This is a genomic window from Micromonospora sp. NPDC003241 (assembly GCF_053589795.1).
Genome location: NZ_JBSFSO010000020.1, coordinates 57,672 through 110,600, shown reverse-complemented (window position 1 = coordinate 110,600; position 52,929 = coordinate 57,672). Strand labels below are relative to the sequence as shown.

General features: G+C 71.3%; 46 protein-coding genes and 1 tRNA gene (1 of these 47 cut by a window edge). 16 read left to right on the top strand and 31 right to left on the bottom strand.

From position 1 onward, the window contains the following. Positions 1–96: 96 nt before the first annotated feature. From leuA to ACWDVW_RS17965, 3 genes are all read right to left on the bottom strand, one after another. Positions 97–1,854: a 2-isopropylmalate synthase gene (gene leuA, locus ACWDVW_RS17975; RefSeq protein WP_396751443.1), complete on the bottom strand. Its 1,758-nt coding sequence runs from the start codon at positions 1,852–1,854 to the stop codon at positions 97–99. Between the two features lie 240 nt (positions 1,855–2,094). Then, positions 2,095–2,643, bottom strand: a complete 549-nt coding sequence (locus ACWDVW_RS17970) for a nitroreductase family protein (RefSeq protein WP_449949993.1) — start codon at positions 2,641–2,643, stop codon at positions 2,095–2,097. 173 nt (positions 2,644–2,816) lie between these two features. Further along, positions 2,817–3,725, bottom strand: coding sequence for a hypothetical protein (locus ACWDVW_RS17965; RefSeq protein WP_449949990.1), 909 nt, complete (start codon positions 3,723–3,725; stop codon positions 2,817–2,819). A gap of 186 nt (positions 3,726–3,911) precedes the next feature. Here ACWDVW_RS17965 and ACWDVW_RS17960 point away from each other — a divergent pair, with 186 nt between their 5' ends. Together ACWDVW_RS17960 and ACWDVW_RS17955 are read left to right on the top strand one after the other, a co-directional pair. Then, complete coding sequence (locus ACWDVW_RS17960; protein WP_350698722.1) at positions 3,912–5,177, top strand: aspartate kinase; 1,266 nt, start codon at positions 3,912–3,914, stop codon at positions 5,175–5,177. A 5-nt stretch (positions 5,178–5,182) separates the two neighbouring features. Continuing rightward, complete coding sequence (locus ACWDVW_RS17955; RefSeq protein WP_449949987.1) at positions 5,183–6,244, top strand: aspartate-semialdehyde dehydrogenase; 1,062 nt, start codon at positions 5,183–5,185, stop codon at positions 6,242–6,244. A 9-nt stretch (positions 6,245–6,253) separates the two neighbouring features. On the opposite strand, the gene ACWDVW_RS17950 is transcribed toward ACWDVW_RS17955, so the two are convergent. Then, on the bottom strand, positions 6,254–7,627 hold the full coding sequence (locus ACWDVW_RS17950) for a diguanylate cyclase (protein WP_449950015.1): 1,374 nt from the start codon (positions 7,625–7,627) through the stop codon (positions 6,254–6,256). A gap of 232 nt (positions 7,628–7,859) precedes the next feature. Beyond that, positions 7,860–8,744: an META domain-containing protein gene (locus tag ACWDVW_RS17945; RefSeq protein WP_449949984.1), complete on the bottom strand. Its 885-nt coding sequence runs from the start codon at positions 8,742–8,744 to the stop codon at positions 7,860–7,862. A gap of 344 nt (positions 8,745–9,088) precedes the next feature. Here ACWDVW_RS17945 and ACWDVW_RS17940 point away from each other — a divergent pair, with 344 nt between their 5' ends. Together ACWDVW_RS17940 and ACWDVW_RS17935 are read left to right on the top strand one after the other, a co-directional pair. Further along, positions 9,089–9,547, top strand: a complete 459-nt coding sequence (locus tag ACWDVW_RS17940; protein WP_396751455.1) for a lamin tail domain-containing protein — start codon at positions 9,089–9,091, stop codon at positions 9,545–9,547. A 502-nt stretch (positions 9,548–10,049) separates the two neighbouring features. Continuing rightward, the gene (locus ACWDVW_RS17935) at positions 10,050–10,286 is read left to right on the top strand and encodes a hypothetical protein (RefSeq protein ID WP_449949980.1); all 237 of its coding nucleotides are present in this window, start codon (positions 10,050–10,052) and stop codon (positions 10,284–10,286) included. A 42-nt stretch (positions 10,287–10,328) separates the two neighbouring features. On the opposite strand, the gene ACWDVW_RS17930 is transcribed toward ACWDVW_RS17935, so the two are convergent. From ACWDVW_RS17930 to ACWDVW_RS17845, 18 genes are all read right to left on the bottom strand, one after another. Next, positions 10,329–11,078 carry an SDR family oxidoreductase gene (locus ACWDVW_RS17930; protein WP_449949979.1) on the bottom strand — a complete coding sequence of 250 codons (750 nt, stop codon included), beginning with the start codon at positions 11,076–11,078 and terminating at the stop codon, positions 10,329–10,331. Between the two features lie 14 nt (positions 11,079–11,092). Beyond that, positions 11,093–12,346: an ATP-grasp domain-containing protein gene (locus ACWDVW_RS17925; protein WP_449949976.1), complete on the bottom strand. Its 1,254-nt coding sequence runs from the start codon at positions 12,344–12,346 to the stop codon at positions 11,093–11,095. A gap of 22 nt (positions 12,347–12,368) precedes the next feature. Further along, entirely contained in the window at positions 12,369–13,313 is a 945-nt protein-coding gene (locus ACWDVW_RS17920; protein ID WP_449949973.1) for a TauD/TfdA family dioxygenase, read from the bottom strand. A 190-nt stretch (positions 13,314–13,503) separates the two neighbouring features. Beyond that, positions 13,504–14,298 (bottom strand): GntR family transcriptional regulator, encoded by a 795-nt coding sequence (locus tag ACWDVW_RS17915; protein ID WP_449949970.1) that lies wholly within the window; start codon positions 14,296–14,298, stop codon positions 13,504–13,506. Between the two features lie 88 nt (positions 14,299–14,386). After that, the gene (trpA, locus tag ACWDVW_RS17910) at positions 14,387–15,136 is read right to left on the bottom strand and encodes a tryptophan synthase subunit alpha (RefSeq protein ID WP_449949969.1); all 750 of its coding nucleotides are present in this window, start codon (positions 15,134–15,136) and stop codon (positions 14,387–14,389) included. Further along, positions 15,133–16,326, bottom strand: coding sequence for a tryptophan synthase subunit beta (trpB, locus tag ACWDVW_RS17905; RefSeq protein WP_449949967.1), 1,194 nt, complete (start codon positions 16,324–16,326; stop codon positions 15,133–15,135). Before trpB ends, trpA begins: the two co-directional genes overlap by 4 nt. 69 nt (positions 16,327–16,395) lie before the next feature. Then, a complete protein-coding gene (locus ACWDVW_RS17900; RefSeq protein ID WP_449949964.1) occupies positions 16,396–17,697 on the bottom strand; it encodes an MFS transporter in 1,302 nt (433 codons plus the stop codon). Beyond that, positions 17,694–18,938: an ATP-grasp domain-containing protein gene (locus tag ACWDVW_RS17895; RefSeq protein WP_449949961.1), complete on the bottom strand. Its 1,245-nt coding sequence runs from the start codon at positions 18,936–18,938 to the stop codon at positions 17,694–17,696. Before ACWDVW_RS17895 ends, ACWDVW_RS17900 begins: the two co-directional genes overlap by 4 nt. Positions 18,939–18,991: 53 nt before the next feature. Next, complete coding sequence (locus ACWDVW_RS17890) at positions 18,992–20,026, bottom strand: SGNH/GDSL hydrolase family protein (protein WP_449949958.1); 1,035 nt, start codon at positions 20,024–20,026, stop codon at positions 18,992–18,994. A gap of 46 nt (positions 20,027–20,072) precedes the next feature. Then, entirely contained in the window at positions 20,073–21,125 is a 1,053-nt protein-coding gene (locus tag ACWDVW_RS17885) for a LuxR C-terminal-related transcriptional regulator (RefSeq protein WP_449949955.1), read from the bottom strand. Between the two features lie 7 nt (positions 21,126–21,132). Then, entirely contained in the window at positions 21,133–22,368 is a 1,236-nt protein-coding gene (locus ACWDVW_RS17880) for an ATP-grasp domain-containing protein (RefSeq protein ID WP_449949952.1), read from the bottom strand. Positions 22,369–22,492: 124 nt separating this feature from the next. Further along, complete coding sequence (locus tag ACWDVW_RS17875; RefSeq protein ID WP_396751483.1) at positions 22,493–23,140, bottom strand: LysE family translocator; 648 nt, start codon at positions 23,138–23,140, stop codon at positions 22,493–22,495. A gap of 36 nt (positions 23,141–23,176) precedes the next feature. Beyond that, positions 23,177–23,317: a hypothetical protein gene (locus ACWDVW_RS17870; protein ID WP_350698685.1), complete on the bottom strand. Its 141-nt coding sequence runs from the start codon at positions 23,315–23,317 to the stop codon at positions 23,177–23,179. A gap of 31 nt (positions 23,318–23,348) precedes the next feature. Then, positions 23,349–25,184 (bottom strand): carbamoyltransferase family protein, encoded by a 1,836-nt coding sequence (locus tag ACWDVW_RS17865; protein WP_449949947.1) that lies wholly within the window; start codon positions 25,182–25,184, stop codon positions 23,349–23,351. A gap of 39 nt (positions 25,185–25,223) precedes the next feature. After that, entirely contained in the window at positions 25,224–27,377 is a 2,154-nt protein-coding gene (locus ACWDVW_RS17860; protein ID WP_449949944.1) for an iron-containing redox enzyme family protein, read from the bottom strand. Positions 27,378–27,679: 302 nt separating this feature from the next. Next, positions 27,680–28,654 carry an Inducer of phenazine A gene (locus ACWDVW_RS17855; protein ID WP_449949941.1) on the bottom strand — a complete coding sequence of 325 codons (975 nt, stop codon included), beginning with the start codon at positions 28,652–28,654 and terminating at the stop codon, positions 27,680–27,682. 508 nt (positions 28,655–29,162) lie between these two features. Beyond that, a tRNA-Pro gene (locus ACWDVW_RS17850) sits at positions 29,163–29,236 on the bottom strand. Between the two features lie 66 nt (positions 29,237–29,302). Continuing rightward, on the bottom strand, positions 29,303–30,196 hold the full coding sequence (locus ACWDVW_RS17845) for a metallophosphoesterase (protein WP_449949938.1): 894 nt from the start codon (positions 30,194–30,196) through the stop codon (positions 29,303–29,305). Positions 30,197–30,221: 25 nt separating this feature from the next. Between ACWDVW_RS17845 and ACWDVW_RS17840 the strand changes: the two genes are divergently transcribed. Beyond that, positions 30,222–30,677 (top strand): GatB/YqeY domain-containing protein, encoded by a 456-nt coding sequence (locus ACWDVW_RS17840; RefSeq protein WP_449949936.1) that lies wholly within the window; start codon positions 30,222–30,224, stop codon positions 30,675–30,677. Between the two features lie 111 nt (positions 30,678–30,788). Here ACWDVW_RS17840 and ACWDVW_RS17835 read toward each other — a convergent pair whose 3' ends face one another. Further along, a complete protein-coding gene (locus ACWDVW_RS17835) occupies positions 30,789–33,245 on the bottom strand; it encodes a penicillin-binding protein (protein ID WP_449949933.1) in 2,457 nt (818 codons plus the stop codon). A gap of 403 nt (positions 33,246–33,648) precedes the next feature. On the opposite strand from ACWDVW_RS17835, the gene ACWDVW_RS17830 reads away from it, so the two are divergent. Next, positions 33,649–33,963 (top strand): WhiB family transcriptional regulator, encoded by a 315-nt coding sequence (locus ACWDVW_RS17830; protein WP_350698672.1) that lies wholly within the window; start codon positions 33,649–33,651, stop codon positions 33,961–33,963. Between the two features lie 9 nt (positions 33,964–33,972). Here ACWDVW_RS17830 and ACWDVW_RS17825 read toward each other — a convergent pair whose 3' ends face one another. From ACWDVW_RS17825 to ACWDVW_RS17815, 3 genes are read right to left on the bottom strand one after another with little or no spacing between them, the layout of a single operon-like run. Next, positions 33,973–35,124 (bottom strand): ArsA family ATPase, encoded by a 1,152-nt coding sequence (locus tag ACWDVW_RS17825; protein ID WP_449949929.1) that lies wholly within the window; start codon positions 35,122–35,124, stop codon positions 33,973–33,975. A gap of 53 nt (positions 35,125–35,177) precedes the next feature. Then, a complete protein-coding gene (locus ACWDVW_RS17820) occupies positions 35,178–36,155 on the bottom strand; it encodes an ArsA-related P-loop ATPase (protein ID WP_449949926.1) in 978 nt (325 codons plus the stop codon). A gap of 26 nt (positions 36,156–36,181) precedes the next feature. After that, positions 36,182–36,775, bottom strand: coding sequence for an Rv0361 family membrane protein (locus tag ACWDVW_RS17815; protein ID WP_449949924.1), 594 nt, complete (start codon positions 36,773–36,775; stop codon positions 36,182–36,184). A gap of 326 nt (positions 36,776–37,101) precedes the next feature. Between ACWDVW_RS17815 and ACWDVW_RS17810 the strand changes: the two genes are divergently transcribed. The 7 genes from ACWDVW_RS17810 (at position 37,102) to ACWDVW_RS17780 (ending at position 44,910) form a co-directional block, all read left to right on the top strand. Next, a complete protein-coding gene (locus ACWDVW_RS17810) occupies positions 37,102–37,578 on the top strand; it encodes a hypothetical protein (protein ID WP_449949921.1) in 477 nt (158 codons plus the stop codon). Positions 37,579–37,640: 62 nt separating this feature from the next. Beyond that, positions 37,641–37,796: a DUF4177 domain-containing protein gene (locus tag ACWDVW_RS17805; RefSeq protein ID WP_013736319.1), complete on the top strand. Its 156-nt coding sequence runs from the start codon at positions 37,641–37,643 to the stop codon at positions 37,794–37,796. A 4-nt stretch (positions 37,797–37,800) separates the two neighbouring features. Beyond that, on the top strand, positions 37,801–38,262 hold the full coding sequence (locus tag ACWDVW_RS17800; protein ID WP_449949917.1) for a RidA family protein: 462 nt from the start codon (positions 37,801–37,803) through the stop codon (positions 38,260–38,262). A 117-nt stretch (positions 38,263–38,379) separates the two neighbouring features. Further along, positions 38,380–39,204 carry an MBL fold metallo-hydrolase gene (locus tag ACWDVW_RS17795; RefSeq protein WP_449949915.1) on the top strand — a complete coding sequence of 275 codons (825 nt, stop codon included), beginning with the start codon at positions 38,380–38,382 and terminating at the stop codon, positions 39,202–39,204. Further along, positions 39,201–42,818: an adenylate/guanylate cyclase domain-containing protein gene (locus ACWDVW_RS17790; RefSeq protein WP_449949912.1), complete on the top strand. Its 3,618-nt coding sequence runs from the start codon at positions 39,201–39,203 to the stop codon at positions 42,816–42,818. Before ACWDVW_RS17795 ends, ACWDVW_RS17790 begins: the two co-directional genes overlap by 4 nt. 144 nt (positions 42,819–42,962) lie before the next feature. Then, positions 42,963–43,406, top strand: coding sequence for a hypothetical protein (locus ACWDVW_RS17785; RefSeq protein WP_449949910.1), 444 nt, complete (start codon positions 42,963–42,965; stop codon positions 43,404–43,406). A 31-nt stretch (positions 43,407–43,437) separates the two neighbouring features. Further along, positions 43,438–44,910 (top strand): serine/threonine-protein kinase, encoded by a 1,473-nt coding sequence (locus ACWDVW_RS17780; protein WP_449949907.1) that lies wholly within the window; start codon positions 43,438–43,440, stop codon positions 44,908–44,910. A 6-nt stretch (positions 44,911–44,916) separates the two neighbouring features. Here the strand turns inward: ACWDVW_RS17780 and ACWDVW_RS17775 are convergent, their stop codons facing one another. Continuing rightward, positions 44,917–45,246, bottom strand: a complete 330-nt coding sequence (locus tag ACWDVW_RS17775) for a hypothetical protein (protein ID WP_449949904.1) — start codon at positions 45,244–45,246, stop codon at positions 44,917–44,919. Positions 45,247–45,469: 223 nt separating this feature from the next. On the opposite strand from ACWDVW_RS17775, the gene ACWDVW_RS17770 reads away from it, so the two are divergent. The 3 genes from ACWDVW_RS17770 to ACWDVW_RS17760 all read left to right on the top strand — a co-directional run bounded on the left by ACWDVW_RS17770 (position 45,470) and on the right by ACWDVW_RS17760 (position 49,489). Further along, positions 45,470–47,275, top strand: coding sequence for an alpha/beta hydrolase (locus ACWDVW_RS17770; protein ID WP_449949902.1), 1,806 nt, complete (start codon positions 45,470–45,472; stop codon positions 47,273–47,275). Between the two features lie 136 nt (positions 47,276–47,411). Next, positions 47,412–48,353 (top strand): transporter substrate-binding domain-containing protein, encoded by a 942-nt coding sequence (locus ACWDVW_RS17765; RefSeq protein ID WP_449949900.1) that lies wholly within the window; start codon positions 47,412–47,414, stop codon positions 48,351–48,353. Next, positions 48,350–49,489 (top strand): hypothetical protein, encoded by a 1,140-nt coding sequence (locus ACWDVW_RS17760; RefSeq protein ID WP_449949897.1) that lies wholly within the window; start codon positions 48,350–48,352, stop codon positions 49,487–49,489. The genes ACWDVW_RS17765 and ACWDVW_RS17760 overlap by 4 nt, the downstream gene beginning before the upstream one ends. 14 nt (positions 49,490–49,503) lie before the next feature. Here the strand turns inward: ACWDVW_RS17760 and ACWDVW_RS17755 are convergent, their stop codons facing one another. From ACWDVW_RS17755 to ACWDVW_RS17745, 3 genes are all read right to left on the bottom strand, one after another. Continuing rightward, positions 49,504–50,682, bottom strand: a complete 1,179-nt coding sequence (locus tag ACWDVW_RS17755; RefSeq protein WP_449949894.1) for an acyl-CoA dehydrogenase family protein — start codon at positions 50,680–50,682, stop codon at positions 49,504–49,506. Continuing rightward, a complete protein-coding gene (locus ACWDVW_RS17750) occupies positions 50,679–52,730 on the bottom strand; it encodes an ATP-binding protein (RefSeq protein WP_449949891.1) in 2,052 nt (683 codons plus the stop codon). The genes ACWDVW_RS17755 and ACWDVW_RS17750 overlap by 4 nt, the downstream gene beginning before the upstream one ends. 91 nt (positions 52,731–52,821) lie before the next feature. Continuing rightward, on the bottom strand, positions 52,822–52,929 hold the end of the coding sequence (locus ACWDVW_RS17745) for an acyl-CoA carboxylase subunit beta (RefSeq protein ID WP_449949888.1). It continues 1,494 nt past the right edge of the window; only the last 108 of its 1,602 coding nucleotides appear in the window; the start codon falls outside the window, past its right edge; its stop codon occupies positions 52,822–52,824.

Below are 52,929 nucleotides of genomic sequence, written 5' to 3'. Positions count from 1 at the left end.
CCACGTACGCGGCCGCCCGGGACAGGTGAAAGGAGGGGTCCCCTGCTATGCACGAGGCGTTAGCAGGGGACCCCTCCTTACATCCGGGCTGGCCGGTCAGCGGCGGGCGCGGTTGACGGCGCTGGTGACCGCCTTGACGGAGGCGGTGACGATGTTCGCGTCCATGCCGACGCCCCAGACCGTCCGCCCGTCCACCTCGCACTCCACGTACGCGGCCGCCTGCGCGTCACCGCCGGAGGAGAGCGCGTGTTCGTGGTAGTCGAGCACCCGTACGCTCACGCCGGCCGAGCCGAGCGCGTTGACGTACGCGTCGATCGGGCCGTTGCCGATCGCGGTCACCGAACGTGCCTGGCCGTCCACACCGACCTGTGCGGTGATCTCGACCTTGCCGTCGGCGCTGCCGATGGCGTACTCGGTCAGCGTCACCGCCGGGTCGGCCTGGTGGTCGAGCAGGTACTGCGTGGCGAAGATCTGCCACATGGTGTCCGGGCCGACCTCGCCACCGTCGTGGTCGGTGACCTGCTGCACCACGCCGGAGAACTCGATCTGGAGCCGTCGGGGCAGGTCCAACTGGTGCTCGGTCTTCATGATGTACGCGACGCCGCCCTTGCCGGACTGCGAGTTGACCCGGATCACCGCCTCGTAGCTGCGGCCCAGGTCCTTCGGGTCGATCGGCAGGTACGGCACCGCCCAGGTGAAGTCGTCGACGGGTACGCCGGCCGCCGCCGCGTCGGCGTTCAGCGCGGCGAAGCCCTTGTTGATGGCGTCCTGGTGGGAGCCGGAGAAGGCGGTGTAGACCAGGTCACCGGCGTACGGGTGGCGCTCGTGCACGGGCAGTTGGTTGCAGTACTCGACGGCCCGCTTGACCTCGTCGATGTCGGAGAAGTCGATCATCGGGTCGATGCCCTGGGAGAAGAGGTTCAGGCCCAGCGTCACCAGGTCGACGTTGCCGGTGCGCTCGCCGTTGCCGAACAGGCACCCCTCGATCCGGTCCGCGCCGGCCAGCAGGCCCAGCTCGGCGGCGGCGACGCCGGTGCCCCGGTCGTTGTGCGGGTGCAGGCTGAGCACCAGGCTCTCGCGGCGGGGCAGGTGCCGGTGCATCCACTCGATCGAGTCGGCGTACACGTTCGGCATGGCCATCTCGACCGTGGCGGGCAGGTTGACGATCAGCTTGCGGTCCGGCGTGGGGTCGACGACCTCGATGACCTTGGCGCAGACCTCCAGCGCGTACTCCAGCTCGGTGCCGGTGTACGACTCCGGCGAGTACTCGTAGTGGATCTCGGTGTCCGGCGTGTGGATCTCCGCGTACTTCTGACAGAGCCGGGCGCCGGTGGTCGCGATGTCGGCGATGCCGTCGCGGTCGAGCCCGAAGACCACCCGTCGTTGCAGCGTGGAGGTGGAGTTGTAGAAGTGCACGATCGCCCGGCGCGCGCCGCGCAGCGCCTCGAAGGTCCGGTCGATCAGGTGCTCCCGACACTGCGTCAGCACCTGGATGGTGACGTCGGCGGGGATCATGTCCTGCTCGATGAGCTGCCGGACGAACTCGTAGTCGGTCTGGCTGGCCGACGGGAACCCGACCTCGATCTCCTTGTAGCCCATCTGGACCAGGAGCTGGAACATCCGGCGCTTGCGCTCCGGCGACATCGGGTCGATCAGCGCCTGGTTGCCGTCGCGCAGGTCGACCGCGCACCAGCGCGGTGCGGTCTCGACGTGCCGGGTCGGCCAGGTGCGGTCCGGCAGGTCGATGCGGAACTGCTGCTGGTAGGGCTGGTAGCGGCGGTGCGGCATCTGGCTGGGACGTTGCCGGGCGATGGCATCGGAGTCAACGTCGGTGGTGCCGGCTGGGTGAGCCATGGCGGATTTCTCCTGGGGTCATGTGACGTCAGCGACGGGGGTCGGCAGGGATGCCGAGCGGAAGATCCGGGACTGTGCTGGCGGCGCGGTTCGACTCCGCGACGAGGTGCCGGCCGTCAGGCCTCGTCGCGGCGACCAAGGAGGAGGTACGCCTGCCACATGACAGGGTGACCCTACGTGATGGGACGTGGTGTGGGAAAGACCCGTCCGGAGTGTGAGATGGAAATTGCGTATAGCCGCTCAGTCGACGGCCTCGCCGCAGCTCAGGACGAGTTCGGAGAGTGGGCGTCGGTGGCGCAGGGCGGTCTCGTCGGCCAGCAGGTCGGCCGGAAGGCTCAACGGATCGCCGAGTTGGCCGACCGCGACCACCACGTACGGTCGCACCTCGCCGGGGAGGTCCAGGTCGGCGATCAGCCCGGCCCGGTCGAAATCGGTCACCTGGCGTACGTGCAGTCCCAGCGCGGTGGCCTGCACGCTCAGGTGGGCCACCGCCTGCCCCAGGTCGTACGCGGCGTACGCCTGCGCGGTCCGTCGGTACGCGCCGAGCACCAGGGCGGCGGCACGTCCGGCCCACCGCTGCTCGGCCGGTGCCAGGTTGACCAGGATCCGCTTGAAGGTCTGGTCGTCACGGTGCCCGAGGGCGAACCGCCACGGCTGCCGGTTGTCGACCGACGGCGCCCACCGGGCGGCTTCCAGCAGGGCGGCCGCCTCGGCCCGGGGCAGTTCCGCCACCGGGTCGAAGGACCGTGGGCTCCAGCGGAAGGCCAGCACGGGGGTGAGGTCGGTCATGCGTAGAAGCGTCCTGTATGAGGCATTTGGCGGTGATATCGGGGCCGCCGAATGTGGGAAACGACACCCGTAACGGGACGGCCGGCCGGACGTTGCGGGTCCGCCCTCGACCCGCCGCCGGACCAAGCACCAGGCCCGGAGCGGTGGCCCGGATACCGGAGACCGGCCCGGGCCTACCCGCCGCCGGTCGGCTCGGTACCTCCCGGTCCGGCGTCACCCGCTCCGGAGTCACCCGGCACAGTGCCGCCCGGATCGGTGCCGCCCGGATCGAGATCGGACGGCGTGGGCGGCGGTGGCGGTGCCTCCATACCCAGCGGTTCGCCGTCGACCACCGGCCCGGCGAGCTGCACGGTGGCCGGCGCCGGCTCGGGCGGGCCGGCCAGCGTCAGGGTGCCGAACGCCGCGCGGACCGCGGTCGGGGTGCCGTCCGCGTCGAAGCAGTAGATGCCGACGTCCAGCGGTGGGTTGATCGAGGCGGCCGTGGTCTCCACCGAGTAGCAGACGCCGGTGGCCTCGGGCGGAGCCATCGCGGGGGAGACCGACAGCGGGGCACGCCGGTCGGTCAGCACGTCCAGCCAGTCGGTGAACGGGTGCTGCACGCGGGGGTCGAGTCGGCGGGGCAGCGTGTCGTCGCGCTCGCCGACGCGTACGCAACTCGCCGCCTCGGGCCGGGTCGCCGAGGGCAACGCGCACTGGAACAGCCCGTCGGCGGTGGCCGCGAGCGAGACGTCCGCCGTGCCGCCGAGCGCGCCACCGGGTACGTCCACCCGCCAACTGCCGTCGTTGGCGCTGGTCACCACGACCGAGCGGTCGGGAGTGTCGGCCACCCGCAGGGTGTACCGGGCGACCATGTGCCGATCCTGCGCGGCGGCGGCGAGCGCGGCCAGTTCGTCGCGGGCCGCGTCCTGGCCCGCCGGTCGTGGCGAGGCGCTCGGTGGTGGCGGCGGATCGTCCGGCGGGTCCGAGGAGCAGCCGGCGAGCAGGACGGGCAGGGCGAACGCGATCGGGGCGGTCAGGCGGACGGCGGGACGGTGGGCGGCGTACACCCGGCCATTCTCGGCGTTGGGTGCGCTTGCGGACACCCCCGGAAAGGTCGGCCTTTCCGGCGTGTCGCACACCACCTCGCCCGCCGCGCCGGGCCGGATCGTGGGATCACCTGACCCGGCGGTCAGAGCGGCCCGATACCCTGAGGTCGTCCGACCCGCGCCGCCGGCCCCGGTGCCGGCGGCGTCGGCACGCTCAGGGCGACCGGGAGGGAGTGCGCCGTCGTGGCACTCGTGGTGCAGAAGTACGGCGGGTCCTCCGTCGCCAACGCCGAGCGGATCAAGCGGGTGGCCGAACGGATCGTGGCCGCCCGCAAGGCCGGCGACGACGTCGTCGTGGTCGTGTCGGCAATGGGCGACACCACCGACGAGCTGCTCGACCTGGCCAACCAGGTCAGTCCGCTGCCGCCCGGGCGCGAGCTGGACATGCTGCTCACCGCCGGGGAGCGGATCTCGATGGCGCTGCTCGCCATGGCGATCCACAACCTGGGGTACGAAGCCCGCTCGTTCACCGGTTCGCAGGCGGGTGTCATCACCACCTCGGTGCACGGCCGGGCGCGGATCATCGACGTCACGCCGGGGCGGCTCAAGGGCGCGCTGGACGAGGGCGCCGTGGTCATCGTCGCCGGGTTCCAGGGTGTCTCGCAGGACACCAAGGACGTGACGACCCTGGGCCGGGGCGGCTCGGACACCACCGCCGTGGCGCTGGCCGCCGCGCTGCACGCGGACGTGTGCGAGATCTACACCGACGTGGACGGCATCTTCACCGCCGACCCGCGGATCGTCCCCAACGCCCGGCACATCAAGCAGATCACCTACGAGGAGATGCTGGAGCTGGCCGCCTGCGGCGCGAAGGTGTTGCACCTGCGCAGCGTGGAGTACGCCCGCCGGGCGGGACTGCCGATCCACGTCCGCTCGTCATACTCGACCAACACCGGCACCATGGTCATCGGATCGACGGAGGAGCTTCCTGTGGAGCAGGCACTGATCACCGGCGTCGCCCACGATCGCAGCGAGGCCAAGATCACCATCGTCGGGGTGCCCGACGAGCCGGGCGCCGCCGCGCGGATCTTCGACACCGTCGCGGGCGCCGAGATCAACATCGACATGATCGTGCAGAACGTCTCCACCGAGGGGACCGGGCGCACGGACATCTCCTTCACCCTGCCCAAGACCGACGGCCCGACCGCGATGGCCGCGCTCAGCAAGATCCAGGAGTCGGTCAACTTCAAGGGCCTGCTCTATGACGACCACGTCGGCAAGGTCTCCCTGATCGGTGCCGGGATGCGTTCGCACCCGGGCGTCGCGGCCGGCTTCTTCGCCGCGCTCGGCCAAGCCGGCGTGAACATCGAGATGATCTCCACCTCGGAGATCCGGGTCTCCGTGGTCTGCCGGGACACCGACCTCGACGCGGCCGTCCGGGCCATCCACGAGGCCTTCGACCTGGGCGGCGACACCGAAGCCGTGGTGTACGCGGGAACGGGACGGTAGCGCGGATGGCCGGGCTGCCCACCCTGGCCGTGGTCGGGGCGACGGGCGCTATCGGCACCGTGATGTGTGAGTTGCTCACCGGGCGTCGCAACGTCTGGGGTGAGATCCGCCTGCTCGCCTCCGAGCGGTCGGTCGGGCGCAAGGTCCGCTGTCGGGGCGAGGAGTTGACCGTCCAGGCGCTGACCGAGGAGGCGTTCGACGGCGTCGACGTGGCGATGTTCGACGTACCGGACGAGGTCGCCGCGCACTGGGCGCCGATCGCGGTACGCCGGGGCGCGATCGTGGTGGACAACTCGGGCGCCTTCCGGATGGCGCCGGACGTCCCGCTGGTGGTTCCGGAGATCAACCCCGAGCAGGTCCACGAGCGGCCCCGGGGCATCGTCGCCAACGCGAACTGCACCACCCTGGCGATGATCGTCGCGGTCGCCCCGCTGCACCGCGAGTACGGCCTGCGCGAGCTGGTGCTCGCCTCGTACCAGTCGGTCTCCGGGGCGGGTCAGCGCGGCGCGGACACGCTGCACGACCAGTTGGCCAAGGTGGCGGGCGACCGGCTGCTCGGCTCGCGTACCGGTGACGTGCGGCAGGCGGTCGGTGACGACCTCGGCCCGTTCCCCGCACCGATGGCGCTCAACGTGGTGCCGTGGGCCGGTTCACTTGTCGACGACGGCTGGTCCTCCGAGGAGATGAAGATGCGCGACGAGTCGCGCAAGATCCTCGGTACGCCGCACCTGAAGGTCACCGCCACCTGCGTACGGGTGCCGGTGCTCACCGGTCACTCGGTCGCCGTACACGCCGTCTTCGGCACCGAGATCAACGCCGAGGGAGCCCGTGGCGTACTGCGCAACGCCCCCGGTGTGATCGTCGTCGACGACCCGGCCGCCGGGGAGTTCCCGATGCCGATCGACGCGGTCGGGACCGACCCGTCCTGGGTCGGCCGGATCCGTCGTGCCCTCGACGACCCCCGCGCGCTGAACTTCTTCGTCACCGGCGACAACCTCCGCAAGGGTGCCGCCCTGAACACCGCCCAGATCGCCGAACTCCTGGCCAAGGAGATCACCCAGCGCTGAGCGGCGTACTCAGGCGGCGGCGAGGCGTACGCCGTCGCGACCCTGCCGTTTCACCGCGTAGAGCGCCTGGTCGGCGCGGCGCAGCGTCACCTCGGGGGACTCGCCGGGCCGGGGCAGGGCGACACCGACGCTGATCGTGCGGCCGATCCGGCGGGCCGCCTCGGTGAGCCGTTCGGCCACCCGGACGGCCTCCTCGGGACGGCTCACCTCGATCACCGCGACGAACTCGTCGCCGCCGATCCGGTACAGCTCGTCGCCCTGGCGCAGCGCGCCCTCCAACGCCCGGGCCAGGCCGACCAGCACCCGGTCACCGGCCTGGTGCCCGTACGTGTCGTTGATCGTCTTGAAGCCGTCCACGTCGATCGCGAGCAGCGCCGTCCGCCCCGGCGTCGCGGTGGCGATCCGCTGCTCGAACGGGCCGGTGTGCCGCAGCCCGGTCAACGGGTCGGAGCTGGCCTGCTCGCGCAGCCGATCCAGGGTGCGCAACCGGTCCAGACAGCTCCACGCCTGACCGGCCAGCAGCTCCATCAGGTTGACCGTGGTGGGATCGGGACGCAGCAGCCGGTCGTCGGCCACCAGCAGCACCCCGCCACGCCGGGCCGGGCCCACCGGCACCGTGACCAGCGTCCGGACACCGGCGCGCACCAGCGGCTCGTGTTCCACGGTCGGCGGGTGGCCCGCCTCGCCGAGGGTGTACCCGGCCCCGTAGCGGTGCGCCCGGTCGATGATGCCGCGCAGCGCCTCCGGACCCGCCTCGGTCAGCTCGGCCCGCATCCGGCTCTCCAGCTCCCCGGGCGCCACGGTCGGGGCACCCAGCCGTACGCCACCCCGGCCGCCGAGCACCAGGACGGCCGCGCCGAGCGTGGAGACGTCCCGGGCCGCCCCGATCGCGGCGGTCATCAGGTCCCACTCGGTGCCGGCGGCGGTCATCGCGGCGGCGTGCCGGAGCAGCTTCTCGCTGCGGCTCTCCGTCGGCCCGCCCAGCGCGACGATCCGCGCGCCGAGGCGGGCGGCGACGCGCTCGGCGGTGGTCCGCCACGCGGCGAGGTCGGCCGGGCCGGTCCACTGCACGTCGAGTACGCCGATGACCCGCCCGGCCGGATCCGGCACCGGTACGCACACCTCGGCGGTGACGTCGGGGCGTACCGGGATGTGATCGGGATCGGTCGTCACGTCCGGGGCGACGACCGCCGCGCCACCGGTGTAGACCCGGCCGACGATCCCGGCGTCCGGCGCGACGGTGGCGAAGACCTGCCAGGAGCCGGTGGCGGCGACGCACCGGAGCCGGTCGTGCACGTGCAGCAGGACGGCGATGGTGGCGGGGGTGTGGCGGGCCAGCGAATCGACGGTGCCCTGGCACACCTCGGCGACGGTCGACGCCATCGGCAGGCGGACCGTCGCGTCGCGGAGGACTTGCTGCTGATCCACTCGCACGTCGTTCCAGGTCGGGTACGCCTCCCGGCGGCACCGGGAGGATGACCAAGCGTACTCACCGGAGGCTGGGAGCGAGCTGGACTCGTACACATGTGCTATCCACAGGCTGTGGACGCAGGCTGTGGACCACGCGCGGACGCCTGCGGCGACAGCGTGGCGACAAGCGCCCCGGGTCGGCGGATCAGCCGCGAACCAGGCGGCCGATCTCCGCACCCTGCGCGTCCCGCAACACCAGCACGTCGCCGTCCAGGCCCGCCTGCCGCGCGGTGACGAGCCAGAGACCGGTCGGCACGTTGTCGCAGCCGATCATGGTGGAGACGCCCCCGGTCGCCAGGAACGCGCCGTCACCGTCGGTCGCCCAGCGTCCGGGCGCATAGCTGTTGCAGCCGTCCGAGCCGGTCCAGGTGCCGTCGGCGACGAACTCGACGGAGGCGGGCTTCGGCCATCGGCCTGCTGAAGCCGCCGCGCCCACCGGCACCCAGCGGCCGACCAACTCCTCCGACGTGGGGCCGGCGAGCTGGGCGGGTAGCGCCGGGGGCGCGGCCAACCAGCGTCGCGTCTCGTCGGTCACCGTCGGCGGCTGGAGCCAGGACGGGTGCATGTCCGGTTCGCTGTCCGGTCGCCCACCGGGGCGCAGTAGGGCCAGTTCCGCACCGGCGTCGTCGAGGAGGACGCGGGTGTCACCGTCGGCGCGGAACCCGCCGGCCCGCAGCAGCCAGCCCAGTCCTGCGTCCGGCGCGGCAGTGCAGCCCCCACCGTCTCTGGTGGGGACGGTGTGCATGTCGGCGACGAGGAGGCCGCTCTGGTCGGCGCCCCAGCTCCCGTGCCGTACCCCGCAGCCGTCGAAGACCCGGAGAGAGCGGTCGGTGAACTGGACGACGGTGCCCGACCCCACGTCCGTACCCCCCGCCGTCCACGAGCCGATCAGCGCGGTCGGGTCCTGCTGTGCCGCCGAGGCGGCGTCGATCGTGACCGGGTCCGGTCCGGTCGACGTGGTGTCGTGCTGTGCACATCCGGTGAGCACCAACGCGGTCGCGGCGATGGCGCCGATCAGGTATCGGCGCATGGTCCCCTCGTTCCCTCGGCCTGACGATGGGACGTCGGGTACGCCGACCCGGTTGCACGGGGCGACGAGAGGTTTCCGCCCGAAGGTCCACAGTGGTCGTCGAACGCATCGGACCCGGTCGCCGTTCGGCCGGCATGTGGTCCGCCCCTCGCCGCACGGTGGGGCGCGGAGCGGTCGGCGGAGACGACCGGCCGGCTGTCGATCGACAGCCGCCCGGCCGCAATCAGTGGCGCGCGGTGCGTGAGTACCTCACGTTGCCGCAACTCGTCGTTAACCTCGCTCCGTCACGCGTCGGCGTGACATGTCCGCGCCGCAATTCGGCGCTTCCCGTGGGGGTAACACGCATGTCGAGAAGGTTCATCGGGCTGGTGTCCGCGCTCGCCGTGGCGCTCGGTGGTTCGCTGGCCGTCGGCGCTCCGGCGCAGGCCGCCACCCCGGCGATCGAGATCACGAAGGTCTACTACGACTCGCCGGGTACGGACAACCGCTCGAACGCCAGCCTGAACGCCGAGTACGTGAAGCTCACCAACCGGCGCGCCCGCACCATCAACCTGAAGAACTGGACGCTGCGCGACAAGGCCAACCACGTCTACACCTTCAGTGGGGACGTCAAGCTCGCCAAGGGCAAGAGCGTGGTCATCCGGACCGGCAAGGGCAAGAACACCGCCAAGAACCGCTACTGGGGCTCGGGCAACTACGTCTGGAACAACACCGGCGACACCGCGTACCTGCGCAACGCCAGCGGCAAGCTGATCGACAAGTGCGCCTGGTCGAAGAAGGGCAAGGGCTACACCGCCTGCTGAACGGGTAACCGTTGTTCGGCGCGCAAGCGATGGGGCGCGCCGAGGGGAGTCTCTCGCACGGGCTTGATCTCACCGAGGCGTCGCGGTTCTCGGTGAGATCGAGTTCGGTCCGTGGGCCAAGGGATCACGGATGATGTGCCTCCCTGGCAGCGAGCCGTAGCCTGAGAGTCGTGCGCCGCCCACGCCTCCGATCGATACTGTTCGGCTTTGGCTTCCTGCTCTGGCTGGTGGCCGGTCTCAGTCTCTGGTTCGGGTGGTCGGGACGGTACGGGTCCCTGCTCCTGATCGCCGCAGGCGCACTCGTCCACGGTCCGAGCCTTGTTCAGGACTGGCGGGAACGCAGGTCGAAGTCACCGGAACCGGCGGACCGGGTACTCCGGCACTACCCCAAGTGGTGGTGACCACGTACATCGGAGGGCACGTCCCGCCACGGGCCGTGCCCGCTGGGCTCTGAGTCGACGGACGGACGAGAAGCCCTTGCCGGGTGAGATCTAATGATCTCGTGCCCAAGTTCTTCGACGCCTCACTCAGCAACCACCTGCGCTACCCGCTGTGGCTCTTCGCCGTGCCGGTGGTCATCTTCGCGGTCTTCCCCGCCTACGTGCTGGTCTATCGCGGCGACACCCTAGCCGCTCTGCTGGTCGTGCTCGGCAACGTGCAGGCGGTCATGCTGGGGCGGGTTCGTCTCGCGAAGAGTCTTGTCGCCCGGGGGAAGGTGAAACCCGAGGACCTGGGCTGAGTCGCACCGCTCGCGGCGCGACCCAGCTCGGAGTCCCGTCCGTCAGCCGCCGAAGATCGGCTGACGGTGCACCTTGTGCTGGGCGGCCTGGGCGACCGGGCGGACGACGAGACGGTCCACGTTGACGTGGCTGGGCAGTGCCACCGTCAGGGCGATGCACTCGGCGACGTCCTCGGCCACCAGTGGCCGGTCCACGCCCGCGTACACGGCGGCGGCCTTGTCCGCGTCGCCGGCGAACCGGTTGACCGCGAACTCGTCCGTGCGGACCATGCCCGGTGCGATCTCGATGACCCGCACCGGTTCGCCGCAGAGTTCCAGCCGAAGCGTCTCGACCAGCGCGTGTTCCGCGTGCTTGGCGGCGGTGTAGGTGCCGCCGGACTCGTAGGTCACGTGCGCGGCCGTCGAGGTGACGGTCACGATGGTCGGCGCGTCGGAGGCGCGTAGCAGCGGCAGCAGCGCCTGGGTCACGTACAGCATGCCCAGGACGTTGATCTCGAAGCTCCGCACCAGGTCCGCCGGTGCGGTGGTGGCCAGCGGGTCGGCGCCCACCGCCCCGCCCGCGTTGTTGACCAGCAGGTCGCAGCGGTCCAGACCGGCGGCGAGGGCCTGCACGGACGCCTGGTCGGTGACGTCGAGCGCGACGGCCTGCCCACCGATCTCGGCCGCCAGCGCCTCGAGTCGGTCCATTCGGCGGGCCGCCACCACGACGAAGAATCCGTCCTTGGCCAGCCGGCGTGCCGTGGCCGCCCCGATCCCGCTGCTGGCACCCGTCACCACTGCGGTGCGCTTCATGGTGTTCTCCCTCATCAACCGGTGACGAAGTCTATCTTCGCGTTGATCGCCTCGGCCTTGGCGATGGCGTCGAGCGCGTCCGTGCCGGAGGCCAGGATGTAGCCGTTGCTGCAGTCCGCGACCGTCAACAGCGGTGCGACCTCGTCGCCGGGGTTCTTGGTGATGACCACGGCGGTGTCCTCGGCGCCCAGCTCGAACAGGTACGGCATGAAGACCCGGGCCGACTCGCCGGGCGGGATCCGGCGTACCGTCGCCGGGATGTCCTCGCTGACGGTGATCGACGTGATCGGTCCCGGCTTCGGGGTCAGGAACAGGGCGACCGCGCCCCCGATCGGTGCGGGCGATTCGAGCGGCAGCTCGTCGATGCCCAGCGGCACCGTCAGGAACATGCGGTTCAGGTCCAGACCGAAGGCACGGCGTACCAACTCCGGCGCGCCACTACCGGCCAGGCGCGCGTGGGATTCGAGCACCCGGGGACCGTTCGGGGTGAGGACGAACTCGCTGTGCGACGGTCCCTCGGTGACGCCGACCGCGTCCAGGAGCTTCGCGGTGAGTTCCCGGAGGTCCGCGAGGTGGGGCACGGCGACCCGGCTCGGGGTGCTGACCTCCCACTCGACGAACCGGTCGTTCATCCGGTATTCCGAGTAGCCGATGGTGAGGTGCCGGCCCTCGAAGGAGAACGAGTCGACGCTCACCACCGGGCCGGAGAGGAACTCCTCGGCCATCGGGGCGGTGATGCCGGCGGCGGCCAGCTCCGACATGGCCTCGGCCACCTGCTCCGGGGTCCCGACCTCCTTGATGTGCAGGCTCGCCGCACCGTCGATCGGCTTGAGGACGATCTTCCCGCCGACCTGCTCCAGGAACGAGACGGCCTCCTCCACCGAGTTGACCACCTGGTAGCGGACGTTCTCCACGTCGGCCTTGGCCAGGCACTCCCGGGTGAGGGACTTGTCCTTGAGCGCGCGGGCGGTGAACTCGGTGACGCCGGGCAGGCCGAACATGTCCACGACGTAGCCGGACGAGATCGCGGCGACCTCGGTCGTGGTCATCACGCGGTCGAACGGGCGCTCGGCGTGCAGCGGGCTGAGCGCGGCGTGGATGGCCGGGCCGTCGTCCAGCGGAGCGTGTACGACCCGCTCGGTGTGCGCCAGGATGGACGGCTCGTACTTGCCCTCCTCGTGCACCAGCACGACGTCGATGCCGAGTTCCTTGGCGCCGTGGATCGGCGCGGGCATACCACCGATGACGGCGACGCGATATTCACCCATGGTCATCCTCCTGGTGTCCGGGTCAGCTTGCATAGCAGCGGCGCAGCCAGCGGGCGGTGTCCGCCGGACCGGGCCGGAACGCCCGACGGCGGTGCAGCACCCGGTAGTTGTCGAAGATCAGGAAATCGCCGGGCCGCAGCACGAACGCCTCGGACCGCGCCTGGTCGAGGGCTCGTACCCACCGGTCGAGGGCGGCGGTCGCCGCCGGCGTGTTCGGTACGACCGTGCCCCGGTCGAACCGCGCCCGCGTTCCCTCGTAGCTCTGCTCCAGCAACGCGGTGTCCCGCAGCGGCGCCGTCTCGTCGGTGGAGGCGGGCGGGCCGACGGTGAACTGGGCCGACTGCAACTCCTGCACGGTGCTCTCGTCCAGCGCGGCCACGGCCTCCTCGATGGCGAGGACCTCGGTGGGCACCTGCTCGTCGTTACGGACCGCATAGAAGCTGAGATAACGCGGGACGTACCGGCGCGGGTCGACGCCCTTGCCGCCGAAGGGGAGGTGCGGGTTGTCGGTGTGCCAGGAGAACTCGGAATCCGCCCCCCAGGAACTGGTGGTGCCCGCCGCCGCCGGGTTCGGGGCCACGTTGCGGATGTACCGGCCGGTGTTCTCGTAGTCGACCGCGAACGGCGTCAGCGAGAGCAGTTGCAGCAGACCGAAGTGCAGGGCGTTGGTCACGGCCATCGCGGGTTCGTCGGTGAAGCCGTCGCGCGGCGTGGCCGGGAACTCCTGCTGCGGCAGATTGCCGATGGTCAGGACGTGCGAGCCGGTGGCCGGGTAGAACGTCAGTGCCTGGAGGATCTCGCCGGGCAGGTGGGTCTGCAGGGCGTGTGCACCGATGCCGGCGAGGATCGCCTCGTGGGCGTCCGAATCCAGTTCGATGTCGCAGACGGCGGCCGTGAGCTCCTTGTCGAGCAGGTCACGGGTCCGGTCGTTGAGATGGTGACGGGCCACCCGGAGTGCACGGGTCATCATCGGCTCCGATCATGAGGGGTCGCCGCGAATCACCAACTCGCGGTCGGATCAGGTGCCACGCCCAGTCGTCGTACACCCGAGACCTCACGATGCCGCACGGCGACAGCGGGTAACAACGCCGTCACGGAGGCCAGAAGTGGCCAGGCACCTTGCTGCCGTCTCTGCTCACGGCAGGAGGTGGCAAGTCCTACCGGGTGCCGTCGCCCGGCGCGACCGGGGAGCGCACCGCGCCCCACCGGACCGACAACCGCGTCGCCGCACGCTCGGCGCGGATCTCCATGGCGTCGCCGACGACCACCGCCCGGTCGACCACCACGGCGGTCCCGTCCAGGGCGATCGTCGTCCGTTCGCTGACGAAGACGGGACTGCCGGGCGGTTGGCGCAGGTGCCCGGCGGCCGGCGCGGCGAGCAGGGACGGGACGATCCGTTCCGAGGCGCGCAGGATGGCGACCCCGGCGTCGGCCAGCGCGGCATAGAGCGACGTCCGGACGAAGTCGCGGTCCCGGATCGCCGCTGCGTACGGCGGCCGGACCCAGGAGACCTGGTGGATGGCGGGACGGCCGTTGAGCAGGCGCAGCCGTTCCAGCCGCAGGGCACGCTCGCCGCCACCGTCGCCGAACCGGTCGACCACCCAGGCCGGCGGTCGGCGCATCGCACCGGACAACACCTGGGTGGCCACGTCGTGGCCCTGCTCGCGAAGGTCCTCCGTGAAACTGCGCAGCGTGTCCACGCGGTACGCGGCCTGGACCGGTGTGACGTAGGTGCCCCGTCCGGCCTGCTGGACGATGAGCCCCTGCTCGGACAGTTCCTGAAGGGCCTGGCGCAGCGTCATCAGCGTGACGCCGTAGTGGGTGCTCAGGTCCCGCTGCGCCGGCAGCGCCTCGCCGGGCTCGTACTCGCCCTGCCGGATCCGGGCCGCCAGGTCGGCCGCGATCTGCCGGTAACGCGCGGTCGGTCGCCCACCCGCCGTCGCCTCACCCATGGGTGTCTCCCGTCCCTGCGGCCGTGCCGGTGCCCAGTGTGGCCCACGGTCGACGACCGGCCGCACCGGGCACCCGCCCGACTCGCGGTCAGCCGGGAACTGGCGCGCCCACCCCGTCCAACGCCGCGCGGAACTCCGCGACCACGGCCCCGACCTCAGCGGGGTCCGCACCGTCGAGGACCATCCGCATCAGTGCCGAGGCCACCACCACACCGTCGGCGGCCTCGGCCGCCTCCACCGCGTGCGCGGGCCGCGAGATGCCGAAGCCGAGCAGCACCGGCAGGTCGGTCAGGGCCCGTAGGTCGCGGGCGAGCCGGACGGCGTCGTCGGCGAGCCGGTCGCGCTCACCGGTGGTGCCCATCACCGAGACGGCGTAGACGAAGCGGCGACTGCGCCGCGCGATGGCGGCCAGCCGAGGGCCGGGGGTGGTGGGCGCGGCGAGCAGGACCAGGTCGACACCGGCTGCCGTGGCACTGGCCGCCAGCTCGTCCACCTCGTCGATCGGCACGTCGGGCACGATCAGCCCGCTGACCCCGGCCGCCGCGAGGTCCGCGCAGAACGACGGCGCGTGCATCACCAGGTTGTAGTACGTCATGGCGATCAGCGGTACGTCGACGTCCACCTCGGCGAGATCGTCGAGGATCGAACGGACCGTGGCCCCCTGTTGCAGGGCGCGGTAGGACGCCTGTTGGATCGTCGGCCCGTCGAGGATCGGGTCGGAGAACGGGAGCCCGATCTCGATCATGTCCGCGCCGCTGCGCGCGTACGCCTCGACGTACCCGGTCCAGTCGGGTCGGATGCCCCCGGTCACGTACGGGACCAGCAGCTTGCCGCTCATGCGCTCTCCCGGATGGTGTGCATGTCCTTGTCGCCTCGGCCGGAGAGGGCGACCAGCACGGTGCTGAAGGGTGGCAGCTCACCGCTCTCCGCGGCGCGGATCACCCAGGCGATGGCGTGGGCCGACTCCAGGGCGGGCAGGATCCCCTCGGTGCGGGCCAGCCGCCGGACCGCCGGGATGACCTCGGCGTCGTTGACGGTGACGTAGCGCGCCCGGCCGGAGTCGTTGAGGAAGGCATGCTCGGGGCCCACGCCCGGGTAGTCGAGCCCGGCCGCGATCGAGTGCGCCTCGCTGACCTGGCCGTGCTCGTCCTGGAGGACGTACGAGCGGAAGCCGTGGAGCACGCCGACCCGGCCGAACGCGACCGCCGCCCCACCCTCGGCCTCCACGCCGACGAGCCGGGCCGGGGTGTCGACGAATCCGGCGAAGGTGCCGGCGGCGTTCGAGCCGCCACCGATGCAGGCCACCACGTAGTCGGGCACTCCGGTGCGCAGCTCGGCGGCGCACTGTGCGCGCGCCTCCTCGCCGATGACCCGTTGCAGCTCCCGCACGATCCACGGGTACGGGTGCGGGCCCATGACCGAGCCGATGCAGTAGTGGGTGTCGTCGACCCGGGTGACCCACTGCCGCAGCGCCTCGCTGGTGGCGTCCTTCAGGGTGCGGCTGCCGCCGGTGACCGGGACGACCTCGGCGCCGAGCAACTCCATCCGGAACACGTTGAGCGCCTGGCGTTCGACGTCCTTGGCCCCCATGTAGACGGTCGCCTCCAGGCCGAGCAGCGCGGCGGCGGTGGCCGTGGCGACGCCGTGCTGCCCGGCGCCGGTCTCGGCGATCAGTCGCGTCTTGCCCATCCGGCGTGCCAGCAGGGCCTGGCCGAGCACGTTGTTGATTTTGTGCGAGCCGGTGTGGGCGAGGTCCTCCCGTTTGAGCAGCACGTTGATGCCGAGCTCCGCGGAGAGCCGCCAGGCCGGCGTGAGCGCGGTCGGGCGTCCGGCGTGCACCGCGAGCAGTCGGTCGAGGTCGCGGCGGAAGCGCTGGTCCGCCCACGCCTCCCGGAACGCCGCCTCCAGCTCGGTGCAGGCGGGGATCAGCGACTCGGGGACGAAGCGACCCCCGTGCCCGCCGAATCTGCCGCGCTCGCCGGGATCGGCCATGACGCTGCCGTTGGGCAGCACGGTCAGGTCGGTCACGTGGACTCCAACTGTTCTAGAACTGTTGGAGTCAGGATGACACACCCGGCAGGCCGGCGGAAGCCCGGCTCATCGAGAACCCACGCCGTCCGGGTCGCGTGGACGCGCCCGACGTCCGGGCGGGGCACCGTCCCGGGGCGTACCCGGATCGTCGTCGCCCGGGTGGCCACGCATGGTCCGCAGCGGCGAGAAGTAGACCGGCAGGACCGCGACCAGGCTGAGTACGGCCCCCACCCAGAGGGCCTCCCGGAGCCCGACGCGTTCCCCGAGGAACCCGCCGAGGAACGAGCCGATCGGCATGGCCCCGAAGATCAGGAAACGGATGGTGGCGTTCATCCGGCCCTGCAACTCCTGCGGACACAGTTGCTGGCGGATCGCCATACTGTTCACGTTGTTGATCACCAGGCCGGTGGAGACCAACGCGTTGCCCGCCCCGGCGAGCCAGAGTCGCCAGTCGGCGTCAGCGAGCGGCACGACCAGACCGGAGACGCCGGCCACCGCCATGCCGACCCAGACCGCCGGCCCCGGCCCGATCCGGGCGCTGACCCGCCGGACGACGAACGCCCCGACCAGCCCGCCGATCCCGCCGACGGCGAACCACAGTCCCACCGTTCCCGGCGCGATGCGCAACTGCTGGGCGAGCAGGACCACCACCACCGTCCCGGTGACGAAGACCCCGAGGTTGAACAGGGCGCCCGAGACGGCGAGGGCGCGCAGGGACCGGTGTCCGAAGACGAACGACAGCCCCTGCCGGATCTCCCGGACCAGGTGGCGGTCGGTGCCGCGCGCCGGAACGGCCTCCCGCATCCGGATCCCGCAGAGGACCACCGCCGAGGCCAGATAGCCGCCCGCGACGGTGAGCACCGCGAGCGGCGCCCCCAACCACTGGACCAGGTAGCCGCCGAGCGTGGGACCGCCGACCTGCGCGACGGACCGGGTGCTCTCCAGCTTCGCGTTGCCCTCGACCAACTGCCCGCGTTCGAGCAGCAGCGGCAGGTAGCTCACGTACGCGGTCTCGAACAGCAGCGTCCCCACGCTCACCCCCAGCGCGACCACGTACAACTGGGTCAGGGACAGCACGTCCAGGTAGGCCGCCACCGGCACCCACGCCAACAGCAGACCGCGCCCGAGGTTCGCCACGATCATGACGGGACGCTTGCGTCGCCGATCCACCCACGCGCCGGCGGGCAGGCCGACCACGAGGAAGGCCACGGTCTGGAACGTCGCCAGCAGCCCGGCCTCGAACGCGGTCGCGTCCAGGGCCAGGATCGCCACCAGGGGCAGGCCGACCCGGCTGAAGTGCGCGCCGAACTGCCCCAGGGTCTGCGTGGCCCACAGCAGCCGGAAGTCGTGGTGCCCCAGGAGCGTCACGTGTGGAACTGGATCTGCTGGTCGACCAGGACACAGGTGGCCACCGCCGAATCGGCGTCCGCGCCGGTGGCCAGCACGTACCCGGAGCTGCAGTCCGCGAGCGTCTGGATCGGGGTGATCACGTCGCCCGGATTCTTGTGCACCACGACGCCGACCGGTACGTCGACCAACTCGCCGAGCAGCGGGAGGTACACGTCGGCCAGCTCGCCGGGCGGAACCCGCTTGACCACCGCCGGGATGTCCTCGGCGACCGTGACGGCGCGGATCTCCCCGGGCTCGGGCCGCAGGAACCGGATGGCGGCACCCGCCGTGGGCGGCGGAGACTCGGCGGGCAACCCGTCGATGCCCAACGGCACGGTCAGCCACATCCGGGCCAGGTCCAGGCCGTAGGCCCGGCGGACCAGCTCCGGGATGGCGTGGCCACCCATCCGGGCGTGCGACTCCAGCACCCGGGGACCCCGCTCGGTCAGGACGAACTCGCTGTGCGAGGGACCCTCGGTGAGTTCGACCGCGTCCAGCAGTCGCACGGTGAGGTCCCGAAGCTCCGGCAGGTACGGCGCGACGAGCCGGCTCGGCACGCTGACCTGCCACTCCACGTGGTACGAGTTGACCAGGTACTCGGAGTAGCCGACGGGCAGATGCCGACCGCCGAAGGAGAACGACTCCACGCTCACCACCGGGCCGGAGAGGAACTCCTCGGCGAGCACCGCCGTGTTGCCGGCCTCGGTGTGCACACGCCAGGCGTGGCCGAGCTCGGTCGCGTCCGCCACCCGCAGGATGTTCCGGCTGGCGGCACCGTCGACCGGCTTGAGGACGACCGGGCCGCCGACCTCCGCGAGGAAGTCGCGCGCCTCGCGTTCGGTCCGCACCACCCGGTAGCGGACCGGGCTCAGGTCGTACTTGGCGAGCCGCTCGCGCATCAGCGCCTTGTCCTTGAGCAGGCGGGCGGTCTTCTCCGAGGTCCCGGGCAGGCCCAGGCCGTCCACCACGTGTCCGGTGGGCACACCCCACGGCTCGGAGACGGTCAGCACCCGGTCGAAGGGGCGTTCGTCGTGCAGCGGGCGCAGCACGTCGAGCATCGCCTCGCCGTCGGCCAGCGGGGCGTGCACGATCCGCTCGCAGTGCGGACGGATCGACTCCTCGTACTGCCCCGGTTGGTGCACCAGGACGACGTCGACGCCCAGGTCCCGGGCTCCCTTGATCGGGGCGGGACGGCCTCCGATCACGGCTACTCTAAACATCGGTTCCGCACCTTCTCGTGGGGTTGAGGGGTTGCCCGGCCATCGCTGCCGGCTCAGGACAGGCCGAGCTGATCGGCGAGCAGCGCGGCGACGATGTCGTTGCCCTCGTCGGTCAGGTGGGCCCGGTCGACGTACAGCCAGGACCTGTCGGTCACGGCCCCGCGCAGGACCGGGTTGAGGTTCACGAAGCGGACGCCCTGCCGCTCGCAGGCCGGTGCGAGAGCGTCGGCGTACCGCTGCCCGGCCGCCACCGAGGAGACGTCGCCATAGAGGGCCTCCCAGGTGCCCAGCTTGGAGATCCGGTCCAGCTCGTCGAAGATCAGCTTCTCTTCGGGCGCCGGCTCGGCCCGCAGCCAGGTGGCCATCGGCTGCAACACGAAGGAGACCCGGGCGCCGGTGGCGGCGGCGAGCACCTGCCAGCTCGCGAGGTGCCGGCCGACCAGGTCGACCGCGCTAGCGATCGCGTCGTCGAGTTCGGGACGGACCTCGTCCGGCGACGGCCAGGAGGGTACGGCCGGCTTGGCCCGGCGGCCGAAACCGCGTGACGGCTTGCGGTGCCGGGCCCGTACCTCCTCCATCTGCTCGAAGAACTCGCCGCAGAAATAGAACGGCCCCTGGTCGGCGCGGTGCATCTCGACCAGCCGGGACATCACCAGCGTGTTGAAGCCGCTGAGGATGACGATCTCCTCGACCGGCGGCAGCAGGTGCCGGTAGAGCAGGAACAGCAGCAGTTCCTGGGTCGAGTTGTAGCAGTGGCCGGCATAGGTGAGCCACGGACGGGACGAGGCGTGCTTCGTCCACAACCGCGACGCCATCGTGGTCGCGTCGCTCGTGGAGCCGTACCCGAGCGGGACGGAACCGCCGACCAGCAGGCGGACCGGCCCGTCGGGCAGGGTGCTGCCGACCGATGCCTGCTCGTCGACGCCGTGGGAGATCCGGAAGCCCAGCCGGTCGGTGTTGATCGCCTCCGACCGGTAGTCCGGCCGGTTGAAGTACATCAGGTACGGGAGGTACTGGGTCTCCCCACGGGACGAGAAGTCGTCGTACTGCACCATCTGCGGCGTCAGGATCTCGCGCTGGAGTTTCACGTCGTCGGTTCTCCTTGTCGGAAGGGTGAGGGAAGAGGCGGAGGGGTCACCAGAGCGGACTGACGTCGGTCCGGCCGGCCTGGTCGGAGTCCGCCACCTCGTCGGCGAGGATCCCGAGCTGGGCGATCCTGATGCCGGCCTGGAAGCGGCTCGACACATTGAGGCCCGTGAGGATCGAGGAGATGTGCCGTCGGCAGGTGCGCAGCGCCATGCCCAGCCGGTTGGCGATGGCCTCGTCCTTGAGCCCGGCGGCCATCAGCCGGAGGATGGCCATCCGGGTGCCGAGCGACACCTCGTCCATCTGGTCCTCGGCGAGTTCGAGCGGGATCGCGTTGGCCCAGAGGTGCGTGAACGTGCGGTGCAGGTACTCCACCACCACGTCGTCGGAGATCACGGCGGCAGCGTGGTCAGCGCCCGGTGCGTCGACCGGAACGAAGGCCACCCGGCGGTCGAAGATGATCAGACGTTCGAAACTCGCCGCCGTGGTGCGGATGCCCCCGCCGTACGCCGCGACCGCCTTGGCCCGGGCCGCGAGGCCCGGATTCGCGCGGGCGGTGTGGTGGTACACGAACTGGCACCGCAGCCCACGTACGAAGATCGAGGTCACCGACGCCTCGGAGGCGCTGAACTGGTCCGTCGACCGGGGACCTCCCGGACGCAGCGAGAGGATCTCGGTGGCGCAGCGCAGGATCGCCGAGTCGATCTCGTCGCGGATCGCCTTCTCACCCTGGACGACCCGTACGCCGTCGTGCTGCCGGCCGTACTCGGCCAGCCGCCGGCCGATCGACTGGAGCACCCGGCTGTTGGCGGCCATCGCCTGTTCCCGCTGGCGGATCTCGTCGGTGAGCGGCGCGTTGAGGATGCTCAACGCGACGTCGGGGTGCACCGCGGTCAGGCCACCGTCCTCGGCCCGGGAGAGCAGGCGGCGCCGGACCAGGTCCTCGCAGGCGCGTGCCCACTCGCCCCGGCTGATGCCGATCTCGGGCGGCGGGCGGTCGGCGTGGAGCCGACTCCCCAGCACCGCGTGTTCGTACGCGGCGGACTCGGCGCTGCTGAGCGGGCCACGCTGCTGGGGGACGCAGGACACGGAGGTGCTCATCGTGGCGTCAGCGTGCCGACGGCAGGTCCGACCGGCTGGGCACGCACTCCAACCAGAGCTGGCCCGCCGTACGCCGGATGGCCTTCTCCACGTCGTCGGTGGCTGCCCCGGAGAACCGGAACCGTGCGCCGACGTGCTCGTAGCCGCCGGCCTTGGGGATCTCGGTGCCGACGGCCGGGATCACCCGGGCGTAGGGCCACTCGGACACCGGCAGGTCGAGTTCCGCGACGGTGATCCGGCAGGGCGCGGGCACCGGCGTCGGCACCAGCAGCCAACCGCCGACCCGCTGGTCGCTGATCTGCCGCACGATCGGGCTGCGGCCGAGCTGGATGTGGATCGCCGCTTCCATCAGGTCCACGCCGTGCACCTCGCGCCAGACGAACGGGATCTCGGCGCCACCCACCCGGGAGCCCGCTTCCAGGAAGTTGATCCGGACGGTGCCGTCGGCCTCGGTGCCGACGAACGCCTCCATGTGGAACACCCACGGTGCGTCACCGAAGGCGGCGCAGGCGTCGGCGAGGAACCCACCGAGCGGACCGAGCAGGTCGGCGTCGTCCACCTCCACCGAACCGAGCACGTCCCCGGCGGCGAACTCCATGCAGGTGTTGACGTAGCGCGACGCCCGCCAGGGACCAAGCTCGGTGCCGGTCCACAGGCCGTCGATGTGGAAGACCTGGTCCGGGCAGAAGGTCTGCACCATCCGGGGTTCGGGCGGCAGCCGGTCGAGCGCGGCCAGGTCGTCGACCGAGTTCAGCCGCAGCACGTCACGGCTGGCCGTGCCCCGGCGAGGTTTGACGATCAGCGGCCAGCCGTGGGAGTCCGCGAACCGCACGACGGCCTGCTTGTCCGGTGCGTCGGCGAACGTGGGGATGGCGACGCCGCCGCGTACGACGGTCTGCGCCATCACCAGCTTGTCGCGGAACCGGGCCAGCCGGTCGGGCTGGTCACCGGCCACCGCCAGGCGGGCCCGCAGCTCGGCCGCCGTGTCCAGGTCGCCCTCGTTGAGGGCGACGATCCGTTCGGGGACGCCGAATCGCGCGATCAGTCCGTCGGCGGCGGCGCTCACCAGGTCCAGGCGGTCGGTAGCGGCGACGAGCGCCACGGCCGCAGCCGACGCGGGTACAGCGGCCGTGGCCAGTTCGGTGCAGACGTACGTGACGTGGTGCAGGTCGTGATCGAGGTATTCCGCGTACCCCGCATAGTGATCGCGCCAACGGTGAATGATCAGAATGTGCGGCTTCATCGGGACGTACTCCTCGCCTTTCCGTCGATCCCACGATTCGAATAGGCGGCGAGTTCGCCACCGTTCACGTAGTCAGGAAGTCGCTCGGCGGCACGCAGTAATTGCCCGACGTTGCCGGAATCGACTATTGCGGTACCGATGCCTCCGTCCGGTCGAATGCCATGCTCGCCGCGAGACCGATCAGAACGGTGCCCATCATGTAGCGCTGTGCCCGCAGCCAGGCCGGCTTCCGGGCGAGGAAGGCGGCTACCGAACCCGCGGTGAGCACGATGAGGCAGTTGACGGTCAGTGCCACCGTGATCTGGATCAGCCCCAGGGAAAGGCTCTGTGCCGCGATGTCGCCCTTGGCCGGGTCGACGAACTGCGGGAGGAGCGACACGTACAGCACTGCGATCTTGGGGTTGAGCAGATTGGTCATCAGGCCCATCGTGAACAGCTTCCGGGGCCCGTCGACGGGCAGGTCCTTGGGCGCGAAGGCGGACTGGCCACCGGGCTTGAGGGCGTTCCACGCCAGCCACAGCAGGTAGCACGCACCCGCGATCTTGATCGCCGTGTAGAGCGCGGGCACCAGCGCGAACACCGCCGAGACGCCGGTCACCGCGGCAAGCAGGTAGACGAAGAACCCGACGGCGACCCCGAGCAGGGAGACCAGGCCGGCCGGGCGGCCCTGGGTGATCGACCGGGACACCAGATAGATCATGTTCGGCCCGGGGGTGAGCACCATTGCCAGGGCGACGGCGGCGATGCCCAGCCCTGCGTTGACGTCGATCACGTCTTTTCTCCTGCTTCGGATAATGGGCAGCCGAAATCACAGCGGCCGTTCGTGGAAATCCCAGTAGGTGTTCAGCTCCGGCTGCAGCTTTCTGCGCAGCGGATCGCGAAACACCCGGAAGAATATACCAACCGGAACGAATATCAGAAGATAGGCCAGGATCCACAGAAGTTTCATGATCAACCCTCGTCGGTGCGGAAGCGGTCGGTCAGTCCAGGGCGATCTCGTCGCGCCAGTCGCCCTGCTCCCGCCAGGCGGGCTGGTCGGCCTTGTGCAGGAGGAAGTTGCCCATCGCGAGCAGGTCGATGTTGGTGCGCATGAAGCACTGGTAGGCGTCGCGCGGAGTGGCCACGATCGGCTCACCCCGGACGTTGAACGAGGTGTTCACCAACACCGGGCAGCCGGTGATCTGCTTGAACGAGGTCAACAGCCGGTGATAGGCCGGATTTGACCGGGCCGTGACCGTCTGTACCCGCGCCGAATGGTCCACGTGGGTCACTGCCGGAATCGTCGACCGGTGCACCTTGAGCCGGTCCAGCCCGGTGGCCGTCGCCGACTCCGACACCGCCCGGCGTTGCCGCCCGGCGACCGGCGCCACGATCAGCATGTACGGGCTCTCCTGGGCCAGGTCGAAGTACTCCTCGACGTCCTCGGCCAGGACCGAGGGCGCGAACGGTCGGAACGACTCCCGGAACTTGATCTTCAAGTTCATCGTCGACTGCATGTCGACGTCACGCGGGTCACCGATGATCGACCTGGCGCCCAGAGCCCGGGGCCCGAACTCCATCCGACCCTGGAACCAGCCGACGATCTTGCCGGTGGCCAACTCCTCCGCCACGTGTTTGGCGATGGCGTCCTCGGCCAACCGGGTGTACGGCACACCCAGGTCGTCCAGGAAACGGGCGATCTCCTCGTCGTCGAACGCGGGACCGAGCAGGGCGGAGGACATCCCGTCGCCGCCCTCGGCGAGGTGCGCGCGGGGCGCGCCCGACTCCGTCGCGACCATCAGAGCGGCACCCAACGCGCCCCCGGCGTCACCGGCGGCCGGCTGCACCCACACCGAGTCGAAGAGACGCTCCCGGACGACCTTGCCGTTCGCCACGCAGTTCAACGCCACACCGCCGGCCAGACACAGGTTGGTCTCCCCGGTCAGCTCGCGGGCGGTCCGCGCCAGCCGGGTCACCACCTCCTCGGTCACCAACTGCACCGAGGCGGCCAGGTCGAACTCGCGCTCGGTCAGCGGGCTCTCCGGCTCGCGCCGGGGGCCACCGAACAACCGCTCGAACCCACGGCCGGTCATCACGCGACCGCGCAGGAACTCGAAGTTGCGCATGTTCAGCCGGAACGAACCGTCGTCCTTGACGTCGATCAGGTGCTGCCGGATCACGTCCGCGTAGCGCGGTACACCGTACGGGGCCAGCCCCATGAGCTTGTACTCGCCCGAGTCGACCTTGAACCCGCAGAAGTAGGTGAAGGCCGAGTAGAGCATGCCCAACGAGTGCGGGTACCGGATCTCCGCCACCTGGCGCAGCTCGCTGCCCCGACCGTGCCACAGGGTGGTGGTCGCCCACTCGCCGACGCCGTCGATGCAGAGCACCGCCGCCGACTCGTACGGGCTGGGCAGGAACGCGGAGGCCGCGTGTGACTCGTGGTGCCGGCGTACGCTGATCTCCGGGACCTCGGCCGACCCCAGCGCCGCCAACGACCGGCGTACCTCGCCGATGGTGTCGCGCTTCCAGGACATCCACTCGGGCAGGACCCTGGTGAACGCCTCCAGCGAGAACGGTGCCGAGCCGGCGAAGCTCGTCAGCACCCGGCCGAACTTCAGCTCCGGGTCCTCGTAGTAGGCGACGGCGTCCACGTCGCTCAGCGTGACGCCGCCCTCGGCCAGGCAGTACCTGACGGCCTCGGCCGGGAAGGCCGGGTCGTGGCGCTTGCGGGTGAACCGCTCCTCCTGGGCGGCCGCGATGGGCGTGCCGTCCCGCACCAGCACCGCCGCGCTGTCGTGGTAGTAGGCGGACAACCCCAGAACCAGCTTTCCCACTGGCGTTCCCCTCGATCGTGGGTGTGGGTGGGTGGACGGTCAGATGGCGGCGAGTGACCTGCTGGCCTTGCGGGCGCGGCGAAACGCCCGTCGGGCCAGCAGACCGGTCGGTGGGTTGAGCGAGCGGAACCCGGTGCGTACCCGGTCCCAGACCTCGGTGATCGCCTGCGCGCCGTGCGACACCGGCAGCGAGGCGAGATAGGTGTCGACGGCGTCGGCGGCCCAGGCGGAATGCCCGGTGGCGACGTTGTCGATCGTGTTGTGGATGTCCACGAACTTCGTGGAGAAGCCGTAGCTCTTCAGCGCCTGGCGGGCCCGCCGGTACGTCCCGCCGACGCCGGACAGCTCCATGGCCAGGTTCAGCCCGAGGATCTCCGGCATGAACGTACGCGGGAAGCGTCCGATGCTGAGCCAGTACACCGGAAGCTCGAAGGACCCGTCCCGGAACCCGTCCCACTCGGCGAACTCCCGCGACGCCGTCGGCGGCACGTGGACGTCCATCTCGGCGAGCACCTCCCGATAGATCAACGGGTGGTTCATCCGTGGTACGCCGTTGCCGAGCTCGTCCCAGTAGGTCTCGAACAGGAAGTAGCCCTGCTCCGACGCCGCGTGTTCGTAGTCGGTGAACCCCTGGAGCCAGGCACCGTCGATCAACGTCAACGGGGCCAACTGCACGGTGGAGTCGACGAGATCCTCTCGCGTCGGCATCGGCGCGCCGGCCGACTCCTCGAAGTCACGCCCCTGCCGGTCGTGCTGCTCGACGAGCCAGGGGCGCAGGCCCTCCCGGCCCCACACGTCGGGCAGCCGCTGCGGGTCGGTCGCCATGTTGTGCCGGGACCGTGCGAGCCAGCCCCGCACGTAGTCGACCGCGAACCGACGGACGGCCGGGGTGTCCGTCCGCTGCTGGAGCAGGTGGTACGCCTCCCGGACGTCCGCCGGCTCCCGGTCGCCCGCGGCCGGACCGCCCGCGACGACCGTGACCGAGGCCAGCAGCTCCGGGGAGACCGTCCGCCCCTCGTGGACCGGCCCGGGGCGAGCCCGCTCCGGCTGCCCGCTGGGGAGCGAGTCGATCCAGCGGCGGATGACGACCAGGTCGGCCGGGGAGAACACCCGGAACATCGGGCCCCGTTCCCCGACGAGACCGTTGACCAGCGGACTCTGCGCGGAGCGGCCCGGTTTGACCAGGCGGCTGGCGGCCAGCTCGGCCAGCAACCCGCGCGGATCCGTCCGGGCCTCCTCCAACCAGCTCGACAGCGGCCGGTCCGCCACCGTGAAGTCCCGGTGGTAGACGGCGCCCTCCCGCGCCCGGTGGCGGAGCAACTCGGCCATCTCGTACGCCGGGTCGAGGGCCTCCTCCAACTCGGCGAGAAGACTCGTGCTCCACCGCCTCAGCACGGTGAACGCCCACCGGAAACCGTCGGTCACCCGGGCCAGCTCCGCGTCGTCGAAACCGTGCTCGACGACGTCCAGGCACAGCTCCAGCCCGGTCCGCGTCTCACCGTCCCGGGCAGCGGACGGATCGATCGCACTCCACTCCACGAGCTGCGGATGCGCCTGACGCACCAACCGCAGAGCGGGCAGCAGTCCGACCGTACGCAGACACAGGTCGGCGCCGATGATCTCGGGGCGGAACTCAGCCGGTCTCCGGCTCATGGCCAGCAGGGTCGCGGGCAGACAGAAGTGGTGGTCGGCCACCCGGGGGTCGTGCACCAGCCGGGCCACCGGCACCGCGTGCTCGGACAGGTGCAGGTGACGGAGCAGGGCCAGGTACACGCTGCCGCGTGAGTCCTGCGGCCGACCGACACCGACGTCGGAGGCGTACAGGGTCAGGATGCGCAACGTCGTCGCGTCGTCCGCGTTTCCCGGCGCACTCTGCCACTGCAACCAGGCCCCGGACCGTAGCGCGAGTGGTGCGGCCGCGAGCGCGGTGCGGCGGACCAGGGACTCCGTGGCCGGCGGAGCCGTGGCCGTGGAGCCCAACTCCTCGAACCGGCGAGACTCGGCGGTCGACCAGCGGACCGCCTCGTCCCGCAGCCCGTCCAGTGCTGCCGGCAGCGACTCACGGTCGGCGGTGTCGTCGATCTCCGACCGCAGCCGCGCGACGAACGGGTCGCCCGGAAAGGAGGTCTCGGGGTCGACCGCGATGACGAACAACTCGCGGGACCGGGTCTGCTGATCAAGCGGTCGGACCACCTGCCGACCCGACGGAACGACTTCTTTCGTTGACACTGCCAGCTCCTGGCTCTATCCGTGTCTGCTATCCCGAAACAATGTGGTAATCAAATGTTCGGACGGAATCTGGACGGCACGGAGGGTCCGCGCGACAAACATGCCACTTGTCGCGACGGGGAAGGTGTCGTCGTCTCGGGAAGCTAGAACATCGGGTAGATCGAGGCGTCGTTCTTCGGCTTCTTCTTGCGGCCGAAAATCTTGTTAAGAATTCTGCGCACCACGTTCATTCTTCTGCCCTCACCTGAGACGGGCCGGCGTCGGCCCTAGGACGAGAAATTCAACTGTTCGGCCAACAGTCGGGCCACCAGGTCTAACCCGTGGTCGGTCATGTGGGCTCGGTTGACAAACAGCCAGCTGTCGTCCTTGACGCTGGTCGCGAGGAGGGGATTGATGTCCAGGAACCTGACGTCGATCTTTTCGCAACCCAGTTGCAACAGCTCCGCATATCTGCGGACCGAATCCCTGGTGGCGATGTCACCGAACAGTTCCCAGAAGTTCGAGATCTTGTCCAGCTCGTCGAAGAGCCGCTTCTCCTGCGGTGCGGCCGTCTCGCGTACCCAGGTGGCCAGCGGCTGGAGCACGAACGTGATCCTGGTGTCGGTGGCGGCGGCGAGCTGCTGCCACGACTCCAGATGCCGCACGGTCAGCGCAGCCGCGTCCGCGATGCGGACCTCCAGCGGGCGAACCGGTTCGTCGCCGCCGGTCGGTGAGGCGCCGGAGCCGAAGGGATGCGTCCGGTACTGGGACTTGAGCTTGTCCATCTGGCCGAAGAAGTCGCCACAGTTGAAGAACGCGCCGTCGTCGCCGCGCTGGGCGGCGGGCAGGCGCGCCAGGGCCAGGTTGTTGAGCCCGGACACGATGACGATCTCCTCCACCGGCGGCAGCAGGTGCCGATAGAAGAGGAAGAGCAACAGCTCCTGGGCGGAGGAATGGCTGCGGCCCGCGAAGTTCAACCAGGGCAGCGCCGGTGCGTGGGTGGTCCACAGTCGCGAGGCGAGCGTCGCCTGATCGCAGGTGGCTCCGATACCCATCGCCATGGAACTGCCGGCCACCAGCCGGATCGGACCGTCGGCCGGCTTCCCGCCCGCCGACGCATGGTCGTCCGCGCCGTGCGAAAGGCGAAAACCGAGACGATCCGTATTGATGACCGGGGAGCGGTAGTCCACGCGGTGAAAATGCATCACATAGGACATCCAGCGCGCCTGGCCGCGTTGGTCGAAATCATCGTAAACAAGCATCTGCGGGGTCAACTCGGAGCGCGCCGAGCTTGGACAACGCACTGTTCCCCCCATTGAGAATTATCAGCCGGGGCCCCAACCCATCTACGGCCGTTGTTGCGTGAGTACGGTAACACGCTCAGTGGTGGAGGAAAAAGGGTCGACCGCGGGAATTATTGCCTGTCTGGTTTATCCTGGGTTGAGTGGAGGATTACCGAACCAGCAAACATTGAACTGATCTCAGCGACTTTGCGCGTAGGTATTTGTGTTCGAAACGAGGTGCCCCGATTGTGCTGGCGGCCGTGTCGAGTGAGGTCAGGCGGCCTTTCGGGTGTCCTCGGACTGTAGTGCACCATCCCCGTTCTCGGGGGATGGGACGCGCGGTCGACGTGGGTCCGGCGACGCCCGGACCGTTCGGCCGAATGATGTGGGCCACTATCCGACCGGCGGCCGGCGGTACGCGCCGGACCCGCTGCGCACAAGAGTGAGGCCCTGACCGGCGAGAATGCCGGTCAGGGCCTCACATCTGTCGGGGTGGCCGGATTCGAACCGACGACCTCTTCGTCCCGAACGAAGCGCGCTACCAAGCTGCGCCACACCCCGAGGCGTGCGGACAAATACTAGCCCACCCGCCCCGGGGGTCAAACTCGGTACCCCCGGGGCGGGAGTTCAGCGGGGGATCAGGGTGAGCAAGCTGGCCTCGGGCGGGCAGGCGAACCGGACCGGGGCGGTCGGGTGGGTGCCGAGGCCGGCGGAGACGTGCAGCCAGGAGTCGGAGCCGGGCCAGCGGTGCAGGCCCTTGGCCATCGACCGGGGCAGCCCGCAGTTGGTCACCAGCGCGCCCACTCCCGGTACGCACACCTGGCCGCCGTGGGTGTGACCGGCGAGCAGCAACCCGAAACCGTCGGCGGCCATCTCGTCGAGCAGCGCCGGTTCGGGGGAGTGGGTCAGGGCGATGGAGAGGTCCGCCGAGGCGGAGACCGGGCCGGACACGGAGGGGTAGTCGTCGCGTTCGATGTGCGGGTCGTCCACACCCGCCATGTCGATCGCCCGGCCGCCGGCCTTGAGCGTGACCCGTCGGTTGTTCAGGTCGGTCCAGCCGGCCCCGGTGAAGACGTCACGCAGCTCCTCGTAGGGCAGCTCGACGCCCTCGGTGTACTCCCGGTCGGGCAGGAAGTAGCTGAACGGGTTCTTCAGCACCGGGCCGGTGTAGTCGTTGGAGCCGAAGACGAAGGCGCCCGGGTAGTCGAGCAGCGGCTGCAGCGCCCGCAGGACGCCCGGCACCGCCCCCGGGTGGGCCATGTTGTCACCGGTGACCACGACCAGGTCGGGGTCGAGGGCGGCCAGCGAGGCCACCCAGTTCTGCTTGCGTACCTGGTTGGGTGTCATGTGCAGGTCGGAGAGGTGCAGGACGCGCAGCGGCTCGGTGCCGGTCGGCAGCACCGGGACGTCGAAGCGCCGGAGGGTGAACATGTTGCGCTCGACGAGGGACGCGTACGCCAGGGCGGCGGCGCCCGTCGCGACGGTGGCGGTCGCGAGCCGGAATAGTGTGCGCTTTCGCATGCCGATCAGGGTAGTTTGGGCGACCATGAGCACGCTGAAGGACCGCCTCACCGCCGACATGCGCGCCGCCCTCAAGGCCCGCGACGAGCTGACCACCTCCACCCTGCGGATGGCCCTGGCCGCCGTCGGCACGGCTGAGGTCTCCGGCAAGGCCAAGCGGGAGCTCAGCGACGACGAGGTGCTGGGTGTGCTGACCAAGGAGGCGAAGAAGCGCCGCGAGGCCGCCACCGCCTTCGCCGACGCGGGTCGCGCCGAGCAGGCCGCCAAGGAGACCGCCGAGGGCGAGGTGTTGGAGCGTTACCTGCCGAAGCAGCTCTCCGACGTCGAGCTGACCGAGCTGGTCACGGGGGCGCTCGCCGCAGGCGGGTTCACCGGCAAGGCGCAGATGGGCCCGGCCATGAAGGCGGCCCAGGCTGCGGTGGCCGGTCGGGCCGAGGGTGGTCGGGTCGCCGCCGAGGTACGCCGACAGCTCGGCCTCTGACCCTGCACCGACGGGTACCCGCCGGGCCGCCGACCACGCCGACACAGAACGGGCGGGCATCCCTCTCCAGGGGTGCCCGCCCGTTCACGTGCGGTTCGGTTCGACCGGCGGTCAGCCGCCCGGTCGGTCCGGGGGGCGACCCGGGTTGCTCGGCGGTCCGCCCGGCCCGCCCGGTCCGCCGTTGCCGTTGCCGGCGTCGTTGTTGCCGCCACCACCGGAGCTGACCAGGATCGTCACGATGCCGTTCTTGATGGTGCGGCCCTCGGGGCTGGTGCCGGCGGCGGTGCCGGCCGGGCATTCCGAGGTGACCCGGGCGCTGGAGACGATCGCCTGGAATCCGGCACCGGAGACGCGGGACCTGGCCTGGTCGATGGAGGTGCACTTCACGCCGGGGATGGTGCGCTGCTCGCCCTCGGACAACTTCCGGCCCGGCGGGTCGAAGTTGATCCTCTTCTTGCCCTTCATGGCGTCCCGCAGCGTCTCGTTGACCGGCGGGTTGATGCCGTCCGCCTGGTTGTGCTTCATCTTGACGTTGGTCTGCGGCCAGTCCGGGTCGGCCATGATGCCGGCCACCGCGTACTGCTTGGTCATGGCGACCAGGGAAGCGCTCTTCTCACCGTCGGTGGTGCCGGACTTGCCGGCCACCGGCGCGTTGACGAGGGCCTTGGTCTGCGGCGACGTCCGGCTGCCACCGCACTTGGTGGTGGGGGAGTTGTCGCCGACCGGGCAGCGGGCCGCGTCCACGGCCGCCCGGGCCACGTCCGTGCTGATCCGCTTCTCGCAGCGCGGGTTCGCCACGTCCAGCTTGTTGCCGTCCAGATCGCGGATCTCCTGCACCGGGATCGGCTCGCAGTACTTGCCGTCGGCGGCCAGCGTGGCGTAGGAGTTGGCCAACTCCAGCGGGGTGACCTGCGAGACTCCCAGGGTGAAGGCGCCCCACTGGTTCGCCGACTCCTTGGTGCGAGCGAGGTCCGCGTCCTCACGCTCCCGGAACTCGATGCCCAGGCGCTTGGCCACGTCCACCACGTTCGCCGCACCCACCTGCTGTTGCAGCGGGACGAAGTACGTGTTGGTCGAGGCGGAGAAGGCGCTCCACATGTTCTTCACGCCGCCGGGCTGTTTGTTCGAGTTCGTCGGGCAGTAGAAGTGCGTGCCCTCGCAGGCAGCCGGGCTGCTGGGGCTGATGATGTACTCGGACTTGAACTGCTGCGGGGCGTTGATGGTGTAGTCGAGCGGGATGCCCTTCTCCAGGGCGGCCACGATCGTGTAGAGCTTGAAGACGGAGCCGGCCTGGTAGCCGGTGATCCCGTCACCGCCGGTCAGCAGCGGGTTGACCGTGTTCGGATAGTTACCGCGCTTGCCGTTGTCGCGTTGCTTGGGTTCGCTGTGCGGCAGGTTCTTCGGCTTGTTCGGGTTGTCCAGCTTGAAGTTGCGGTTCACCGAGAGGGCCCGGACCCGGCCGGTGCCGGGCTCGACCACCGCGATCATCGCGGCTTCCTTGGACTTCACCGACTTGGCCTTGCGGACCGCCTTGTCGGCACCGTCCTGGGCCTGCGTGTCGAGCGTGGTGACGATCGTGTAGCCGCCGCTCTTGAGGAGCCGCTCCCGGTCGTACGTGGTCGAGCCGAACGTCTCCTGCGACATCCACCAGCGGTAGAAGAAGTCGCAGAAGAAGCCCCAGGCGTTCTTCTTGGTGGCCACGCAGCCGTTCGGCGCCCGCTTGCCCTTGACCACCAGCTTGACGGCCTTGGCCTTGTCGGCGTCCTCCTGGCTGACGGCGCCGGTCTTGACCATGTTGTCGATCACGTAGTCGCGCCGGGCGACCGCCTGCGGGTAACCGCTCTTGGTGGTCGGGTCGAACGAGGTCGGCGCCTTGACCAGACCGGCCAGCATGGCGGCCTCGTCGACCGTCAGGTCCTTCGGCGGCTTGTTGAAGTAGACCTGGCTGGCGGCGTAGACGCCGTACGCGCCGTTGCCGAACGCGGCGAGGTTGAGGTAGCTCGTGAGGATCTCGTCCTTGCTGAGCGTCTTCTCGATCTGCAACGCGTAGTTCATCTCGCGCAGCTTGCGGGCGCTGGTGTCCTCCGTCGCGGCGACCACGTCGGCCGGGTGCGTCGCCGAGTACGCGATGCCCATCCGGACGTACTGCATGGTCAGCGTCGAGGCGCCCTGCCGGTCGTTGCCGGCGGCGCTGTTATTGACGAAGGCACGGGCGACGCCGTTGAGGTCGACTCCGTTGTGGTTGTAGAAGTCGTGGTCCTCGGCCGCGATGATCGCGTTGCGCATGTTCTCGCCGATGTCGGCGAACGTGATGTCCCGCCGGTTCTCGTCGTACATCGTGGCCAGCGGTGTCTTCTTGTCAGCCGCGAGCAGATAGCTGATCTGGGGGGCGCGGGACACCGTCAGTTCCTTCGGCAGTGCGCCGAAGGTCTCCGCGCCGGCCTTGGCGGCCAGGCCAGACATCGCCACTGCGGGAAATGCCGCTGCGGCGACCACCACGCCGGCCAACAACCCACAGATGAGCAGCGATGCGGCGTTGGTCAGGATGTTGTGGTCACGCTTCCGCATCCAGGTCACCTCGACAGGGTACGCGAACAGGTAACGAGGGGCGCTTGGGCATCTTTCCCCATTTCCTGCGCGCGCCGTCCTCGTTGTGCTAGACGCGTGGCACCGGCGATCTGGTTGCCTGTGATCCGTGCCGAGTTTCCTCCGCCTACCGGGTGCCGCGCAGCGTTTTCGCGGACTCCGGCGGGGTAAGCGGGGGTCCCGAGCCCGAGAGGTCGGGAGTGTCCGGAATGATGGATTTAGCCGACAACGTTGCGTAATCGGGTGACTACAGAGCATGATGGTTGCGGCGACAGCGCCACATGTCGTCTGTGCCGCCTTGGGGTAAGGCGTGCCGGATGACCGGGGGGAATTGCCGGCTGGCCCGCGACGGCGTCGGTAGTACTGCAAGGGGGGACGAGTACAGATGGGCATGATCACTGACTGGCCGTCGTTGGCGGCGTGTCAGAACGGGGACCCGGACGCGTTGTTCGTACAGGGCGCCGAACAGAACGTGGCCAAGCGGATCTGCCGGAGTTGCCCAGTCCGCTACGAGTGCCTGGCCGACGCGTTGGACAACCGGATCGAGTTCGGTGTCTGGGGTGGCATGACCGAACGCGAACGCCGGGCGTTGCTGCGCCGGCACCCGCAGGTGACGAGTTGGCGCAAGATGTTCGAGGCGGCGATGAAGAAGAACGCCAAGGACAAGGCCGGCAAGGACAAGATTCTCGCCACCACCTGACCGGCGCGGTCAGGAGCGGCCGATCGCCGCCCCGATCGTCCGCAGCCCGTCGACGTCGTGCACGTCGGCGGGCTGTGCCGTCACTGACACGGCCGGCACCTGCGGGAACGCCTCGGTGAACCGCGCCGCGACCCGCTGCTCGCGTACCGCCTGCTCGGCCAGGGCCGCGTGGGCGCGCAACACCTCGACGACGCCCTCGTGGCCCCCGGTCGAGGCCAGCCGGTCGGCGGCGGCCCGGCTGGCCGACGCGTCCAACCCGGTGTCGGCCGGACGGTGCACCCGGTTGAGCACCAGACCGGCCAGCGGCATGTTCTCCTCCCGCAGCCGCCCGGCGAAGTAGGCGGCCTCCCGGACCGCGTCCGGCTCCGGGGCCGCGACCAGCAGGAATGCCGTCTCACTCGCCTGGAGGATGCGGTACGTCTGCTCCGCCCGCTGCCGGAACCCGCCGAACATCGAGTCGAGCGCGGCCACGAAGCCGGACAGGTCCGTCAGCAACTGCGCGCCGAGGATCTTCTGGACCACCCGGGAGAACATTCCGAACGAGGCGGTGACCAGGCTGAACATGCTGCGCCCGCCGGTCCGTGCCGGGGCCAGCAGGAGCCGCAGCATCCGCCCGTCGAGGAACCGGGACAGCCGTGCCGGCGCGTCCAGGAAGTCCAACGCCGACCGCGACGGCGGAGTGTCCACCACGATCAGGTCCCAGTCGCCGCGCGCGTGCAACTGACCCAGCTTCTCCATCGCCATGTACTCCTGCGTACCGGCGAAGGTGGAACTCATCGCCTGGTAGAAGGGGTTGGCAAAGATCTCGGACGCCTTCGTCGGGTCGGTGTGCGCGAGCACCACGTCGTCGAAGGTGCGCTTCATGTCGAGCATCATGGCGTGCAACTCGCCGCCGCTGTCCTCGACGTCGATCCCCTTGACCTGTCGGGGCGTGTTGTCCAGCTCGGTCAGGCCGAGCGACTGTGCCAGTCGCCGAGCCGGGTCGATGGTGAGCACCACCGTACGGCGACCGTGTCGCTCGGCCGCACGGAGCGCGAGCGCGGCGGCCGTGGTCGTCTTACCCACCCCGCCCGCACCGCAGCAGACCACGATCCGTACGCCGGGATCGGCCAGGATCCGGTCGACGTCCAGCGGCGGCGCGGCGTTGTCGGAAGGCACCATTCGAGCGTATCGGCCCGACCCGGTCCGCGCGGCGGGCCGAGGTCAGGTGTGAGTCAATCGCCCTTCACCAGGGCGGCGGCGAGCACGTCCAGGCCGGCGCGGTCCACCCCGTCGGGCAGCAGCGGCAGCTCCACCAGGGGCACGTCGAGTTCCGCCAGGTCGGCGCGGAGCGAGTCCTCCAACTCCCGGCGGACGGCCTGGTCCCGTGCCTCGTCGCGCAGCCCGGAGAGGGTCCGCCGGTCGGCGGGCAACCCGGCGGCGCGCAGCCCCCGCGCAAGCTCCGCCTCGGTGACCATGCGTCCCGCCGGCAACGGCGGCCGGGTCCCGTTGACGATCACCCGGCCCACCCCGAACCCGAGCGAGGCCAGCTCGGCGATGGCGTCGACGGTCTCCTGGACCGGCATCTCCTCCAACAGCGTCACCACGTGCACCGCGGTCATCGGCGACCGCAGCAGCACCGAGACCCCCTCGCTCTGGGTCTTGATCGGGCCGACCTTGGCCAGCCGGGCGGTCTCCGCGGTCACGTTCAGGAAGCGGGCGATCCGGCCGGTCGGCGGGGCGTCCAGCACCACCGCGTCGTACACCCGCCGTTGCTCCACCCTGCGGGTGGTGGCCTCCTTGACCTTGCCGGTGAGCAGCACGTCGCGCAGGCCGGGGGCGATGGTGGTGGCGAAGTCGATCGCGCCGAGCTTGCGTAGGGCCCGCCCGGCGGCGCCCAGCTTGTAGAACATGTCCAGGTACTCCAGCAGCGCCTCCTCGGCGTCCACCGCGAGTGCCCACACCTCGCCGCCGTCCGCCGCGTCGGCCAGGTGGCGCTCCGCGTACGGCAGCGGGTCGGTGCCGAAGAGCTGGGCGATGCCCTGACGCCCCTCCACCTCGACCAGCAGGGTGCGCCGCCCACCGGCGGCCAGGGCCAGGGCCAGGGCGGCGGCCACGCTGGTCTTGCCCGTACCGCCCTTGCCGGTCACCACGTGCAGCCGGGCGGGCCACTCCGTACCGGCCCGGTCCGCCGGGCGCTGCGCTGCTCCCACCGGCCGAGCCTATCCAGCCGGTCGGCTCAGGCGACCTCGCAGACCCACCAGCCGCTCTTCCGGATCACCGTGAAGCGCAGGTCCTGGTCGGCGATCTTCTCGTCGGCGGTGGTCACCGTCACGGTGGTGGTGACGGTGGCCCGGTCCCCGGTCTCGTTGTCCACCTTCGGGGTGTCCCAGCGGAACCGGGGGGTCTGGTGCGCCGCCACGTACTGCTCGACCTCGGCGACCTTCGCCCGGATCTTGTCCTGGTCGCGTGCGCCGGTGCAGACCAGCCGGGCCGCCTTGGCCGCGTCCCGCTCCTGGTAGACCGCGGTGAGGAAGTCGTCGACCGCGACCGACGGATCCTGGGCGCCCTCGCCGGACTCGGCGTTGCGCACGGTCAGGAACGCCACCACACCGCCGCCGGCACAGAGCAGCAGCACCACGGCGAGGGCGATCGAGGCCACCAGGGCACCGCCCCGTCTGCGGGACGGCGCGGTCGGCGGCGGGTACGGCGGATAGCCGCCGGGCGACGCCGCAGCCGGTCCCGGACCGGCCGGCGAGGAGGGGGCGACCGGTGGGCCGGCCGGCAGCGGGTCGGTGGGGCCGGTCGGGCCGCCAGCGGGTGGCTGGGTCATCGCGTACCCCCGGGTGCGGCGCACCGCCGCGCGACGGCGACGGGCGTGGGATGGGGCGGCCGGGCCGGGCGCCCGTCCAGACGGGAAGGGTAGCGGTCCATCGGTGGGGTGCGGGGGTCCCGGTGTCACCTGTGCGGGCGGCGCGATCAGTTTCCTGCTGGTCAGGTGTCGCAAATGTGACGAAAGGCCGATGGGCGTGCGCGTCCTGTTGAGGGGACCGCCACGGCGGCCCTACCGTCGCTCCGGCACGCCCTGACTGGGCTGGCCGCAGCGGTGCCGGACCGGCCGGCGGCGCCGTGACCAGGTACGACGCCCGGAGGCAGTGCATGCGCGACATCGACAACACCCCCCGAGCCCAGTTCTCCGCAGGGGGCCGGCGGGGCAGCCGGACGGCCGGCGGCGACTCCGCCGGCCGGCTGCCGGTCAACGAGCGGTCGTACCGGCGTACCGCCGACCCGGTCGGCATGGTCGAGCCGGACGGCGGGCGGGACGACGAGGTTCCCGGCTACGTCATCCACCTGCCCGTCCGGGTGGCCGACCTGGCCGCCGCGACCGCGCTGGCCGCCCGGGTGGCGACCTCGCTGAACTTCCTGCCCGAGCTGGACGCGGGGGAGACCGAGGTGTCGACCGCCGACGACCAGAACAACCGGCACCAGGTCTTCTGCGACCTGCTGCTGCCCGACCGCAGCCGGTGCCCCCAGCCGTACGACCACAAGGGCCTCTGCGGGGACGTGTCGATCGCCCCCGAGCAGCGTCCCGCCGCAGAGCAGTGGCCGACCTCGGAGCAGCGTCCCGCGTCCTGACCGGCCGGCGGACCGTAGGCTGTGCCCCGAAGTGTCCATGCCACCGAGGGAGCTCTCCACCGATGCAGAAGTGGGAATACGCCACGGTCCCGCTGCTGGTCCACGCGACCAAGCAGATCCTCGACAACTGGGGTGAGGACGGCTGGGAACTGGTCTCCGTCGTACCCGGGCCGAACCCGGAGCAGCTCGTCGCCTACCTCAAGCGCCCGAAGGCGTGAGGCCGTGAGCAACGGACCGCACGCAAAGTTGGCGGAACTCGGGCTGGAGTTGCCGGAGGTGGTGCCGCCGGTGGCGAGCTACGTCCCGGCGGTGCAGTCCGGCCAGCACGTGTACGTCTCCGGGCAGCTCCCGATGGCCGAGGGCAAGCTGCTGGCCACCGGCAAGGTCGGCGCCGGTGTCTCCGCCGACCAGGCCAAGCAGCTCGCCGAGCGGTGCGCCCTCAACGCGCTCGCCGCGATCGACGCGCTGGTCGGCCTGGAGAACGTCGTCAAGATCGTCAAGTTGACCGGTTTCGTGGCGAGCGCGCCCGGCTTCACCGGTCAGCCCGGTGTCATCAACGGCGCGTCCGACCTGTTCGGCGCGGTGTTCGGTGAGGCCGGTCGGCACGCCCGGTCGGCCGTGGGCGTGGCCGAGTTGCCGCTCGACGCGCCGGTCGAGGTCGAGGTCATCGTCGAGGTCGCCTGACCCGACGTCACCGTGATCTTGCGGTTCCGCCCGGACGAAGGCCCCTAACGAGGGCGAATCGGGGAGCGGAACCGCAAGATCGCGGAGGTGCGTGCCCGGGGTCGTACGATCGCAGCCATGGGAGGGCATGTGACGGGGGCGGTGACCGCCCTCGCCAGCGAGCTGCCGGAATGGGTGACGCTGCTGCGGGCACCCAACCCGGGGCCGATGACGCTGGACGGCACCAACACCTGGCTGCTGCGCGCACCGGGCGCGGAGTTCGGGGTGGTGGTCGATCCGGGGCCGGCCGACGAGGCACACCTGGCCGCGATAGCGGAGTGGGGACCGGTCGGCCTGGTGCTGATCACCCACGGGCATCCGGACCACACCGAGGGCTCGCCGCGCCTGCGTGACCTGCTCGGCGGGGCACCGGTGCGCGCCGCCGACCCGGCGCACAGTCTCGGCGGAGCGGCGCTCGACGCCGCCGGTGACGTGGACGGGCACGGGCTGGACATCCGGCTCGTACCCACCCCCGGGCACACCGCCGACTCGGTCTGTTTCCTGGTCGAACACGGCGGCCGGCAGGTGGTGCTGACCGGCGACACCATCCTGGGCCGGGGCACCACCGTGGTCGCCCACCCGGACGGCCACCTCGGTGACTACCTGGCCAGCCTGGAGCTGCTCGCGACGTACCGGGGGATTCCGGCGTTGCCGGGCCACGGGCCGGCACTGGCCGACTGCGGTGCCGCCGCCGACTTCTACCTGGCCCACCGGCGGGCCCGGCTGGACCAGGTCCGGGCGGCGCGCGACGGCGGGGCGCGGACCCCGGCCGAGGTGGTCGCCGTGGTGTACGCCGACGTGGACCGGTCGCTGTGGTGGGCGGCGGAGTGGTCCGTGCGCGCCCAACTCGAATACCTGGGCCGGGAATCCGAAGGTGACGCCGCGAGGTTGGACCGACCGTGACCTGCCCGGTGTGCGGAACCGTCGCGGTGCCCGGCGCCCGGTTCTGCCACAACTGCGGCGCGGCGCTGCCGGCCGCCGCCACCCTGCCCGCCGCCGAGCGTCGGGTGGTCACCGTGCTCTTCGGCGACCTCTCCGACTTCACCTCCTGGTCCGAGGACCTCGACCCGGAACGCGTCGGCGCGGTCACCGACCGGGTGCTGGCCGCCCTCGCCGGTGCGGTGAAGACCTTCGGCGGGCACGTCGACAAGCTCACCGGTGACGGCATCATGGCGGTCTTCGGCGCTCCGGTCGCGCACGAGGACGACGCCGAACGCGCCGTCCGGGCCGCCCTGTCCATGCAGCGGGCGGTCCGCCGGGTGCTCGACGACGAGCGTGGCGGCGGCGCGCCGCTGGGACTGCGCGTCGGGCTGAACACCGGTGACGTGATCGCCGGCATCCAGGCCGCCATCGAGTACACCGTCATCGGCGACACCGTGAACACCGCCGCGCGGCTGGCCGACGCCGCCGCCGTCGGCGCGGTCTACGCCGGGGCACGGACCGCGGCGGCCACCCGGCACGTCGCCAGTTGGCGGGCGCTGCGACCGTTGCGGCTCAAGGGCAAGCGCGAGCCGGTCGAGGCGTACGAGCTGCTCGGCCTGCTGGACGCGCCGGGCACCCGCTCCGGCCTCGGCGACGAGGCGCCCTTCGTGGGCCGGGAGACCGAGATCGGCCGGGTCGCCGGTCGGCTGGCCGAGGTGATCGACCGGGGCGAGACCCGGGTGCTGCTGATGACCGCCGAGGCGGGTATCGGCAAGTCCCGGTTCGCCGCCGAGGTGGAGCGCCTGGCCGCCGGCTACGACGTGGGTGCCGGACGGTACGCGGCGCACACCGGCGCCCGAGTGCTCTCGGTACGCTGCGCCGCGTTCGGCGAGCGCCGTCGGCTGGCACCCCTGGCCGACCTGGTACGCGCCGCCACCGGCCTGCCCAACGACACGGCCACCGCAGTCACCCGGGCCGCCGTCGAGGAGCGGCTGCGCCGACTCGGGCAGCGCCTCAGCCGCTCCCGCACCGCGCCCGCCCCGGTCGCCGTCGACCAGTTGCTGGCCCTGCTCGGGTACGCCGAACTGCCCGCCGCCGCCCACACCGACCAGAGCGAGTGGACCGGCACCCAACCGCCACCCGACGCCGAGGCGGTGCCCAACGCGGTGGCCGACCTGCTCAGCGCGCTCGCCGAGGAGGCGCCGCTGATGGTGGTGGTCGACGACCTGCACGACGCCACCGCGGAGACCATCGGCGCGCTGGAGGTCACCCTGTCCCGGCTCGACGGGCCGGTCCTGGTGCTGCTGCTCGGGCGGCCCGAGCTGGTGCGTACCGCGGGCACCCTGGCCCGGGTCGCGGACGCCGAGGTGCAGCCGTTGCCGCCGCTGCGCGGCGCCGACGCGTCCCGCCTGCTCACCAGCTATCTCGGTGGCGGGCGACTGACGCAGGCCGACGCCGACCGGCTGCTCGCCACCGCCCAGGGCAATCCGTTCTATCTGGCCGAGCTGGTGACCCTGCTGATGGAGCGCGGCGCGCTGACCGCCGGGGCGCGCAACGACTGGCGGCTGGCGCCCGGCTCGCTCGGCAGTCGGCTGCTCTCCCGCGACCTCGCGGCCGTGCTCGCGGCCCGGATCGACGCGCTGCCCGCCGAGGCCCGTTCGGTGCTGCGGGACGCCGCGGTGGTCGGGGACACGGTGCCCGACGGTGCGTTGCAGGCGCTGCGCGAGCAGCGGGCCGGACGCGACGGCCGACCGGCCGCGGTGGCCGCGCTGGAACTGGACCGGGCCGTGGAGGAGCTGCTGCAACGCCGCATGCTGCACCGCACCCGCACCGGGTACGCCTTCGCCACCCCGCTGATGCGGGAGGCCGCGTACGCCGGGATCAGCAAGGCGGAGTTGGCCGAGCGGCACGCCGCGCTGGCCCGGTGGGCGAGCCCGGCGGCCAGCGTCAGCAGCGGCCTGGGCGGCCCCGACCTGGTCGCGACCGGCACCACGGCCGGTCCGAGCGGCTTCACCGAGGCGGTTCGGGACGACTTCGTGGCGCAGCACGTCGAGCGGGCCACCGCGTTGGCCGACGCGGTCACGTTGCGTCCGGACGCCCCGGCCCGGGCGGTCGCCCCGCTGGGCGTCGCCGCGCTCGGCCGGGCCACCCGACGCGCCCTGCACGAGGGCGAGCCGGCGCTCGCCGTCGAGTACGCCGAACGCGCCACCGAACTGGCCCGCGTCGACGGCGTACCGGCTTCCGACCGGGTGGTGCACGCGCGGGCGCTGCTCCAGGTCGGCCGGGTGGCCGACGCGCTGGCGTCGGCCGAGAAGATCGCCGCCAACGCCGGGGACCAGGCGACCACCCGGGTCAGCGCGCTGCTGCTCGCCGGGCAGGCCCAACAGGCGATGGGTGACCTGCGGCGGGCCGAGACCTGCTGGCGGGAGGCGTTGCAGGTGGCCTCCGACGCGGACCTGCCGAGCCTGCGGGCGTCGGCGATGCGTCGGCTGGGCATGGCCGACTTCCTGGCCGGCCGGCTCGGCGAGGCGAGCAGCCGGTTGGCCGCCGCCTACCAGGTCAGCCTCGCGGTGCAGGACCGTCGAGGTCAGGCGTGGTCGTTGCAGAACCTGGCCTGGGTGACCACCACCCGGGGCGACTTCTCGGGTACGGACGCGGTACTCGGCCGCGCCGCCCGACTCTTCGCCGAGCTCAAGGACCCGTACGGGCGGGCGTGGCTGCGGGGCACCACCGCCTTCGCCCGGCTGCTCGCGGGTCGGCTGAGCGAGGCGCGTCGGCTGGCCCGGATCTTCCTGCCGTTCGGGGAGCGGGTCGGCGAGGCGTGGGCGGTGGGCACGCTGCGGGCGGTCGACGCGTACGCCAACGCGGAGCTGGGCGAGCTGCTGGACGCGGACCGGGAGGCCCGGCGGGCGTACCGCGAGTTCGCCGCCGCCTCCGACGAGTGGGGGCAGGGTTTCGCGCTGGTCGTCCGGGGTGTGGTGGCGCGTGGCCTGGGCGAGCCGGAACACGCCGCCGACCTGCTCACCGACGCGCTGGAGTACGCCGGCCGGACGGCTCATCCGCTGCTCACCGGCATGGCCGGCACGCTGCGCGGCTTCGTGGCGCTGGACATGGGCGACGTGGACGGCGCCGAGCGGTACGCGCGGACGGTGCTGACCAGTGTGGAGCCGCACAACCCGCAGGCGCCCGCACAGGTGGGGCCCCGGGTGCTGCTGGCGACGGCCCGGCTGGCGGCCGGCGACTCCGGCACCGCGGTCGGACTGCTCGCCCCGGTGGCCACCGCCGCCGCCACCTCGCCGTCGCTATTGTTCTCCCGTCGGCAGTCGATGGCGCGTTACGCCTCGGCACTGCTCGCACACGGGCAGTGTGAGCAGGCGTTGGACTGGGCCCGCCGGGCGGCGAACACACCGGCCGAGGACGTCCGCAGCCAGGTGGTCGCCGCCCGGGTACGCGCCGAGGCGCTGGCCGCCTGCGGCCGTGCGGCGGAGGCGTTGACCAGCGCCGAGGAGGCGGTCCGGCTGTCGTACGCCACCGAGCAGCGCAGCGAGCGCGCTGACGCCGAGGCGCTGTACACCCGGTTGCGCGACGCGCGCTGAGCCGAGCCACCGGCCTGTCGACATGGTGCGGTCCGGCCGGTTCTGTCGGTTCCGGTGATGTCGTCTGTCGGGACCGACCGCTACCGTGCACGGTGCACGCGGCGGTCAACATGGGCGGTCGTGCCGTCAAGGGGGAGGGCTCAGATGAGGCTGCCGCGCTCGGTCGCCGGCTGGACGATCGCGGTGTTCGGCGTGTTGGCGCTGGTGATGGGCGCGGTCGGGCTGCTCTGGCCGGAGGTGATGCTCGGGATGCTCGGCTTCGAGATCCCGGCCACCCGGGCGCCCGGCGACTACACGGGCGTGTTCGTGACGGCCTCGTCGATGGCCTCGTTCAACATGGGGGTCTACTACCTGCTCGCCACCGCCACCGAGTGGCGGGCGTTCTACCGCTTCACCGTGGTGTTCCGGTTGGTCACGTTCACCGTGTTCACCCTCGCGGTGCTGGCCGACGTGGCGCCCGGCCGGTTCTTCGGCGTGGCGGCGTGGGAGGGCGTGGGCGCTCTGGCCACCGCCGCCGGCCTCTGGTGGGACTCCCGGCGCAGTGCGGAAACCTCGCCGGAGCGGTCGCCCGCCGATGCGGTTCACTGAGCCGCCGGTCCAGTTGGGTATTTTCGGAACCGTGACCGACACCCCGCCCGGCGCACTGCCGACGCCCATCGTGCCTGGTCTGACTGATTTGCAGGTCTTTGCCCGGGGAGGCTACGCGACCGTCTACCGGGCCACCCAGATCTCGGTGGACCGCGAGGTCGCGGTCAAGGTCGAGAACCGCACCCTGGCCAGCGACCGGGACCAGGCCCGCTTCCTGCGCGAGGCGCGGGCAGCCGGTCGGATGTCGTCGCACCCGCACGTGGTCGACCTGTTCGACGTGGGGGTCACCATCGACCAGCACCCCTACCTGATCATGGAGCTCTGCGACGGGTCGTACGCCGAACGGATGCGTAACTCGCCGTTGGGCGCCGCCGAGGCGCGGGACCTCGGCATCAAGATCGCTGACGCGCTCGCCCACTCGCACGCGGCCGGGGTGCTGCACCGCGACGTCAAGCCGGCCAACATCCTCTATTCGCACTTTAACACCGCGGTGCTGGCCGACTTCGGGCTGGCCGTGGTCGCCGAGATGCGCGACGCCACGGTCGCCCTGGAGGTGCTCACCCCGGCGTACGCCCCGCCGGAGATGTTCAGCCACAGCCCGCCCTCACCGGCGGTGGACGTCTACGCGCTCTGCGCCACGCTCTACGCGGTGATGCACGGCCGGCCGCCACGCTGGCAGACCGAACGCAACCCGAGCCTGGTCACCGTGCTGGAGATGTTCCACCAGCCGATCCCCGGCATCCCCGGCATTCCGGAGGAGCTGGTCGACGTGCTCCGCGCCGGAATGGCCAACGATCCGGCGGAGCGGCCCTCCGTCGTGCAGTTGCACGACATGCTGGTCGGACTGCAACTGGAGGGTTCCGGCCCACCGAGCCCGCCGATCGGCCTGCTCGGCGGCGGACACCACGGCGGCTTCCGGGGCCCGGGTACGCCACCCGACGCCGGAGCCGCCGGCACCTCCACCGAGCGCAGCCGGGGGCGGCGCTGGTTCCTGGGCGCCACCGGCGTGATCGCGCTGGCCGCCTCGGCGGGTGTGGGCGCCTGGGCCGCCGGAGGACTCTCGTCAGGTCAGCCCACCGGTCCGGCCCGGCCGATCACCACCGGTGTGCACCGTCCGGGCTGCGCCACCCTGCCCGAGGCGCTGCCGGAGGGCGCCCGGTGCGCGGAGGAGCTGGAGTGCTTCGGCCCGGTGCAGGTACGCGCCCAGCGGGCCGAGGCCAGCCAGGTGCCCTGCGACACCCGGCACACCTGGGAGAGCTACGCCGAGGGGGAGTTGCCCCGCACGCTGCTCGACGCCGACCACGACGAGATCGTGGCGGATCCGGCCGTTCGCAAGATCTGCAACACGGAGACGTTCCGCCTGGTCAGCGGCATCGACAAGCCCACGGGGTGGAATCTGGAGGTGCTGCCGCCGGCCGACGCGCAGACCGACACCACCTACCGCTGCCTGGCCGGGCGAGGTCTGGACGGGCTGGCGTCCCCCACTCTCACCGGCGGCGGCTGAGCGAGGTCAGTGGCTCGCGTCGCGGCGGTAGCGGTCGCGCATCGCCCGGACGGCCTCCCGGTCGCCCAGCGTCTCCAGGGTGTCCGCGTCGATGCCGGGTGCCTGGGCCGCCGGATGGACCGGTGGGGTCGGCGGCGGCGGGTCGGCCGGACGGGCCTGCCGGGCGGCGGTGACCGCCACCCCGGTGACGATGGCGAGCAGGACGCAGCCCAGGGCCATCGCGACCCCCAGCAGATCCTGCCGTGGCTCGACGGCCAGTGCCACCAGCAGCCACAGTGATCCGAGTGCGGCGACCACTGCCACGGTGCGCGCGTCAGGTCCGGGGATGCGTCTCACGCGTCCAGAATGTCGGAGATTGCCGATCTGTCAACAGCAGCCGGTCGAGCACCTGCGAAACACCTGATAACTCCAGCTTACGGGATGCGGGAATCATGACTTTGACGCCTGCATTGTCGGACATGTTGCTGTTCACTGGACCGCGTTCATCGTCAAACGTCTCTAGAGTGGCGGGGGTCGAGTCCGACTCGACGTGTCCCGTATCCCACCGGAAGGCGTCCACATGCCACGACCAATCCGGAATCTCGCCGTCGCAGGGCTCGTCGGCGCGCTCCTTGCCGGAGCGGCGGTCGTCGTACCCGCCAGCGCCGCACCCACCACGATCGGCGCGGGCATCGCCACGGTCTCCCACCGCACCAGTCCCCTGGAGCGGCTGCGGGTCGACCGCGTGCCCACGCCCAAGCTGGACTGGTACGAGTGCTACGACTACGCCGAGTGCGCCACCGTCGACCTGCCGCTGGACTACGACCAGCCGAGGGGCGAGACGACCGAGATCGCGGTGCTGCGGATCAAGGCGCGGGACCAGAAACGCAAGATCGGCAGCCTCTTCGTGAACCCCGGCGGTCCGGGCGCTCCGGGCACCGACTTCGCCCTGTTCGCGCCCTACTACCTCGGCGACGAGGTGCTCGACCGGTTCGACATCGTCGGCGTCGACCCGCGCGGGGTGGGCGCCAGCGAGCAGATCCGGTGTTTCACGTCGGTCAAGGACCAGACCCGGGCGTACGAGGGGCTGAACGTCACCTTCCCGTACACGAAGGCCGAGGAGAAGGCGTACGTGGCCTCCTCGATCGCGGTCGGCAAGGCCTGCTCCACCACCGGCAAGCCGCTCAGCGGCGCGATGTCGACCGCTCAGGTCGCCCGCGACATGGACGTGCTGCGGCGGGCGGTCGGCGACAAGAAGCTGTCCTATCTGGGCATCAGCTACGGCAGCGTGCTCGGGCAGTACTACGCGAACATGTTCCCCGACCGGGTGCGGGCCGTCGCGATCGACGGTGTGCTCGACGCGACCGCGTGGTTCGGTGCCGGCGCCTCCGGCAACCTGGGCCAGGAGGACCGGATGCGCAGCGCGCAGGGCGCGTACAAGGCGCTGCGCGAGCTCTTCAAGCGCTGCAAGGCGGCCGGTGCGGACGTCTGCCCGCTGGCCTCCGGTGACCCGGCCGCCCAGTTCGAGCTGTTGACCAAACGGCTCAAGGCCAAGCCGGTGGTGATCGAGGACCCGGACCTGGGTGAGCTCACCTTCACCTACGCCGACGTCATCGGCATCACCGCGCGCTACCTTTATGATCCGTACGGTTACGAGATCGTCTACCTCATCCAGGAACTGCTGACGCTGGCCGACCCGTCGGCGGCGAACGCGTCGCGGACGCAGGCACGTACCTCGCTGCTCCAGCGGGCCGAGAAGGCTCGGCAGCAGGCCCGGACCTACGACTTCCCGTACCAGACCTGGCTGGAGACCTTCCTCGGGGTGGACTGCACCGACGCGAACCACCCGAAGGACGCCGCCTCCTGGGCGGCCCGGGCCGCCAGGGCCGACAAGCGTGACCCGTACTTCGGCCGGTACTGGTCCTGGATCTCCGCGCCCTGTGCCCGCGACACCTGGACGGTGCGGGACGAGGACCGCTACACCGGCCCGTTCAACCGGCGGACGGTCAACCCGGTCCTGGTCGTCGGCAACTACTGGGACCCGGCGACCAGCTACCACGGTGCCGTCGCCACGGCCAAGCTGCTGCCGAACAGCCGCCTGCTCTCCAGCGACAACTGGGGCCACTCCGCGTACGGCACGTCGGCCTGTGCGACCGGCGCCATCGACGCGTACCTGCTGCGGTTGACGCTGCCGAAGAAGGGCACCGTCTGCCACGGCGACATCCAGCCGTTCGAGGAACTGCCGGAGTCGGCCGCCGCCGTCCGGGTCGACACCTCCAAGGAGGACCTGGCGGCCAAGGGGGCGCCGCGCCGCGGTGAGCCCAAGCAACTGCCGCCGGTGGTCGTGCCGATGCCGGGGGGAATCGGCTCGCTGACGGCGCGCTGAGGTCGCGACACACCTTCCGGGGTGCGGCGGGCAGTCGGATGCCCGCCGCACCCCGGTGCGTTTCACAACGATGTCGACTGGCAGGCACTCGCTACTTTCGGTGTCATGACAACTTCGAAAAGTAGTGAGGTGATCCATGGTCGGACGGCTCTCCACCACCCGGTTCCGCTCGGTCGCCACCACCCTCGCGGTCGCCCTGACTCTGTTCCTGGGCGCGGCGGCCGGTTGTGACAGCCAGCGGGAGCCGGAACTGCCCTCGGTGCAGGAGAAGCTCCGCGAGTCACACGTCTGGGAGCAGAACGTGCTGCGGATCGGGGTGTCGAGCAACGAGCCGCTGATGGGCGACGTACGCGACGGCGGACACGTCGGCTTCGACGTCGAGATCGCGCGCTACATCGCCGCTTCGCTCGGCTTCGAGGGCGACCACCGGATCGAGTTCGTGCCGATCTCCACCGAGGACCGGATCCCCGCGCTCCAAGGTGGGATGGTCGACCTGGTGGTCTCCAGTTTCTCCATCACCGAGGAGCGTAAGAAGCAGGTCAGCTTCGCCGGGCCGTACCTGGTGACCACGCAGGAGGTGATGGTGCCGAGCCGGCACCGGGACACCATCCGGACCATCGAGGACCTGCGGAACCCGAAGTTCCAGATCTGCACCAGCGGTGGCTCCACCACCGAGGCGGAACTGGAACGGCACCAGGTGCGCGCGGTGGTGGTGAAGGACGTCGGCGACTGCGTCGAGGGCATCCTGGACGGCCGGTACGACGCGGTCAGCTCGGACGAGACGATCCTCGCCGGCTTCGTGGCCCGCTACCCGACCGAGTTCGAGATCGTGGACATGCCCTTCGGCACCAGCGAACTGCTCGGCATCGGCGTGCCCATCGGCGACCCCGCGCTGCGCGACCTCGTGGCGTACTTCCTCGACAAGAGCTACCGGCAGGGACGCAACGGGGAGATCAGCCCGTGGCAGGTCGCGTACAACCGGACGCTGGGTCCGTGGCTGCGCGCGGAGAAGCGGCAACCACAGCCGCTCGACGTGCCCCGACTGGTCGACTTCGACGACAAGGTGCCGGGGCGATGAGCACGCCGGCGGCGCCCACCGGCAACGCCCCGGACGCCGACCGGCCGGTGCCGTACCAGGTGATGCCCTCCGTCCCGGCGCAGCCGCCGGTGGACGGCGCCGCCGTGCCGGCCGAGCCGGACGACCCGGCCGAGCCGGACGGACCCGCCACGTCGAGTGGGCGCATGGACGTCGACGTGGACCGGACCGAGCGCCGGGCCCGGGCCAGCCAGTCGTTCTGGACGGCGGTGGTCGGCGTACCGGCGGTCTTCTCGGTGCTCCGGCTCGGCGTCGAGGCCGGCGGCGAGTTGCAGACCACGCTGCTGCTGGTGGCCAACGTGGGACCGGTCAACATGCTGGCCGGCTTCCTCACCACGGCGGCCCGCCTGCTCTGCACCGCGCTGGTCGCGGTGTTCGCGCTCGGCGGGGTGCTCGCGGCCAGCCGGGAGGCCACCGCCCGACGCTCGCTCTTCGCCCGCTGGATGGACGTCACACCGAGCTGGTTCATCGCGGCGAGCTTCCTGATGGCCCTGGTCACCTGGCCGCTGCTGTATCTTCCGCTGCTGTTGCCGACCCTGGCGGCGGCGTTCGGGCTCACGCCGGTCCGGCTGCACGAGCGTCCGGCGGTCCGCGTCCTGATGATCACGGCGGGGTACGCGGGTTACCTGTGGCTGCTCGTCCCCACCTTGCGCGACGCGTGGGAACAGGCCGAACCGCTGCCGATCGCGCTGCTGGTGGTGCCGCCGCTGCTGGCGCTCCTCGTCGCCGGGCCGCTGCCCCGGGTGGTGCTGCGGGCCTTCGCCCCACTGAGTCAGGCCGCCGTGCTCGTGGTGCTGGTCTGGGCGGCGTTGCCCGTGATCAGCACACCGGTGCTGCCGCTCACCGTGACCACGGTCGGGGCCACCCCCGAGGCCACCGAGGAGATCCGGGGGCACGTGGTGACCACCGACGACGTGCACACGGTGATCCTCCAGGAGCGGGGCGGCGTCCGGTACGTGCCCGTCGACTTCGTACGCGAACAGGTGCTCTGCCCCTCCGAGGAGGAGCTGCCCCGCTACCGGCTGTGGATCCACGACTTCCACGTCGAGGACTCGCTGCTGGAGGGGCTGGGCCGGCGGGTACGCCCGGTGCACCGGGTGGACGCCGCCTGCCGGTGAGCACGTGGGGTGGCTCAGTAGGACTTGTCCTGACCGAGCACGTGTTGGGCGACGAAGTTCAGGATCATCTCGCGGCTGACCGGGGCGATGCGACCGGCCCGTACCGCCCCGAGCAGCGTGGCCACGCCGTACTCGGTGGTCATGCCGGCACCGCCGAGCGCCTGCACGGCGGTGTCGACCGCGAGCGCGGCGGCCTCGCCGGAGGCGTACTTGGCCATGTTGGCGGAGATCCCGGCCTCCAGGTCGCGGCCCGCGTCGTAGAGCGCCGCCGCCTTCTGGATCATCAACCGGGCCAGCTCCACCTGGACGGCCGCGTGTGCCAGGGGATGGGACACGCCCTGGTGCGTACCGATGGTGCGTCCACCCCAGACCTTACGGGTGGCGGTGTACTCCGAGGCGCGCTCGATGGCGTACCGGCCGGTGCCGGCGCCCATCGCGGCGACGGTGATGCGTTCCGGGTTGAGCCCGGAGAACAACGCCGGCAGTCCGGCGTCGAGCGACTCGCCGACCAGTGCGTCGGCGGGCAGCCGGACCTCGTCCAGATAGAGCAGGAACTGGTTCTCCGGGGAGAGGATCTCCATGTCCAGCTTGGACCAGGTCAACCCGGGCGCGTCGGTCGGCACGATGAACAGGGCCGGCTTCAGCCGCTGTCCCGCGCCGTCCGTGGCGTTCTCGTCCCCGGCCCGGGCCACCACGAGCACGTGCCCGGCCTCGTCGACGCCGGAGATGTAGCACTTGCGACCGGAGAGGACCCAGTCGTCGCCGTCGCGTCGGGCGACGGTGCCGAGGCGGTGGAAGTTCGACCCGGCCTCCGGCTCGGTGATCGCGAAGACGATCTTCTGGGAGCCGTCGGCCAGGCCGGGCAGGTGGCGTTTGCGCTGGTCCTCGGTGCCGTGCCGGGCGATGACGGTGGCCGCGATGGCGGGGGAGACCACCAGCAGCAGCAACGGGCAGCCGGCGGCGGCCAACTCCTCGCAGACGATGGCGAGGTCGGTGATGCCGCCGCCCCCGCCGCCGTACTCGGTGGGGATGTTGACGCCGAGGTAGCCGAGCCGGCCGGCCTCGTGCCACAGCTCGTCGGTGTGCTCGCCGGCCTTGGCCTTCTCCACGAAGTAGCGGTGGCCGTACCGCCGGCCCAGCGACCGGACCGCGTCGCGGAGCTGTTCCTGCTCCGGGCTCAGGTCGACGTTCATGACGATGCCTCCTCGATGGGGGTGACCACGGCCAGCACCGCACCCGTGTCGACCTGGCCGCCGGCCGCGACCGGCAGCTCGGTGACCACGCCGTCGGTCGGGGCGAGCACGGGATGTTCCAGCTTCATCGCTTCCAGGGTCAGCAGCAGGTCACCGGCGGCGACCCGCCGGCCGACCTCCACGTGCACCCGGGCCACCGCCCCGGGCAGCGGGGCGAGCAGCGACCCGGCGGCCAGCTCCGCGCCGGGCGCCGGGAAGCGCGGCAGCTCGGTCAGGCTCGCCGTCCCGTCCGGGCCGTCCACGAAGACCGCCGCACCGACCAGGTGCACCCGGTACGCCCGGCGCACCCCGTCGACGTCGAACACCACCCGCTCCGGGCCCGCCTCGACCAGGGTGACCGCCGGTGCCCCGTCCTCCGGTGCCCCGTCCTCCGGTGCCCCGTCCTCCGGTGCCCCGTCCTCCGGTGCCCCGTCCTTCGGCGTCCCGGTCTCCGGCCTTGCCGACCACTCGGCGAGACCGCCGTCGCGGTCCAGCCGGTAACGCACCTCGACCTCCCCGTCCGGACCGGTGAACTGGGCGACCTGCGGGAAGGCGGGCACGTTGCGCCACCCGGAGGGCAGCCCGGCCAGCACCGGCGCGGCAGCACGCCGGGCCGCTGCCGAGGCCAGTGCGGCGGCGAGCGCGACCAGCGGCACCTCGCCGGGCGGCAGCAGCGGGGCGAAGACCTCGGGATGGCGTTCCAGGAACCCGGTGTCCACCTCCAGCGCGCCGAACTCCCGGCTGCGCAGCACCCGGACCAGCAGGTCCCGGTTGGTGGTCACACCGTGCAACTCGGCGCGGGCCAGCGCGGCGGCCAGCGTACGGGCGGCCTCGGCGCGGGTGGGTGCCCAGGCGACCAGCTTGGCCAGCATCGAGTCGTAGTGCACCTGCACCGCCGAGCCGTCCCGCACCCCGGAGTCGAGCCGCAGGCCCCGGGTCGGCGCGAACTCACCGACCACCCAGGGGACCGCGAACCGGTGCAGGGTGCCGGTGGCGGGCAGGAAATCCTGGGTCGGGTCCTCGGCGCAGAGCCGCACCTCGATCGCGTGACCCTCGACCGGCGGCGTCACCGCCAGCGGCAGCGGCTCGCCCTCGGCGACCAGCAGTTGCAGCCGGACCAGGTCCAGCCCGGTGACCGCCTCGGTCACCGGATGCTCCACCTGGAGACGGGTGTTCATCTCCAGGAAGTGGAAGTCGCCGTCCGGCGCGAGCAGGAACTCCACCGTGCCCGCGCCGACGTAATCGACGGCCCGGCCGGCGGCCACCGCCGCCGCGTGCAGCCGGTCCCGCAGCTCCGGGGCGAGCACCGCCGGAGCCTCCTCGACGATCTTCTGATGCCGGCGCTGGATCGAACAGTCCCGCTCCCCGAGCGCCAGCACGCTGCCGTGCCGGTCGCCGACGATCTGCACCTCGACGTGGCGGCCCCGCTCGACGTACCGCTCGATGAAGACGGTGCCGTCGCCGAACGCCGACGCCGCCTCGCGGCCCGCGCTCGCCACCGCCTCGGCGAGACTGTCGGCGTCCCGGACGATGCGCATGCCGCGTCCGCCACCACCGGCGGACGCCTTCACCAGCACCGGGAAGTCGGTGACCTGGCCCGGATCGGTCCAGGTGGGCAGCATCGGCACGCCCGCCTCGGCGAGCAGCGCCTTGGCGGCGAGCTTGTCGCCCATCGCGGCGATCGCCTTCGCCGAGGGGCCGACCCAGGTCAGCCCGGCGTCGGTCACCGCCGCCGCGACGTCGGCGTTCTCGGCGAGGAAGCCGTAGCCCGGGTGCACGGCGTCCGCGCCGGACCGGCGGGCCGCCGCCAGGATCAGGTCGATCCGCAGGTACGTTTCGGCGGGCGTGTTCCCCGGCAGGCGTACCGCCCGGTCGGCCTCCGCGACGAAGGGCGCGTCGGCGTCCGCGTCGGAGTGCACCGCGACCGTCTCGACGCCGAGCACCCGACAGGTGGCGATGATCCGGCGGGCGATCTCGCCCCGGTTGGCGACCAGAAGCCTGGTGATCATGGCAGCAGGGCCTTTCTCGCGCTCATCGGGCCGGCCTTTCGTTCGCGACTGCGGGACTCCGCTGCGCTGCGTTCCTTGCGCTCACGGGGCTTCACATCCGGAAGACGCCGAAGCCGGCGGCACCGCGTACCGGTGCGTTGTGCACGGCCGACAGGCAGAGCCCGAGGACGGTACGGGTGTCCCGGGGATCGATCACCCC

What these genes read in the sequence shown, in the direction of transcription:
- ACWDVW_RS17785 (WP_449949910.1), top strand. Translation starts at nt 42,963, where the DNA reads ATGAGGCTGCCGCGCTCGGTCGCCGGCTGGACGATCGCGGTGTTCGGC.
- leuA (WP_396751443.1), bottom strand. Translation starts at nt 1,854, where the DNA reads ATGGCTCACCCAGCCGGCACCACCGACGTTGACTCCGATGCCATCGCC.
- ACWDVW_RS17760 (WP_449949897.1), top strand. Translation starts at nt 48,350, where the DNA reads ATGAGCACGCCGGCGGCGCCCACCGGCAACGCCCCGGACGCCGACCGG.
- ACWDVW_RS17750 (WP_449949891.1), bottom strand. Translation starts at nt 52,730, where the DNA reads ATGATCACCAGGCTTCTGGTCGCCAACCGGGGCGAGATCGCCCGCCGG.
- ACWDVW_RS17830 (WP_350698672.1), top strand. Translation starts at nt 33,649, where the DNA reads ATGGGCATGATCACTGACTGGCCGTCGTTGGCGGCGTGTCAGAACGGG.
- ACWDVW_RS17955 (WP_449949987.1), top strand. Translation starts at nt 5,183, where the DNA reads ATGGCCGGGCTGCCCACCCTGGCCGTGGTCGGGGCGACGGGCGCTATC.
- ACWDVW_RS17810 (WP_449949921.1), top strand. Translation starts at nt 37,102, where the DNA reads ATGCGCGACATCGACAACACCCCCCGAGCCCAGTTCTCCGCAGGGGGC.
- ACWDVW_RS17915 (WP_449949970.1), bottom strand. Translation starts at nt 14,298, where the DNA reads ATGGGTGAGGCGACGGCGGGTGGGCGACCGACCGCGCGTTACCGGCAG.
- ACWDVW_RS17925 (WP_449949976.1), bottom strand. Translation starts at nt 12,346, where the DNA reads ATGGGTGAATATCGCGTCGCCGTCATCGGTGGTATGCCCGCGCCGATC.
- ACWDVW_RS17815 (WP_449949924.1), bottom strand. Translation starts at nt 36,775, where the DNA reads ATGACCCAGCCACCCGCTGGCGGCCCGACCGGCCCCACCGACCCGCTG.
- ACWDVW_RS17930 (WP_449949979.1), bottom strand. Translation starts at nt 11,078, where the DNA reads ATGAAGCGCACCGCAGTGGTGACGGGTGCCAGCAGCGGGATCGGGGCG.
- ACWDVW_RS17770 (WP_449949902.1), top strand. Translation starts at nt 45,470, where the DNA reads ATGCCACGACCAATCCGGAATCTCGCCGTCGCAGGGCTCGTCGGCGCG.
- ACWDVW_RS17870 (WP_350698685.1), bottom strand. Translation starts at nt 23,317, where the DNA reads ATGAAACTTCTGTGGATCCTGGCCTATCTTCTGATATTCGTTCCGGTT.
- ACWDVW_RS17845 (WP_449949938.1), bottom strand. Translation starts at nt 30,196, where the DNA reads ATGCGAAAGCGCACACTATTCCGGCTCGCGACCGCCACCGTCGCGACG.
- trpA (WP_449949969.1), bottom strand. Translation starts at nt 15,136, where the DNA reads ATGAGCGGCAAGCTGCTGGTCCCGTACGTGACCGGGGGCATCCGACCC.
- ACWDVW_RS17825 (WP_449949929.1), bottom strand. Translation starts at nt 35,124, where the DNA reads ATGGTGCCTTCCGACAACGCCGCGCCGCCGCTGGACGTCGACCGGATC.
- ACWDVW_RS17895 (WP_449949961.1), bottom strand. Translation starts at nt 18,938, where the DNA reads ATGTTTAGAGTAGCCGTGATCGGAGGCCGTCCCGCCCCGATCAAGGGA.
- ACWDVW_RS17765 (WP_449949900.1), top strand. Translation starts at nt 47,412, where the DNA reads ATGGTCGGACGGCTCTCCACCACCCGGTTCCGCTCGGTCGCCACCACC.
- ACWDVW_RS17880 (WP_449949952.1), bottom strand. Translation starts at nt 22,368, where the DNA reads ATGAAGCCGCACATTCTGATCATTCACCGTTGGCGCGATCACTATGCG.
- ACWDVW_RS17805 (WP_013736319.1), top strand. Translation starts at nt 37,641, where the DNA reads ATGCAGAAGTGGGAATACGCCACGGTCCCGCTGCTGGTCCACGCGACC.
- ACWDVW_RS17920 (WP_449949973.1), bottom strand. Translation starts at nt 13,313, where the DNA reads ATGACCCGTGCACTCCGGGTGGCCCGTCACCATCTCAACGACCGGACC.
- ACWDVW_RS17795 (WP_449949915.1), top strand. Translation starts at nt 38,380, where the DNA reads ATGGGAGGGCATGTGACGGGGGCGGTGACCGCCCTCGCCAGCGAGCTG.
- ACWDVW_RS17970 (WP_449949993.1), bottom strand. Translation starts at nt 2,643, where the DNA reads ATGACCGACCTCACCCCCGTGCTGGCCTTCCGCTGGAGCCCACGGTCC.
- ACWDVW_RS17950 (WP_449950015.1), bottom strand. Translation starts at nt 7,627, where the DNA reads ATGGCGTCGACCGTCGCCGAGGTGTGCCAGGGCACCGTCGATTCGCTG.
- ACWDVW_RS17855 (WP_449949941.1), bottom strand. Translation starts at nt 28,654, where the DNA reads ATGCTTGTTTACGATGATTTCGACCAACGCGGCCAGGCGCGCTGGATG.
- ACWDVW_RS17945 (WP_449949984.1), bottom strand. Translation starts at nt 8,744, where the DNA reads ATGCGCCGATACCTGATCGGCGCCATCGCCGCGACCGCGTTGGTGCTC.
- ACWDVW_RS17885 (WP_449949955.1), bottom strand. Translation starts at nt 21,125, where the DNA reads ATGAGCACCTCCGTGTCCTGCGTCCCCCAGCAGCGTGGCCCGCTCAGC.
- ACWDVW_RS17840 (WP_449949936.1), top strand. Translation starts at nt 30,222, where the DNA reads ATGAGCACGCTGAAGGACCGCCTCACCGCCGACATGCGCGCCGCCCTC.
- ACWDVW_RS17940 (WP_396751455.1), top strand. Translation starts at nt 9,089, where the DNA reads ATGTCGAGAAGGTTCATCGGGCTGGTGTCCGCGCTCGCCGTGGCGCTC.
- ACWDVW_RS17835 (WP_449949933.1), bottom strand. Translation starts at nt 33,245, where the DNA reads ATGCGGAAGCGTGACCACAACATCCTGACCAACGCCGCATCGCTGCTC.
- ACWDVW_RS17755 (WP_449949894.1), bottom strand. Translation starts at nt 50,682, where the DNA reads ATGAACGTCGACCTGAGCCCGGAGCAGGAACAGCTCCGCGACGCGGTC.